35 protein-coding genes (1 of these 35 cut by a window edge) are annotated in these 41112 nt (G+C 43.2%); 9 read left to right on the top strand and 26 right to left on the bottom strand.

Annotated elements, in window-relative coordinates; all coding sequences use genetic code 11:
• Nucleotides 1–102: 102 nt before the first annotated feature.
• The 3 genes from folP to I3257_RS03030 form a co-directional block, all read right to left on the bottom strand.
• The gene (folP, locus tag I3257_RS03040) at nucleotides 103–999 is read right to left on the bottom strand and encodes a dihydropteroate synthase (protein WP_238048776.1); all 897 of its coding nucleotides are present in this window, start codon (nucleotides 997–999) and stop codon (nucleotides 103–105) included.
• 171 nt (nucleotides 1000–1170) lie between these two features.
• Nucleotides 1171–3066 (bottom strand): ATP-dependent zinc metalloprotease FtsH, encoded by a 1896-nt coding sequence (ftsH, locus tag I3257_RS03035; protein WP_055124711.1) that lies wholly within the window; start codon nucleotides 3064–3066, stop codon nucleotides 1171–1173.
• 401 nt (nucleotides 3067–3467) lie between these two features.
• The gene (locus I3257_RS03030) at nucleotides 3468–4100 is read right to left on the bottom strand and encodes an RlmE family RNA methyltransferase (RefSeq protein ID WP_055124712.1); all 633 of its coding nucleotides are present in this window, start codon (nucleotides 4098–4100) and stop codon (nucleotides 3468–3470) included.
• Nucleotides 4101–4443: 343 nt separating this feature from the next.
• Here I3257_RS03030 and I3257_RS03025 point away from each other — a divergent pair, with 343 nt between their 5' ends.
• Nucleotides 4444–4752, top strand: coding sequence for a YhbY family RNA-binding protein (locus I3257_RS03025; protein ID WP_045444184.1), 309 nt, complete (start codon nucleotides 4444–4446; stop codon nucleotides 4750–4752).
• 228 nt (nucleotides 4753–4980) lie between these two features.
• Nucleotides 4981–5709: a hypothetical protein gene (locus I3257_RS03020; RefSeq protein ID WP_238048775.1), complete on the top strand. Its 729-nt coding sequence runs from the start codon at nucleotides 4981–4983 to the stop codon at nucleotides 5707–5709.
• A 114-nt stretch (nucleotides 5710–5823) separates the two neighbouring features.
• On the opposite strand, the gene I3257_RS03015 is transcribed toward I3257_RS03020, so the two are convergent.
• Nucleotides 5824–6552, bottom strand: coding sequence for a CHAP domain-containing protein (locus I3257_RS03015; RefSeq protein ID WP_238048774.1), 729 nt, complete (start codon nucleotides 6550–6552; stop codon nucleotides 5824–5826).
• Between the two features lie 263 nt (nucleotides 6553–6815).
• On the opposite strand from I3257_RS03015, the gene I3257_RS03010 reads away from it, so the two are divergent.
• Entirely contained in the window at nucleotides 6816–7331 is a 516-nt protein-coding gene (locus I3257_RS03010) for a hypothetical protein (RefSeq protein ID WP_238048773.1), read from the top strand.
• Nucleotides 7332–7629: 298 nt separating this feature from the next.
• Here the strand turns inward: I3257_RS03010 and lpxC are convergent, their stop codons facing one another.
• From lpxC to I3257_RS02950, 12 genes are all read right to left on the bottom strand, one after another.
• Nucleotides 7630–8547: a UDP-3-O-acyl-N-acetylglucosamine deacetylase gene (lpxC, locus tag I3257_RS03005; protein ID WP_055124715.1), complete on the bottom strand. Its 918-nt coding sequence runs from the start codon at nucleotides 8545–8547 to the stop codon at nucleotides 7630–7632.
• Between the two features lie 372 nt (nucleotides 8548–8919).
• Complete coding sequence (gene ftsZ, locus I3257_RS03000; RefSeq protein ID WP_045454113.1) at nucleotides 8920–10125, bottom strand: cell division protein FtsZ; 1206 nt, start codon at nucleotides 10123–10125, stop codon at nucleotides 8920–8922.
• A gap of 235 nt (nucleotides 10126–10360) precedes the next feature.
• Nucleotides 10361–11653 (bottom strand): cell division protein FtsA, encoded by a 1293-nt coding sequence (ftsA, locus tag I3257_RS02995; RefSeq protein WP_198329470.1) that lies wholly within the window; start codon nucleotides 11651–11653, stop codon nucleotides 10361–10363.
• A 167-nt stretch (nucleotides 11654–11820) separates the two neighbouring features.
• A complete protein-coding gene (locus I3257_RS02990) occupies nucleotides 11821–12615 on the bottom strand; it encodes a cell division protein FtsQ/DivIB (RefSeq protein WP_201581980.1) in 795 nt (264 codons plus the stop codon).
• Between the two features lie 544 nt (nucleotides 12616–13159).
• Nucleotides 13160–14167, bottom strand: coding sequence for a D-alanine--D-alanine ligase (locus I3257_RS02985; RefSeq protein ID WP_201600490.1), 1008 nt, complete (start codon nucleotides 14165–14167; stop codon nucleotides 13160–13162).
• Between the two features lie 26 nt (nucleotides 14168–14193).
• Nucleotides 14194–15633, bottom strand: a complete 1440-nt coding sequence (gene murC, locus I3257_RS02980) for a UDP-N-acetylmuramate--L-alanine ligase (RefSeq protein ID WP_238048772.1) — start codon at nucleotides 15631–15633, stop codon at nucleotides 14194–14196.
• A gap of 82 nt (nucleotides 15634–15715) precedes the next feature.
• Nucleotides 15716–16801, bottom strand: coding sequence for an undecaprenyldiphospho-muramoylpentapeptide beta-N-acetylglucosaminyltransferase (murG, locus tag I3257_RS02975; protein ID WP_238048771.1), 1086 nt, complete (start codon nucleotides 16799–16801; stop codon nucleotides 15716–15718).
• 338 nt (nucleotides 16802–17139) lie between these two features.
• Nucleotides 17140–18123: a glutathione synthase gene (gene gshB / locus I3257_RS02970; RefSeq protein WP_238048770.1), complete on the bottom strand. Its 984-nt coding sequence runs from the start codon at nucleotides 18121–18123 to the stop codon at nucleotides 17140–17142.
• A gap of 58 nt (nucleotides 18124–18181) precedes the next feature.
• Nucleotides 18182–18889: an orotate phosphoribosyltransferase gene (gene pyrE, locus I3257_RS02965; protein WP_238048780.1), complete on the bottom strand. Its 708-nt coding sequence runs from the start codon at nucleotides 18887–18889 to the stop codon at nucleotides 18182–18184.
• A 76-nt stretch (nucleotides 18890–18965) separates the two neighbouring features.
• Nucleotides 18966–19967, bottom strand: coding sequence for a hypothetical protein (locus tag I3257_RS02960; RefSeq protein WP_238048769.1), 1002 nt, complete (start codon nucleotides 19965–19967; stop codon nucleotides 18966–18968).
• A gap of 57 nt (nucleotides 19968–20024) precedes the next feature.
• Nucleotides 20025–20888 carry an SDR family oxidoreductase gene (locus tag I3257_RS02955; protein ID WP_238048768.1) on the bottom strand — a complete coding sequence of 288 codons (864 nt, stop codon included), beginning with the start codon at nucleotides 20886–20888 and terminating at the stop codon, nucleotides 20025–20027.
• An 83-nt stretch (nucleotides 20889–20971) separates the two neighbouring features.
• Nucleotides 20972–23026, bottom strand: a complete 2055-nt coding sequence (locus I3257_RS02950) for a DUF4105 domain-containing protein (RefSeq protein ID WP_238048767.1) — start codon at nucleotides 23024–23026, stop codon at nucleotides 20972–20974.
• Between the two features lie 321 nt (nucleotides 23027–23347).
• Between I3257_RS02950 and ampD the strand changes: the two genes are divergently transcribed.
• The 4 genes from ampD to I3257_RS02930 all read left to right on the top strand — a co-directional run bounded on the left by ampD (nucleotide 23348) and on the right by I3257_RS02930 (nucleotide 26949).
• The gene (gene ampD, locus I3257_RS02945; protein WP_238048766.1) at nucleotides 23348–23932 is read left to right on the top strand and encodes a 1,6-anhydro-N-acetylmuramyl-L-alanine amidase AmpD; all 585 of its coding nucleotides are present in this window, start codon (nucleotides 23348–23350) and stop codon (nucleotides 23930–23932) included.
• A 48-nt stretch (nucleotides 23933–23980) separates the two neighbouring features.
• Nucleotides 23981–24499: a hypothetical protein gene (locus I3257_RS02940; RefSeq protein WP_201560642.1), complete on the top strand. Its 519-nt coding sequence runs from the start codon at nucleotides 23981–23983 to the stop codon at nucleotides 24497–24499.
• A 158-nt stretch (nucleotides 24500–24657) separates the two neighbouring features.
• Nucleotides 24658–26208 carry a murein biosynthesis integral membrane protein MurJ gene (gene murJ / locus I3257_RS02935; RefSeq protein ID WP_238048765.1) on the top strand — a complete coding sequence of 517 codons (1551 nt, stop codon included), beginning with the start codon at nucleotides 24658–24660 and terminating at the stop codon, nucleotides 26206–26208.
• A gap of 111 nt (nucleotides 26209–26319) precedes the next feature.
• On the top strand, nucleotides 26320–26949 hold the full coding sequence (locus I3257_RS02930; protein WP_045454092.1) for a hypothetical protein: 630 nt from the start codon (nucleotides 26320–26322) through the stop codon (nucleotides 26947–26949).
• A gap of 11 nt (nucleotides 26950–26960) precedes the next feature.
• Here I3257_RS02930 and I3257_RS02925 read toward each other — a convergent pair whose 3' ends face one another.
• Entirely contained in the window at nucleotides 26961–27575 is a 615-nt protein-coding gene (locus tag I3257_RS02925; RefSeq protein ID WP_238048764.1) for a GNAT family N-acetyltransferase, read from the bottom strand.
• A 263-nt stretch (nucleotides 27576–27838) separates the two neighbouring features.
• Between I3257_RS02925 and ribF the strand changes: the two genes are divergently transcribed.
• On the top strand, nucleotides 27839–28879 hold the full coding sequence (gene ribF / locus I3257_RS02920) for a riboflavin biosynthesis protein RibF (RefSeq protein WP_238048763.1): 1041 nt from the start codon (nucleotides 27839–27841) through the stop codon (nucleotides 28877–28879).
• A 98-nt stretch (nucleotides 28880–28977) separates the two neighbouring features.
• Here the strand turns inward: ribF and I3257_RS02915 are convergent, their stop codons facing one another.
• The 4 genes from I3257_RS02915 to I3257_RS02900 all read right to left on the bottom strand — a co-directional run bounded on the left by I3257_RS02915 (nucleotide 28978) and on the right by I3257_RS02900 (nucleotide 34106).
• Nucleotides 28978–29217 (bottom strand): DUF2789 domain-containing protein, encoded by a 240-nt coding sequence (locus I3257_RS02915; protein WP_238048762.1) that lies wholly within the window; start codon nucleotides 29215–29217, stop codon nucleotides 28978–28980.
• A gap of 218 nt (nucleotides 29218–29435) precedes the next feature.
• A complete protein-coding gene (locus tag I3257_RS02910; protein ID WP_238048779.1) occupies nucleotides 29436–30419 on the bottom strand; it encodes a malate dehydrogenase in 984 nt (327 codons plus the stop codon).
• Between the two features lie 377 nt (nucleotides 30420–30796).
• The gene (locus tag I3257_RS02905) at nucleotides 30797–31438 is read right to left on the bottom strand and encodes a hypothetical protein (RefSeq protein WP_198329486.1); all 642 of its coding nucleotides are present in this window, start codon (nucleotides 31436–31438) and stop codon (nucleotides 30797–30799) included.
• A 529-nt stretch (nucleotides 31439–31967) separates the two neighbouring features.
• Nucleotides 31968–34106: a lytic transglycosylase domain-containing protein gene (locus I3257_RS02900; RefSeq protein ID WP_238048761.1), complete on the bottom strand. Its 2139-nt coding sequence runs from the start codon at nucleotides 34104–34106 to the stop codon at nucleotides 31968–31970.
• A gap of 387 nt (nucleotides 34107–34493) precedes the next feature.
• Here I3257_RS02900 and miaB point away from each other — a divergent pair, with 387 nt between their 5' ends.
• Nucleotides 34494–35984 carry a tRNA (N6-isopentenyl adenosine(37)-C2)-methylthiotransferase MiaB gene (gene miaB / locus I3257_RS02895; RefSeq protein WP_238048760.1) on the top strand — a complete coding sequence of 497 codons (1491 nt, stop codon included), beginning with the start codon at nucleotides 34494–34496 and terminating at the stop codon, nucleotides 35982–35984.
• 100 nt (nucleotides 35985–36084) lie between these two features.
• Here the strand turns inward: miaB and I3257_RS02890 are convergent, their stop codons facing one another.
• The 5 genes from I3257_RS02890 to I3257_RS02870 form a co-directional block, all read right to left on the bottom strand.
• Entirely contained in the window at nucleotides 36085–36321 is a 237-nt protein-coding gene (locus I3257_RS02890; protein ID WP_238048759.1) for a hypothetical protein, read from the bottom strand.
• Between the two features lie 132 nt (nucleotides 36322–36453).
• Complete coding sequence (locus I3257_RS02885; protein ID WP_238048758.1) at nucleotides 36454–37668, bottom strand: RtcB family protein; 1215 nt, start codon at nucleotides 37666–37668, stop codon at nucleotides 36454–36456.
• A gap of 794 nt (nucleotides 37669–38462) precedes the next feature.
• On the bottom strand, nucleotides 38463–39203 hold the full coding sequence (locus I3257_RS02880) for a LysE family translocator (protein WP_238048757.1): 741 nt from the start codon (nucleotides 39201–39203) through the stop codon (nucleotides 38463–38465).
• A 145-nt stretch (nucleotides 39204–39348) separates the two neighbouring features.
• Nucleotides 39349–40569 carry an acetylornithine deacetylase gene (argE, locus tag I3257_RS02875; protein ID WP_238048756.1) on the bottom strand — a complete coding sequence of 407 codons (1221 nt, stop codon included), beginning with the start codon at nucleotides 40567–40569 and terminating at the stop codon, nucleotides 39349–39351.
• A gap of 135 nt (nucleotides 40570–40704) precedes the next feature.
• Nucleotides 40705–41112: the 3' portion of a nucleoside deaminase gene (locus I3257_RS02870; RefSeq protein WP_238048755.1), read on the bottom strand. 78 nt of this gene lie beyond the right edge of the window; 408 of the gene's 486 nt are visible here — the last part of the coding sequence; the start codon falls outside the window, past its right edge — the gene reads right to left on this strand; it ends in the stop codon at nucleotides 40705–40707.

The following is a 41112-nucleotide window of genomic DNA, read 5'->3' as shown; positions in this document are numbered from 1 at the left end:
TTAATCCGCGGCGTGCTTGATAGATAATGCGGCGCTGTTCATTGGTTGGTTCTGGCTGAATCGGGGTGGTCATAAAAGTACTCTCATCATTTTAAATTGGGATTAAGGATAATTATGCGCGGATAATTGACGCCATAAGGCGACTGCTTGCTGCATCATCGCCACATTATGGGTGCGTATAATGCCAGCGCCTTGCTGTAGGGCAAAGATACCAGCTGCCGTACCTACCACATCACGTTCTTGCGCTTTAGTCGTTGCAACGGCTTCGACGCCACTCTTGCTCAATACTTCCGCTAAAAAACGCTTGCGTGAAATGCCAAACATCATCGGTAAACCAAGCGCTTGTAGCCTGCTAAGCTGGCTTAATAGTGCGCAATGATGCTCATAATCTTTCGCAAAACCAAAGCCTGGATCGATAATAATTTTCTCACGCTTAACACCGATTTTTGTTACTTCGTCAATACGCGATAACAGCTCAGCTCTTACGTCACTAATGACATCATCATAGTGTGCCAAATTATTCATCGTTGTTGGCTCGCCGCGCATATGCATCAGCATGATGGGTATATCAAGCTCAGCCGCTAGTACTGCTGCACCCTCGCGTTTGAGTGCGCGTACATCATTCCAAATATCAGCACCAGCGTCAAAAGCCGCTTTCATAACCTCTGGATTGCTGGTATCAATGGATAGCCAAATAGCCTCTCCGCAATGCCGGCGGATGGCTCGAACCACTGGCACAACACGTTGCAGCTCTTCAGACGTGCCCACAGCATCCGCATTGGGGCGAGTAGACTCACCGCCAATGTCAATAATAGTCGCACCCTCTTCTATCATTTGCTGACAATGCGCAACTGCTTTATCTACCACATTGAACTGTCCACCGTCTGAAAACGAATCGGGTGTGACATTAAGAATACCCATAATATGAGGCTGCGATAGATCTAGTGTTTTATCACGACTTGATATCTTATAGCTGGGTAAGGGCTGAAATAAGGACATAACCAAATTATCTCTCATCAAAACATTCTAATTATTGCAGACTGCTTGTTATGCGTTGTGCTTATGATACCAGTAAACTCTATTCTGTACTAAACCCTTCACGAAATATGGATAACAAAAAAGCCCTTTATGATAAAGGGCTTTTTCTATTTGATATGAATCAATTAATAACTACATCGCTGGTAACGGTGGCGGTGTTGAGTTGGTTGTTTTGATATCATTCTTCGATAAGTTGACTTCGTTGTGCTGATAGACCCTAGGTGGACGTGGATCTTCACCAGCTAAGATATCTTGCAACTGATCACGATCAATTGTTTCCCATTTCATCAAGGCATCAACCATGGCATGCATTTTTTCTTGATTGCCTTCAATCAATTCGCGCGCGATATCATATTGCTCTTCCAACATACGGCGGACTTCTTCATCGACCTTTTGTTGAGTAGCTTCCGAAATCGTACGGCTACTAGAACCAAAATAGCCTTGCGAGCTGTCTTCGTCTTCATAAACCATAATACCAAGCGCATCAGACATACCGTACTTCGTTACCATGGCGCGAGCCATCTTGGTTGCACGTTCGAAGTCGTTAGAAGCACCCGTCGACATTTGATTGATAAAGACTTCTTCAGCGATACGACCGCCGAATAAGATAGCAATATCGCTCAGCATTTTTGATTTATACATACTGGTTTGGTCATGCTCTGGCAACTGCCAAGTAACCCCAAGCGCAAAACCACGCGGCATGATCGTTACTTTATGCACAGGATCGGTACCTGGTAGTAGCTCAGCGACTAAGGCGTGACCTGCTTCATGATAAGCGGTCGCACGGCGCTCCTCTTCACGAATGACCATTGATTTACGCTCAGGACCCATATAAAGCTTATCTTTTGCATCTTCAAAGTCATTCATATCGACGCTGGTCTTGTTGCGACGTGCCGCAAACAATGCCGCTTCGTTGACAAGGTTGGCCAGCTGCGCACCACTAAATCCAGGCGTACCACGAGCCAGTGCATTGGCATCCACACCGATAGTATTCGGCAGCTTTCTCAAATGCACTTTAAGAATTTGCTCACGGCCTTTGATATCTGGCAAGCCCACTTGTACCTGACGGTCAAAACGACCTGGACGCAATAGCGCTTTATCAAGCACATCCGCACGGTTGGTCGCTGCAATGACGATCACGCCTTCATTGCCTTCAAAACCATCCATTTCGACCAATAATTGGTTCAGTGTCTGCTCACGCTCATCATTACCACCGCCCATACCAGAGCCACGATGACGACCGACCGCATCAATTTCATCAATAAAGATGATGCAAGGCGCGCTCTTTTTAGCCTGTTCGAACATATCGCGTACACGTGAGGCACCGACACCGACAAACATTTCAACAAAATCAGAACCTGAGATTGAGAAGAACGGCACTTTAGCTTCACCCGCAATGGCTCTGGCTAACAAGGTTTTACCGGTACCTGGAGGACCTACCATTAAGATACCACGTGGAATCGTCGCACCCAGTTTGGTAAATTTATCAGGGTCGCGTAAAAACTCGACCACTTCAACCACTTCTTCTTTGGCCTCTTCACAACCAGCCACATCTTCAAAGTTCACCTTGATTTGGTCTTCAGTCAGCATTTTAGCTTTTGACTTACCAAAGCTCATAGGGCCGCCGCCTTTACCGCCAGCGCCGCCTTGCATGTTACGCATGAAGAATAGAAACAGACCAATAATCAATAGAATTGGGAAACTGGCTATCAGTAATTGCATCAACACGCTTTGGCGTTTTGGGGCAGTCCCTTGGACTTCGACTTGGTTCTCACGCAGCAATGGCATGAGCTCATCATCTGACACAGCTGGTCTAATGGTCTCAAATGATGAACCATTTTTCTTTTCGCCGGTGATTTGCTCGCCATCGATTTCAACGCTGGCTACTTGGTTTTCTGACACAGCGGTCACAAACTCAGAGTAGTTAAGGCTATCCGGCTCGGATGATTGATCAAAGCCGCTAAACACCAGCACCAAAACGCCGATTACCACCAGCCACAATAAGGTATTTTTTACCATGTCGCTCACTAGTTATTCCCATCCCTTACTTATTGGTGTGTTTATTAAACACGTGACGTCTATAAACGTATCGCTCATTTTTTAGTAGATATATTCATAGCCAAAATTTATGATTCAAACTCATACAACACAAATGCTGCATGGGGACTGTTTTCACAAGTTATAAATATCAATGACCTATATATCTATCGTAGATGAGCACATCAGGCGCTTATTGTCAGACGACTTTGCCTAAAACATATGCTTGAAACAAAGTTAATATACCATGATATGTGGTGCTAACCTGCATAATTCAAGCAGGTTTCGCTATTATTCAGTTAACGATTGTAGCGGGTTCAATGCGCTCATGAGACTATGTTATAGTGACACATTATCTCGCTTACAATGGCTGTGAAATAACGACGTTATGATTATTTAATCGCTATCCAAAACATCTCTTTTGACCGTGGTCGTGATGCACCCGGCTTGATACTACGGATTTTACTAAAATCCTGCTGCATCTGCTTGCGTAATTCTTGTGTGCCTTCACCTTGAAACACTTTCATAATAAGTGCGCCACCTTCTGGTAAGGTTGCAAGCGCGAAGTCCACTGCTAGCTCACATAAATACATCATACGTGGCTGATCGATTGCGCTGTTTCCTGCCGTATTTGGTGCCATATCGGACAGCACTACATCGACCTGCCTATCACCAACCTCTGCCATGATCGCATCAAACACGTCTGCTTCGCGAAAGTCGCCTTGAATAAAGGTCACATCAGGCAATGTATCCATTGGCAGAATATCAGAGGCAATCAAAATACCTTTTTCGCCTACTAGCTGACCTGCCACTTGAGACCAACTGCCTGGAGCACTGCCCAAATCGACAACCGTCATGCCTTTTTTAATAATATTGGTCTTTTCATTAATTTCTAATAACTTATAGGCGGCACGGGCACGATAGCCATCTTTTTGCGCTTTTTGCACATAATGATCGTCAATATGCTCTTTCATCCAAGCGCTACTACTCTTTGACAGTTTTTTATTTTCGATACGCGTGGCCAAAATACCTACTCCTATTGCTTTGCAAAACATTCATACATATTACTGAAGTAGCTAAAAGATTTGTGAAGCACTTTCGATATGGGTTAAATTCATTCGAATATTCTATCAATCAAGATTTTTATACATTTACAGTCTTAGACTGGCGAAATTCTATTGGTTAAAACACTGATTTATCAGACAGTAGCGTTTATAATGTGCCCAAACATTCAGTTTAACATTTTCATCACGTAAAATCGTGCAAAATCCTGCTGATCTCATGCAAGATGACCACAGATTATCTATAATGATCGTCAACTGCTCTTAATAGCACTGTCTTTTATTTTTACCAACACCTAGGAATTCTATGCAACTCGATAACGCTACTATCAAACGCCTAAGAGGCATTGGTCACGACCTCAAACCTATCGTCATGATTGGCAACAAAGGTATTACCCCAACCATTACTGAAGAGATTGATCGCGCGCTATCAGATCATGAGCTAATCAAAGTAAAACTGCCTGCTGGCACGAAAGAAGAGCGCGATGTCATCGGTGCGGAACTTGCCAAAGCGGCTAACGCGTCTTTGGTTCATTCTATTGGTCGTATGGCATTGTTACTACGTAAAAATCCAAACGCCAACCCAAAATTGTCTAACTTAGCACGTCATGCATAATAATATGTGATGACCAGCTGGTTTGAGTGATGTGATGGTATGATATGCCATATCAACTCAAATCATAGCCAAATGGTGACGATAAATGTAAAAGCCGCGATGCATCTTGCTCGCGGCTTTTATGTTGTCTGCTCGTTTTAGATTTACTTAGCGTGTAATATTAGCTCGCTTAGTCGGTACCATTTTTCTTATAGTTACTTCTATATTTTTATTGTCGGGTCTTAACTTATGAATCAATCATTCAATCTCTGTGTGGCCACCGAAACCATAGTAAATGATGCGCAGCAACTGGGTGTAACAGTGGATGAGTTGCAGCGCATCTGTATAAATGTGCGTGCTCAGGTCATTCGACAACCATCACTATACTTACAGCTAACCTATCGACTCACCCTGCCCAACCAAATGCTAGCAAAGCAGCTAAACTGGTCAATGTGGCAGCAAGCGCAAGTAAAATTCGATGATTACTTGTGGGAAGAGACTTGCCTTGAGTGTTTTATCGCTGGTCGTCTGATAAATGATGAAAATCTAACGGATGCTCAAAAGGCAATGCCCTATATCGAGATTAATGCCAATCCAGACGGTCGTTACGCGCTATATCAATTTGCAAGCTATCGTAATCCTGCGACCTTACCACCAACACCCTTACATGCAGCTGATGGACAAGCGCGCGCGTCTATTAATTGGATAAATAATGTAAAGCCAACATTAAGGTACGTAGAGAATCCTTTATTTAATGATCCATCAGTCGCAAATAAACCTCATCATTATGAGCGCAGCTTTGGGGTGTCGATGACCCAACTACCGAATCAGCAGTACGTCATCGCAAATACTGTGATTGAGCAAATACATCCTTGCGTTATTTTATGGTTTGGTGAGATTGCTTTATATTTTGCCTCAAACCACGCCTCCCCGCCTGACTTTCACAATCGTAGCCACTGGTCAAAATTTGAGCTTTAACTCTACTTTTAACTTAAGCATCACAACTCAAAGCGCAAAAAAAACCAGCAACGCTATAAAGAGCATTACTGGATTTGGAGAAAACTTTTAACTTAGGTTACATCTAACTGGCTGCTATTTGTCAGCCATCGCGAGGTAAATACCACGGTCTGATGCATCATCGACATATTGCGAATCACGCCATGTCGTATAGCTGTAAGTGCCACTGTATGGGCTAATGCTGTTTTGGCGGAAATCAGATACCCAATCGTTACCATCAAAGATCTGGATATGACCATGTGGACGGTTTGACGTACGATTATAGACAACGACGTCACCCACTTGTGGCTGCATATCATTACTGATCTTGGTAAAACCTGCTTGAGCAAGTGTGCCGCGAGAGGCATACTGATAAGCTGAAGGGTTAGGCGTAAATTCGTAACCTGCTGATTGTAGCGCTTTACGTACATAGCGAGCACAGTAGCCAGAGCTTCTAGATAACGCTACTCGCGATGCACTTGCCGCTGCGATAGCAGGAGCAGAATTGCGATCAGGAGCGCGGCTTGATTGCTGCTGACGCTGCTCATAAGACAAACGGCTGGTAAGCGAAGCAAGCTGGTATTCTTTTTGCTTGGCATGCGCACTTAAATTATCAATGGCTTGACTGATCTCATCATTGCTATATACATGAGCACCACTGCTAGTGCTATAGATATTGCGGCTAGAACCGTAGTTCGCAGAAGCAGAGATGTTAGTGATGGTATGACTCAAGGTATTATTTGGTTGAAAGGTTGTTTCGACAGCACCACTTGTCTGTGCTATACCCATTCCCAATACTGACAAAATTAATAAAGCTTGTTTCATAAATTTACTACCTATTGTTAATACAAGACCGCTCGTCATCCGTGACAAAGCATCAATTAGTTTAGAGGAGATGATCATTACAAAAACATGATAAAATCCTTGTTAAAACAGCCCGCTATTTCTTCTGTAGTGACTAATGCTGGTATTATCTGTTAATACCATATTCCGCTTAGTTCACTGTCTCGCAAATCGTTCAGTATCAATTGCCTTTAGCATGTCAATTATGAATATCGATTTTGTCACCTATTAGATGAGTCATCACGATGTCAAAAAAACAGCCAAATCGGCTTGCCCAACTTATCGACCATCAAGCTTTTGCTGGTAGCGCACTACCCCGAACGCTTGCTGACAATATGCGGCTATACATAGAAGCGACCAACGAGGTAAAAGAGCTATTGGTAGATTGTCTACCTGAAGAAATTCTTAATACCTGTTGGGTCGTAGGCCTCACCTACGAGCAATTAATACTCAGTGTGGGCTCAATGACTGCTGCCAATCATATTCGCTATTTGCAGAGCGCTTATTTGCAAGTCTTAACAGAGCAGTCAATTACATTTAAACAACTCAAGCAAATTCGCGTCGTCGTAGCTAAAAATTCAGCTGATAATCATTCATCTAAACAACTATCAGCAGTATCAGCAACTTTGTCAAAATCTAGTAAAGCCAATGAAAATCAGGCTCTTAGCCAAAACACAAAGCGGACTATATCACAGGCCGCAGAGCATGTCACCACTGATGAAAATCTCAAAAAAGCACTTTTACGTCTGGCAAATCATTGAAATTATTAATGTTACTATGTAAAGTTGTGTAAAAAAAACCGTAAAAATCAGCTGATAACGCTGCGATTTTGTAATGGTGCAAACAAAAAAAATCACCTGCTAGCTCCGTTCACATTATGAACGTCACCAACAGATGATTGAAAAACTATCCACAGCTTCGATATTCTCTACTCTAGAGCAGAATTGTTAAAATAATCTAAACAATACATTCAAAAAAACGAATATTATTAGAATGTAATTACAGCCGGATTATGTAATATTGCGTAAATGTTTCGATACTTCGTGTATATTCCTGTATTCATCCTTCAACAGTCAAACCTTCGAGAGGTAAATACTGAATTGGGCATGTTACATTGTCATCAAAAGTTACAATTTCAAAATTATTATGGTCAGATAGTATCTCACGTACCAATAAATTGTTTAACGCGTGACCAGATTTATAAGCATTAAATCGACCCAAAATCGGATAGCCAATCAAATATAAATCACCTAAAGCATCCAAAATTTTATGGCGAACGAACTCATCATTAAAACGCAGACCTTCTTCGTTAAGAATATTTGCCTCATCAATAACAATAGCATTATCCATACTGCCTCCTAACGCCAAATTATTCTGACGTAAGGCTTCTATATCTCGTAAAAATCCAAAAGTACGGGCTGAACTCAATTGCTCAATGAAGTTTTGCGTCGAAAACTGCAACTGGGCATGCTGAAAATCTTTGTCGATAGCAGGATGATCAAAATCAATCTCAAAATTTAGCTCAAACCCTTCATAAGGACGCAGTTCTGCCCATTTATCGTCTACTTTTACTCTTACAGGTCTGACGATTTTTATAAACTTCTTTAAAGCATCTTGTTCACAGAATCCTGCGTCAAGCAGCAACGCTACAAAAGGAGCGGCACTACCATCCATAATCGGTATCTCTGAGGCCGATACACGAATTAAAAGGTTATCCACGCCAAGTCCTGCAATGGCACTAAGCAAATGCTCGACCGTCCCCACACGTGTGCCACCAAACACTAGGTTTGACGACATCATAGTGTCTTGTACTAAAAAAGCACTGGCTGGAATCGGCTGACTGCCTTCGATATCAGAACGCTCGAAAACAATACCTGTATCAATAGGTTGCGGATGAAACTCTAAGTCAACAGGCTGACCACTATGGAGACCAATACCTGTAACAGCAATAGCAGTTTTTATGGTTCTTTGGTTCATGGCTGTCTTCTCACATATTTTGTTACAATTGCCATAGTGTATCATTACCCGCCCCTAGTTCGCCATAGTTAAAACTCGCTAATTTCCTTATCTCCTTGATTGATAACACTTATCGTCAATAAATTTTGATGGTTCTCATGTCTTATTGATCACATTGCCTCTGTTAAAACAGGGAAATAACAGCCAAATGTTACAATCATAAATTGTTTTATACGCCTATTTATTAATGATTATTTTCGCATCGAGAGGCGATTTTTATAAATAGAGCGCGCTCATAGCTGAATCAGTTTGCTAATATATGGACATTTTCTATAAACACAAAAAAGCCAGCAACTTAGTACTGGCTTTTTTTATTCCAAACATCTGAAAATATTATTTATTTTGTTGACGTTTTAGATAGTCTTGAATGCTATTGGTTTTGGTTTTCGCCTGCTCTTGAGGCGCGCTTGAGCGAGTAGCACTAGCCGTTTCTTGATACATCTGAGCTTGCGATTGCTTCTGGCTGTTTAAAGCACTGGTATGCACGTTAGGGTCAACAGGCTGAGTGCTATTGACAGAAGGAACTGGTGCCTCGACTACTTCTGGCTCTTGCCCAGCGTTTTCATCTAAAGTCAGACCCGTTGCAATAACAGTGACATGTAAATCATCACCCATTTTTTCATCAATCACTGAACCATAGAAAATATGTGCATCGTCGATATCTGTAATTTCTTCGACAATAACACTGATTTTGCTCATCTCATCCAATGAGAGTGATTCAGAAGAAATCACATTAACCAATAGACCTTTTGCATTTTCTAAACGCAAGTCATCAAGTAATGGTGATCTGATGGCTTTCTCAGTTGCTTGACGCGCACGATCATCGCCGCTAGCACGGCCGATACCCATCATCGCATGACCTTTGGCAGTCATAGCAGTGCGGATATCGTTAAAGTCGATATTGATCATACCTTCACTAGCAATAGTTTCAGCAATACCTTGAACTGCATGTAATAACACATCGTCCGCTTTTTTAAAGGCATCCTGCATAGAGATATTGCCATAGACACTCATCAACTTATCATTCGGAATCGTAATGATAGAATCAACAAAGTTAGTCAATTGCTCAATACCAGCCTTAGCAGCCTTGATACGTTTGCCACCTTCAAACTTAAATGGCGTAGTTACGACGGCAACTGTCAAAACTTCCATTTCTTTAGCAATACGAGCAACCACAGGCGCCGCACCTGTGCCCGTACCACCGCCCATACCAGCAGTGATGAACACCATGTCTGAATGTTCGAGTAATGCACGGATGGCTTCTTCTTCGCTTTCTGCTGCTTCACGCCCAACTTCTGGGTTCGCCCCTGCGCCCAAACCGCGATTCGTTTTTGCGCCAAGTTGCAATTTATGCGGTGCAGTTAAACGATCAAGCGCTTGTTTATCCGTATTAGCACAGACGAACGTTACACCTCTAATCCCTTGTTGTACCATATGTTCAACCGCATTACCGCCACCACCACCAACACCGAATACAGTGAAGCTTGCTTGGCCGTTATTTTGAGGCTGGTTATCATCTGGCATGGTGTATTTTGACATAAAAAGGTTTCTCCAGTTGCAGATAGCGTGATGGTCGATACTTGGTAACACACTTATATGGCGCGCTATCGACTTACTATATATAATTGTATTTAAATAAAACAGGGCAATGGCTTAGATAATTGTGCTAGCCAAAATATGCCAGTATGGTACAGGGTGTTACTTTTCGTATTCTTGCCTATTATATAGCTGCATACTCTTATGCTGCTTAATATAAGTATGTTTTGCTAACAGATTATAATATCTTTTTGAGTACACTAGCAAAACGCTGCCCTGCACTTTGAAAAACACCAGTGACTCGATTTTTTTGAATCGCTTCAGGCTCGCTTTTTTCACTACGGCGAAACTGCTCGCTTTGACTATATAATAGTGTACCAAATGCCGTTTGATAAGCACGATCATTTACTTGACTGTTTAGCTGCTTAAATGACTCATCATTATCAAAATGATTATGAGCACTAATAGCAGGATGAGTGTTGGTTAATACTACGGGCATTTTGAGCAATTTTTTGGTAAAGGGTATCATACCTTTAATCGCCGTACCGCCACCTGTGAGTACGATACCTTTGTCGATATAGCCGATGAGATCAGCCTCATGCAATTGACGAGCAACTTCCGTAAATATCTGCACATAGCGCGCCTCTATAATGCGGGCTAGATTATAAATACCAATATTAATCTCGTCACCTGTTCCTTGTGGTTTAAAGATAAAGAATGAGCTAGGATCGACACTATTGACATCGACAGTACCATGGGTTTTTTTCAGCTTTTCAGCTTCAATCATGGAGATACCAAAATCAGCTGAGATATCCATCGTCACTTCGTGGCTGCCTGTCGCGATACAATGGGTAAATATCAGCTTGTTTTCTTTATAAACGCAAATACTGGTCGTACTAGCACCAATATCTACCAAACAAACCCCTTGCTGGCGCTCGTCACTCATCAAACTATATTCAGCACTCGTCACTGCATCAAATACAATGTGGTCAATACCAACATCACAGCTTTGCAATAATTTTTGGATATTCTGACGACTAGCAACGGGCATCATCATCATGTGGTACATCACAGTAATATTATGCGCCATCATTTCGATCGCATCATCCACCATGAAATCTTGATCATCGACATAAATACCTTGCTGACAGCAATGCATTAAATAATAGTCTGATGATAGATCGCGTGACTTGGCATTAGACAACGCCTGCACCATATCTTTGGCACGTACCGCCTCATCTTCTACACGTACCTCGCCTGCACTATTTTTGCTCGATAATTCCGGTGTCGCTAAGGTCAACCACACACTATGCACGCGGCAATTGGCAGTATCTTCTGCTTCTTGAATGGCTTGTTTAATAGCACCTTGTAGACGTTCACGGTGTTTTATTTGACCTTGGTAAAAATCGCTATTTTTGACTTGTCCCACGCCCAGAATACGGATGTCTTTTGCAGAGACAACGTTACCAATGACGACATAGACTGCCGTGGCACTTAGATGGACAACAACCAGATTTTCAGTATTTTTCATGGTACCAGACAAATTATCGCTAAACAGGAGACCAAATGACGTCTCCATTAGATCATTAAAAAAAGCGTTATCAACACGCTATGATGTTGTATATTCTGTGCTACAAACTATCAAAATAGCTCAAACTAAAATGCTAACCAGTTTTTGCTTGTGCTATCTATCTATCGTTATTCTGCTTCATCAATTTTTGGCTGTGCCATATCCCAAGCAATGGTAAAACCATTTTTATAGCGCAAATCTACAGACTGTATTTCGCCTCGACGCTCACTTAACTGATTGCCGAGCAGCTGACTTAAACTCAGCAGCTTTTGCGCAGTATTCTCATTATCAACAATCACACGCAGTCCATTGTCAAAACGAATCAGCCAAGTCATTCTTGGTGACAGGATAATATCTTCGACTTGCATACCAAGTGGCGCATACCAGTCGTTAACTTGCTGCATCTGCTGCATGATAACTGGGGCTTGCGTTATCTCACCTTGTAAGGTGGCGAAGCGTTCTTGCGTCAGATCTTTACTATCAGCAGGGACAAAAACCGCACCTTTTGCATCCACCAAACGCTCTGTACCAAAATTAGCAACCGCTTGCTTAGGTAATGCGGTAACGACTATGCCCCGTTGCCAATCACGAGAAATACTGACCTGATCAACCCAAGCCAGACCCGTCGTAATATCTCTTAACGCTTGCAAATCAGAGGTAAAAAAGCTGCTTACCTTTTGTTGATTCATAACCTGTTGCAATGCGCGATATTGGGTAACGGTCAAACCCTGATTATTCACATGGATAGAAGCTGGCGGTGCATCACGCAACGCTTTTCCACCCATTATCAATATCAGTACGAGCAACCCTAGTACCAATACCATAAAAAAATATTTGAGCGAAGTCGGTACTTGGAACTTAGAGTTTGGGCGACGGGTTTTATCACTCATCAAGTCAGTTACCTCGTTGACAGTTTGAGCCATAACGACCTTTGTCCCTATATTTGCATAAAACTGATCATGCTATTTATAAATGTAAATCTGCATATTTTTGCAGAGGCCTATTAAGTTGACATATTATCAAAATATTTTACTAAAACGATTTATAGGATGACATTATGCTCATTTAAACGTAACATTTTTCTTAATTTATGAATAACTTATGGGCTAAATTCATAGAAAACAGAAATATCACTAAAACAGACCTATAATTACAATATTAACGTATTTTATGGTTAAACAATAGCTTAACCCCTACTAGTGACAACGAATTTACACAAGTTTACATGACGCTGTGGTATAGCAGCTCTAGTGATACATTAACCCGTTCTCGTCTACTAGTATTCTTAGGCTATAAGAAAAATTCAAATCTAATGATTCATAAGTTTTATCACTGGTTTATTAAGACAGCCTATTAATGACAACTGTCTCAATAAATATCAATAGCATTATGAACAATGTTAAAGAATGAACAATATTGAAAAGTAGCAATGCTAAATAACTATTTAAGCAATAACTGCTATACCAGTCACTCTAATGTCTGCGCTAAAATATGCCAGCACAATGCATCAAAGTCCATGCCTCGAGCCTTGGCTGCCATCGGAACCAAGCTATGGCTGGTCATGCCTGGCACTGTATTGATTTCAAGCAACCAGAAGTTGCCTGCTTCATCTTGCATAGCATCGATGCGTCCCCAGCCTTTGGCATCAACGGCACGGAACGCTGCAAGGCTCAGATCTTGTAAATGCTTTTCATCAGCAGCGCTCAAACCACACGGAATATAGTAACTGGTATCATTACGATTATACTTGGCTTCAAAATCGTAGAAGTTGGTAATATCAGCAGGCTCAAGGCGAATAACCGGATAAGCTTCGTCATCGATAATAACAATGGTAAATTCGCGCCCAGTAATCCAGCGCTCAGCCATCACCGCGTCACCGCACTGCACCGCCGTTGCATAAGCGGCAGGCAATTCATCAAGGTTATTGACTTTGGTCATACCGATACTTGAGCCTTCATGGACTGGTTTGATAATCAGCGGCAAGCCAAGCATATTCACCACTTGCTGCCAGTCAGTCTCAGCTGTTAACAATGAAAATGGAGCGGTTGCTAACCCACAACCTTGCCATAATTGCTTGGTACGAACCTTATCCATACCCAGCGCTGATGCCAAAATCCCTGAACCCGTCTGCGGAATATCAAACCATTGCAGCACACCTTGCAACAAACCATCCTCGCCGCCGCGACCATGCAGTACGTTGAACACGCGGTCATACTCGCGTAGCTCTGTGATGTCTTGATGCTTAGGATCGAAATGAGTGGCATCAACGCCTTGGTTTTGTAGCGCCTGCAATACGGCAGCACCGCTGTCTAACGATACGCTGCGTTCATTGCTACTGCCGCCATAGACAACCGCCACTTTACCAAACTGTCTGGCATCTTTTGCATCACTGGTCGTCGTGTTTAGAGTGGCATCATTGCTATCTAAATTATCTAAATTTTGAGTGCTGGTATTTTCTTTAGTATCAGTCGTCATGAAGATCGTTCCTAGAATTTTTTAGCTTACTTAATGTAAAGGTTATTGGCAGCCAAGTCGACAGCGATCTGCCCTACATTACCTGCACCTTGAGTAATGAGCATGTCATTGGCTTTTAATAAACGCTGCATGACAGGAGCTAAATTGTCCTTGTCAATAATCGTCGGTTCAACTTCACCGCGCAACCGAATACTACGCGCCAATGATTTGGTATCAGCGCCAGTAATTGGGCTTTCACCTGCTGAATATACGTCTAATAATAATAATTCATCAACGCTAGAGAGTACTTCAACAAAATCATCGAAGCAATCACGCGTACGACTATAACGGTGCGGCTGAAACATCATTACCAAACGACGTTCAGGGAAGCTTTGACGGGCCGCTTTAATGGTGGCATCGACTTCTTTTGGGTGATGACCATAATCGTCAATCAATAAAACATTACCATCATCAAGATTGACAGAGGCATGCTGCTCAAAACGGCGACCAACGCCTTCAAATTTTTGCAGAGCGCGTTTGATCGCTTCGTCATCCACCCCTTCATCAGTCGCCATGGTAATAGCAGCAAGTGCATTGTAAACGTTGTGAGTACCAGGAATATTGAGAGTCAAACGTAAAGGTTCACGGTCACGGCGCAGTACCGTGAAGTGAGTTTTCGTGCCTTCCGTTACCAAGTCGATGGCTTGAACGTCGTTAAAAGGCTCAAGTCCAAAGGTCAGTACGGGACGACCAATATCATCAATCATCGCATACAATTCAGGATCGTCACCGCAGACCACCGCCAAACCATAGAATGGCATATTTTGTAAAAACTGAATATAAGCGGCTTTCAATTTATCAAAACTATTCTCATACGTTTCCATATGGTCTTGATCGATATTGGTGATAATCGCGGCCATCGGATGTAACGATAAAAACGACGCATCAGACTCATCGGCTTCTGCCACCAAGAAACGACTGCTACCCAGCGCAGCATTTTTACCAGATGCATTCAGCTTACCGCCAATTACGTAGGTAGGATCGAGTTGCCCTTCTGCCATCATGGTAGTCAACAAACTGGTCGTCGTGGTTTTGCCATGAGCGCCAGCAACAGCGATACCGTGACGATAACGCATCAACTCGCCCAGCATATCGGCACGGCGTACCACTGGCAAACGTGCTTCTAATGCCGCTTTTACTTCAGGGTTGCTGCGATCAATCGCTGACGATACAACGATGACATCAGCATTGGCGATGTTCTTAGAATCATGACCGATCGCAATATCAATACCAATCTGTGCCAAACGTTTGGTTACTAAACTCTCAGCGATATCGGAACCACTTACTTGATAACCTTGATTGTTCATCACCTCCGCGATACCGCACATCCCCGAGCCACCAATACCGACAAAATGCAAATGCTGAATACGACGCATTTCTGGTATTTCAATCAAACGCTTAGGTAGAGCTTTCGCAGGGTTAGACATAGGGCTTCTCTTTATTAAGGCTAATACAATTTAGTGTATCAAAATAATTGGTAATAAAAACAGTCAGTTATAAGAATATAGGCTACAGCGTTTGCCAGATAATATCAGCAACTTGCTTGCTCGCACTTCGATTGGCAAGGGCATGGCCTTTTTTGGCCATCGCTAGGCACTTCTCTCGATTAAGGGCAGCAAGCTCATTGCTCAAACGCTGCGCTGTCAACTCAGACTGCGGTAACAAAATCGCCGCATCGTGTGAGGTTAAAGTGCAGGCATTAGCAGTCTGATGGTCATCTACCGCATGCGGCAGCGGTACAAAAATTGCGGCAATACCAACGTTCTGGATTTCCGTAACCGTCAATGCGCCTGCTCGGCAAACAATAATATCTGCCCAATTATAAGCGGCGGCCATATCGTCGATAAAAGACTGTACCACAAACTTGTGCATACTCAAGTCTTGCTCATCGTAAGCCGCTTGTGTGGCAGCCTCATTGTTACGCCCGCATTGGTGACGCACTTCAAAAGGCTGATTGAGCAATACCAGCGCTTTTGGCACAGTGTCGTTTAAGGCTTGTGCACCAAGTGAGCCACCCACCACCAACAATTTGAGCGGTGAGTTGTCATTAACATCATAACGCACCGTTGGTTCAGAGACACCAGTGATAGCATTGCGTACTGGGTTACCCACCGTTTCAAGCTTAGCATCCTGTGCACTATTGGCAAAGGTATCCTCAAATGCTTGCAGTACCTTGGTTGCAATCTTGGATAGGTAGCGATTACTCATGCCTGCAATGGCATTTTGTTCATGGATAATCAGAGGCGTATTGGTCAGACGTGCAGCGATGCCGCCAGGCGCTGTCACATAACCACCGAAACCGACAACTATGTCAATTTGATTACTACGAATCACCTTTATAACTGCCATCGTCGCTGATAATAAAGTCACTGGCAACTTCAATAAACGCCCGATTCCTTTACCGCGTAAACCCTGCATCTCAATCGCATGAAAAGGATAACCAGTCGGTGCAACCAAGCCATTTTCCATACCATTTGGCGTTCCTAGCCAATGAATAACCGCACCACGCTGAGTCAATTCCTCAGCCACTGCCAGCGCTGGGAACACATGCCCGCCAGTACCCGCGGCCATCATTAATATATGCGGTGCTTTCATGAACGCCTGCCTATCTTTTCTTTATTTATATGAAGGACTTATTATCCTATGATCATCTTAGTCATCAGCCAATAATGACCCTATAAAATCTCGCATAGTATAGTGTAAATCGTTGGCTGATATGTAGCACTTTATGCACTGTCAATAACAAAAATCCAAGCCGCGAGCAATCACGACTTGGTTTTTATAAATGCTATCGAAAAATCATAAAAGCATCGTTTATAAATGACGTTTTATCGCCTTTTTATGCGCTATGAAAAGATGCTGTTTATCAATCTATCTTAGCACACTGTTTTTCAAGTATTGTGCGCATAGCTTAGTGATAAATCACTCTATCCTTACAGCGTTGCGCAAACTGCTAATTTATTCTCAATGGCAATGATAAAGTCCGTTGCAATATCTGTACCGCATTGATCATCAATCTCACGTACACACGTTGGGCTGGTGACATTAATCTCGGTAATACGACCGCCGATTAAGTCGAGCCCGACGAACATGAGACCTTTTTCTTTAACAATAGGTGCCACGACTTCTGCCACTTGACGTTCGACATCGGTGAGCGGCATCGCAACACCGCTACCACCCGCAGCAAGATTACCACGGGTCTCGCCTTTGGTGGGAATACGCGCCAAGCTATAATCGACCACTTCACCATCAACGATCAACACGCGCTTATCGCCTTCTTTGATCTCTGGTAAATAACGCTGTGCCATAATCGGCAAGGTTTCAAGCTCAGTTAAAATCTCAAGCGTGACGCCGATATTTGGACTATCTGCGGTCAAACGGAAAATCCCCGTACCGCCCATACCATCTAATGGCTTAACAATGACGTCTTGCTGCTCAGCGATAAACTTGCGAATATGCGCCTGTTTACTGGTCACAATCGTTGGGCTCATATAATCGCTAAACCACGTGGCAAATAGCTTTTCATTACAATCACGTATCGCTTGTGGGTCATTGACCACTAGCACACCAGCAGCTTTGGCATGATCAAGCATATAAGTGGCATAAATAAAACGCATGTCAAACGGCGGATCTTTACGCATCAACACCACGTCATAGTCGCTGATTGGTGCTGTCGCTTTATCCCCTAATGTATAAAAATCTTTAGGATCACGCTTGACGGTCACTGGCTGCGTATCAACCATCAGTTGCCCACGATCCAACCACAAATCATAAATCTGACAATAGCCAAGGCTGTGCCCACGGTCTTGTGCCGACCACATCATAGCAAGGGTCGTGTCTTTTTTATAATTAACCTGCTCGATAGGATCCATAATAACGAGTATATTTAACGATTTTTTTTGATTTTCTTGGCTCATGATAAAGCTCACTTACGTTATATTATTAATGTAGAACAGCTTCAAACTCAGTACCCAACTATACGCCGTACTGCGCGCGATAATGTTGCATCTTGGCAAGTTGGGTCGCGTCTTTATGCTGATCGCTTTGTACGCCATAGTCATCTGCCAAATAACTGATTAAATCATCGATATCGACGAGCGCGCGCACTGGTACCTCTAATGTTGACGCCAACTCTTGAATAGCAGAATGCTCAGCCTGACCTTTTTCTTTACGGTCAAGGGCAACGATAATACCAGCAACGCTAGCGCCCGCTTGCTCTAAAATCTCAACCACTTCGCGCATCGCCGTACCAGCGGTAATGACATCATCGAGTACCCAGACTGCTTTACCACTAACGTCAGCGCCTACTAAGTTGCCACCTTCGCCATGGGTTTTGGCTTCTTTACGATTATAGCCCCACTTGGCATTGATACCATGATGAATCCATAAGGCTTGCGCGGTTGCTGCCACAAAAGGAATACCTTTATACGCTGCCCCAAATATCACCAGCTCCTGCTCATCTGTACCGTTATGACTAGCAGCCATTTGCTCAGCCAAGGCATCAGCATAACCACACGCGAGCAACGACAACATCTCACCCGACGCCAGCAAGCCTGCATTAAAAAAATACGGACTGATGCGACCAGACTTGAGGACAAACTCGCCAAATTTGAGAACTTGATTGTCTAAAGCCAGTTGGATAAATTGATGTGAGGAGAAAGAAGGGTGTTGCGCATTAGGCATTGAGGCATTAAGCATGGAAGCGTTCCTATTGACAAAAAGAAGAGCAAAAAATTGGCGTTATTGTACGCATTATTGATCAGCTTGACCAACCATTGATGTCGTAATCCTGCATGTTAGGATAACGAGTCAATAGGCCACTGCGCGATGAGAGATTAAAATAACACTGACCGTCATCACTCACTTGTATCTCCCAACCTAAATGATACGCGGCAACAATAACATGTCCTGTGAAAATGCGTATTTGACGGTATGCATGGCGCTGCGATGGCTCACAAATGATTTGACTCAGCAGATAACTGCGTATGTGCTGACAGATTTGCGCGGCACTATAGCGGTGATTGATACTTTTTCGTGTCTCGCACTGCCTCAATGCATGGACAGCGACGCTGCACGCCATAATGTCAGTAGCCAAACTGCCCTCGCCTGTCTCAAATTGCTGCGGCTGCAACACCACTTGCCAATCTTCGGCGTAAACACTGTTGAGCAATTCATCTGGGTTATAACGTTTGGTCAATGCACGTAAAGAAGCCTGTTTGTTTTTAGCATTATTACTAACGCTCGTATCGGTACTTACAGAAGAGCCATTCAGTGCAAAACCGTAACGATGCAGTTTTGGATAAGCACGAAGCGCCTGCTGAATATCGGCCATGTCGAGCAAAGTCATACCATTTAATGATGATAATAATGGTTGCGCGCTGTGATTGTGATAAAAGCTGTCTGGAAACTCGACAAGCTCTGCTGCCCGCAGTAATGACAGATGCTCGTCCAATACTTCTGAAGCAATCAGCGACCATTTTGATAAGCTGTGTTCTTTAGGCTGGTAAAAACGCGCAGAGCGACCATAGAGTCGTTGCAATTGACCATTTAAGCGCCTAGCAGGTTCTGGAATATCGCTCAAGGGTCTGGCAGGATCAAGTGCCAAGCGACTCGGGTCAAAATTAGGATGTACAATCGCAGGTTGGGTAGTATCTGGCAAAATAGACGACTGCTCAGCATTGCCTTCTGAAACTGTACCGCCTACTGCTTTTTTAAGATCAGCACTGGGTAAATGAGTGTCAGAAGTAGAAGGCTGGGTCATGAAATCTCCATAAGCTATAAAATACAAAAATAATTCTAATTAAATCAAACTGGCATATTATTCTTGATGTTGTTCTTGATATTGTTCTTGATGACGCAAAATATCACGGTAACCGACTTGCCAATCAGGATATGCCAACCAAGCTAATGGAATATTACTGTGCAAGCGTTTTCCCGTAACCGCTGCTTTTTTATCGTCAAGAGCAGGAGGCGTTTCATTTATCTGCTGACTTAACCAAACGCCCAACTCAAAAGTCGTGACTGGCGCATAATCAGTAGCAATATACAGGGGCTTGGGCGCATCGATAGTCAGTACGTTAACGATGATAGCGACCAAATCGCGATCCATAATCCGATTGCTCCAATGCTCCGCTGCTACTGCTTCCTTTTGTGGCTCGCGGGCTTTACGCAGACGCATGAGACGCGCGCGTCCATAAATACCGCTTGGACGAATGATAATGGCTTTATCACCAAAGCCTTGTTGCAGGACTTGTTCTGCTTGCAATATCACTTGCGAGGCTTCACGCTCTGGCGTCACAGGCGCGGTATTGTCATCAATCCATTCGCCGTTATCTTGCCCATAAACACCCGTTGACGAAATAAAGACAATGCGTGAAAGGTTGGTGAGTTTGTCCGCAAGCGTTGCCAAATGCTGGCTAATTGCTAAGTAGCTATTATGATAGCCACTGGTCGAATAATCATCGGGGGTAACGATAATTGCTATCGCCGTAAAATCTCGCAGCTGCTCAGCCGTCAGAGTCAATGCATCGGCTTGCATAAATTCAGCGTTATCATCCAAAGAGTAATGATGGCGCTCACCACGAGCCAAACCTGTGACATTCAAGCCGTCCTGTGCCAGCTGGTTGCTGACTGGCAAACCAATATCACCTTGACCGATAATCAATAAATTTTGCGTACTCATCATTTATCCTTTATTCGAACGCCATTTCTAATGACTGCTTATACATCTTTTTAATAACCTATACATCTTTTCAGTAATAAATGTTAAAAATAGCGTCTGTACGACAGCTGTACGTCTTCATTGGCATCAACACGATCTTGCCATTCGTAGTTGGCATTAATGCGTAATGCTTGTTTTTTATCGATATCATACTGCAGCCCTAATGTCGATATCGGCTGCCAATAATGACCACGTGAATTAGACTCATCGCTGCTGCCATGATACCAATATGGCAGTTGCAATTCAGCCTGCGCGCGTAACTGATTGTTAATCTGATAACGACAGCCTGCATTGACGCCAGCACCAACGCGAAAGCCTTTATTGATACCGCGCCCTGCTTGCGCTGTGCCGGACAAAAAGGTATAGCATAGCTGCGGCGGCATCTCGCCTGTACCTGTGCGAGGCGTACCAAATGCCCATGACCAACCTGATTCATAGCCCAAGCTCCCAACTAAATGATCGCGACCGTCTTGCTGGGAGCCATCATTCACACGCGTCGCCTCGATGCTAGCGCCCCACGTTTTGCCTTTTTTGGCAGAATTGACCGGATTAAATGAGCGCCCACGAATCAACGTCACATTTTGCAAAACCACACTGTTTGGCTGATTGGCTTTGTCATTATCGGTGTCGTACAGGCGCAAAGTCGCAGATGCGCCTTCTAAATCAAAAAACTGTGGGAATCCTGAGGGGCGATCGAGAATATCATGATAGCCCGCTCGTAAACCCAAATCGATATAGTTATTATCACCGCGCTGCCCTAGTCCCATATGAGCCAGTTGCAGCGGATGTCTATCTATTGGATTGTTATCTGATACCGCTATATTAGGCTGCAATAACGTCTGTCCGTCAGCTGACATGCTCGAAACCACATTAAGTTGGGCAGATTTAATCTCATTGATCGTCTGCTTGGCGCTGTTGTGATAGCCGAATTGCTCGCGCTGCTCTTTGACCTTGTTTAACTGCGCTTGGCGTAAAGTACTATCAGCAGGGGTATAGTTGGTGCTGGCAAGCAAGCCCTCATCATCAAGTAATTGCACGACATCTGAGGGAATAACCGCATAAGGCAGCTGACTCAATAACTGCTGCTGCGGACGCACCACATCAATTAAGCGTAAAATCTCAGACGCACAGTTATCTGTGGTGAAGTAATACGGCAATTTTAAATCTTTGGTTTCCCAAACGTGCAACATAATCTGCTGGACTTCCGCTGGTGTCAAATCCAATTGATACGTCCATGCGTCACGCTCGTCTTCTTGCAGATACTTGGCCAGCCTTGCTGGATAAGGATCAATTTCAATGAGATTGTCATAACCGCCGATCATTGACTTGATGGCATACACCACAAAATTGTCTTTTGGATTACCACCAACCGTATAATTCAGCGCAACCGCGTGATGAATCTGGCTCGGATCTGCCACACTCGCTTTTGAGTCGATACGCAATAAGGTATGAGCAAAGGCTGATAAAGGGTTGTCTAAATACTCTTGGGCAAACATGATAGATAGCTGCTCGGGGGCGATCTTTTGCATCCATTCATTCAACTCCGGACAGTCAACTTGTAGCGCCGTCTTATCAATGCCTAATGTATTGGTCAGCCATTGTACGCGGGCTGGAAAACGACATAATACCGAATTATTAGCAGTATTTTTTTTAACAGTACGGTTATTCGTTGTCGCTACCTCATTAGCGAGAGCGACGAGTAATGCATCTAGCTCGGCAGCTGAATCATGCTGTCCATTCTTACTTAAAAAAAGGTCAGCCTCATCAACCATGCTGGTGTCTTTTTTCTTACCAATCAAATTCTTTTGATCATCAAAGAAATATAATAAACGTCGCCATGTCGTATCTTGGGCTAAGTTTTGTGTTGCTGCTTGCTCACGCCACTTGGCTAATAATTGCTCAACGTTGCTTTTTTCTAGCCCTTGGGTATCTTCTGGAGCGTCATTATTTGGCGTATTATTAGCGATTGCAGCAGATTGCGGCGTAGGCGCTAATGCCTCTGTCGTTACTAATGATGCTGGGGTTGGCAAAAAAGCTTGCGTTTGTGCAGAGAGTAGCAATCCTGCAATAGCAAGTGGTAAACGCGCTCGTTGACTCATAGTAGTTAGGGTACAATCTACAGATAAAAAATTAGCCTTTAGAGACATGGGGTAAACCTCGCACGTTATTATTCATACGCCGATAGCGTGATTGGTGGCTGGTTGATAATGCCGATTGGATCGTTCACTAAAATAACCTTAAAAACCATATACGAGCTAAGTCATTGAAATATCTTAGTCAAAGTGGCTGTTATCAAAGTTGTTACTATCAAAACTACTGTTATCAAGGTAGTTACTGTCAGAATGGCTATTAATTGATAGAAATGGCTAGCAACCAGCGGTCAATGCCCACTTATTAATATCATGATAAAAGAGAATATTATGTCCATAACACCAATAACGATTAACGATGGCAGATTATCTGCCGCCACATACCTTGCATCACCAAACTGCAATCTGCGACCAACAGATATGAGTATTGATACTATTGTTATTCATAATATCAGCCTACCGCCGAACGAGTTCGGAGCGTCTGATGCTGACGACATCCATTACGTTAAAGCATTATTTACCAATCAGCTAGACTGGGCGGCGCATCCCTATTTTCAAACGATTAAAGGCGCGGAGGTTTCGGCTCACTTATTTATCGAGCGTGATGGCGCGATAACTCAGTTTGTTAATTTTAATGAGCGCGCGTGGCATGCTGGACGCTCTAGCTACTTGGGTCGCCCTGAATGTAATGATTATAGCATCGGTATTGAGCTTGAAGGGTCTGATTTTGTGTCCTTCACCGCCGCACAATATGAGGTACTTGCAAAAGTGGTCTGTGCCATTTATGCCACCTACCCCAAAACTCGTCGTCATCTAACAGGTCATAGCGATATTGCCCCTGGTCGCAAAACGGATCCCGGTGATTATTTTGAATGGGCAAAATTACGTGAGATGGTCGCCGCTCTATTAAAATAAAAAGACTCACTCAACTTTAATAATTATTAACCATCGACTGGAAATATTATGACTTGGATTGAAGTGGTCGATTCAGCAGTGAAAATAGGTTTGGGCGCATTGATAGCAGGCGTTATTGCTTTTCTATTATCTTCAACACAACATCGTAATGAGCTTAAAAAAGCTAAAATAGAACGCGAGTTTGAGATGTTAAAAGAAGTTGCAGAAAAAGTAGAGAATTTTAATAATATTGCTTTAAGGTATTGGTCACTTTCTTCTGATTGGCGTAGAAGATTACTACTAGATAGTACGATCTTACCATCTAGCAACCTATTAGATTCTCAAAATGATTTATACGATAGCTTTAGCGAACTGACCAAAGCAGAATCATTACTACTACTATTCGGTTATGACGAAGCTTCCGTCTCATTGAGATCATATGGTGAAACAGTTATATCCTTTAGAAAGAGAGTATCGTCTTTAGATATATTTTTTGATGAAAGTGATGCAGCTAGCTACAGAGAATCTATGATTGATAAGCGGGCTGAGCTATTTAAGATATTAAACAAAATTTATAAAATGATTTAATGTAAGAAACCTCAGTTTTCCAAATGTCATATTCCACATCCAATCCATTTATCTCGATTATGAAAATGCTATAATTCGTCAGCTTTTTGATAGCAGCAACTTAGTAAACAACCATCAGTAAACAACCTTCATTAAACAAATTAGCACAATAGGTTCTCATGGCAAAAAGTCGGTTATTTCGTTCAACCATGGTGGTCAGTAGTATGACCATGCTGTCTCGTATTTTAGGTCTGGTACGCGATGTCGTATTGTTAGGCGTCTTTGGCGCTGGTGGTCTGATGGATGCCTTTTTAGTCGCCTTCAAAATCCCAAACTTTTTGCGGCGTCTGTTTGCAGAAGGTGCTTTTAGCCAAGCCTTCGTCCCTGTGCTATCTGAATACAAAGAAAAATATAGTTTGCAGCAGGTACAAATCTTAGTCAGTCGTACTTCAGGCGCTCTGTTGTTAGTTTTGTCGATGCTTACCGTCGTTGTTATTTTAATGGCACCTTGGGTCGTGACTTTATTCGCGCCTGGTTTTGCGGATCAACCAGGTAAGTTTGCTATTACCGCTGAATTACTGCGTCTGACCTTTCCTTATTTGCTATTTATTTCTATGACCGCCTTTGCCAGTGGCATTTTACAAAGCTACGGACGCTTTGCTGCGCCTGCCTTTGCACCCGTGTTATTGAACTTATGTATGATTGGTGGCGCGCTAATTTTTGCCCCTATGTTCGATGTTCCTATCATGGCTCTAGGCTATGCAGTCGCTATCGCAGGATTGTTGCAATTCTTACTACAGCTGCCTCAGCTATGGCAACAAAAGCTGCTGGTCGCACCCAAGGTCGACTTTCAGCATGAAGGCGTTCGCCGTATTTTAAAACTCATGCTGCCTGCCATCTTTGGCGTCTCTGTCACTCAGATTAATCTGCTGCTCAATACCATTTTTGCGTCATTGATGATTGGCGGCTCGGTTTCTTGGCTGTATGCCGCAGAGCGTATGAGTGAGCTGCCATTAGGCTTGATTGGCGTGGCAATCGGTACAGTCATTTTGCCAAGCTTGTCAAAGAGTGAGGCGCAAAAAGACGATTTTAGCTTTAAAAAGACTATCGATTGGGCGGCACGCTTAATCATTTTAGTCGGTGTCCCTGCATCAGCAGCGTTGTTTATACTTGCCGATGTACTGATGCAAGCGCTGTTTTTGCGCGGTGAGTTTACCTTACGCGATGCGCAGATGAGTTCGCTCGCATTACGTAGTATGGCTGGTGGTATTTTAGGCTTTATGCTTATTAAAATCTTTGCCCCTGCTTTTTTTGCCCGTCAAGATACCAGAACACCCGTAAAAATCGGTATCATTTCTGTCTTTGCCAACATGATTTTTAGTGTCATTTTCATCGGTATATTTTATTTCTTAGAGATTCCACTACATGGCGGCTTGGCCTTAGCAACCACGGGCGCGGCCTTTGTTAACGCAGGCTTATTATATTACTTCTTACATAAACGTGATATTTTCCGCTTTGGCAGCCATTGGAAAAAGCTATTTACCCAGTTTGCGATTGCGACCAGCGCTATGATTGGCGTACTTTATGTCATGCTGCCTTACTTCCCTAGCGATGATGCGCAGTGGCGACGTATCGCCGCTTTGCTCATTATGTGTGCCGTGGGAGCACTGGTTTATGGCGTGGTATTACTAGCCACTGGTTTCCGTCCACGCCAGCTAAAGCATGGTTAAGCAGCTTCACTTACGAAACCAAAACAAGCTTAGTAAGAGAATGGATAGTGAATGACACGGATAGTTGCCATAATTAACCATTAACGAATAAATGAAATCTGAGGGCTAATAATGATAACCAAACGAGTAACCTTGCTACGCTTACCAACTATCCTGACTGCTGGTGTCCTTAGCACTGGACTGCTTTTAAGTGCTTGTAGCGATAACGATAAGACAGCTAATAGTGCCGAAGATACGGCAGCCATCGCTGAAGGCAGTTCTGATAAAAGCATTGATGCTGAAAATAGCGCTGCTAATCAAACGTCAACAGTGGATACGAATAGCACAGTTGGCAGCGAGCAGATAACTGACAATAGTAAAGATGAAACGGCTATTGATAGTGATGATATCAATCCAGTCACCTCTGTGACCAAGCAAAAGAGCCTCGTAACCAATCCCACCGAAACTGGTACGCCGGAAGATACTGTAAAGCAAGCACTAGATAGCTTGTATTATGGCGAGGTAAAGGAAGCTGTTAAATATTATAAAGTAGATATGGCAAACTTCGAAGAAGAGCTGGCTAAAACTCAGTATGCCTTTCAGCAAACGGTTGATGGCGTCACTATTACCGATACTCAATACAGTGATGATAAAACCCGTGCCACCATCATTGGGGAGCTGATGTTAAAAGGACAAAGCGAACCTGCACCATTGACCTATCAGCTACAGAAGATAAAAGGTCAATGGAAGATCTTGGGTTAAGCTATTTTAGCTTACTTATCTGAAGCATCATCCGATGTCACCGCTTTACCCAGCATCACAACATCAGCGATAAAGCCTTGCATATCACACACTTTTGGCATATATCCCCATTGCTCAAAACCAAGCTTACGGAACAATCCTAAGCTTGGCTGATTGTGCGCAAAAATAAGCGCGATTACATTATGAATGCCTAGGCTTGGCGCTTGTGTCAACATCCAGCATGTCAATAAGCTGCCCAACCCTTGACCGTGATAATCCTGATGCAAGTAGATACTAATCTCAGTGCTGATATGATAAGCCGGTCGTGCATATAAATCGCTAAAGCTACCCCAAGCGACGATTGTTGCTGTCTCTGTTTTCGCTGCATTCTGCGTGGTCTTATGCATCGCTTTTACGACATAAATAGGACGCGTCGGACTGTTTATATGCTCATCAAACCAATCTGCACGCTCTTCACAGGTCACTGGGGTGAGATTGGCAGTGGCTTGTTTACCTGCAATAGTCTGATTATAAATCACCAAAATCTCTGACAAGTCGTCTCTACTTGCACGCTGCACGACAAACTCATCAGTGAGATAGTGTTCTAACAAAACAGTTGGTACAGCATTCAAGGCAGCAACGGGCATAAGTTCTCCGTAATTATTAATTAATAGTCTATGAGTGATAATTGTTGCAAGATGATCCTTCTATACAGAGGGTTATTACAAAAGCATGTGGACAAACATCACGGTATTTTAAGATGACAGAGCGGATAGCGCCATACTTTTATTGTCAGTAGACTATAGGATGTTAGTATGGTCATTTTACTTTATAATGGCTGATTTTAAACACATTGATTTTGGTACGGGTGTGTTTTTTATCTGGTTTTATCTATCATAGCTGAAAATTTATGAACACCTATTTTCTTGAGCAACTGATTGCCTCGCCAAGTAATTTGACTGCAAATACTAGTCCAGTAGATTTAGTGCCCTGTGTGCTCACTATCGGTAACTTCGATGGTGTCCATCTTGGTCATCAAGCGATGCTTGAACAAGTCCGTGATATTGCGCATGCACAAAATCTTGGTTCTGCTGTCATGATATTTGAGCCACAGCCTCGTGAATTTTTTGCGCCAGCCACTGCGCCTGCTCGCCTCACCAATCTCGCTGAAAAACAAGCTTTGTTAGCAGAATATGGCGTTGAGACCTTGATTGTGGCAGGATTTGATGCAGAGTTTCGCTCACTATCCGCCCAAGCATTTGCGGATATTTTAGCTCTGCGCTTAAATGTCAAGGCGTTGGTGTTGGGTGATGACTTCAAATTTGGTCATGACCGTACTGGTGACAGTCAGTTTTTACGGAATTATGGCTTAGATGTTACCAACCTACATACCGTCATTGATGATAGTGGTAAAGCGGCACGTATCAGCTCTACTCGCGTTCGAGACTTACTATTGGCTGGTGATATTGACGCTGCTAATGCGCTACTTGGTCGCGATTATGAGATTACAGGAATGGTCGTTGGTGGCGATAAAATAGGTCGCACAATGGACTTTCCTACTGCAAATATTGACCTACAGCGTTTAAAACCTGCCCTGCATGGTATCTTTGCTGTTGATGTCGTCAGCCTCGACGAGGATGGGAAAGTGATTGCTGATGGCTTATCGGCACTTGCTATAGATGGCAAATCAGGTATCTCAGGATTACGTTCCAATAGCCTCTTTGGGACAGCCAATATCGGCACCAGACCCTCTGTCGATAAACAACATGATTGGCGTTTGGAAGTTCATTTCCCAGAATTAAATGCCGATTTATATGGATCAACTTTACAGGTTCGATTTTTGCATTATTTACATGGTGAACGACATTATGATGGCTTAGAAGCATTAAAAACAGGCATCCATAATGATGTGAAAGCATTGATTGAGTGGCGAGAGCAGCAGCCCATTTAGGTTGCTATTAAGCTTAAATGCGACCCTCGATATCTATAATTTATAAAAAAACCCACAGCGTTTATAACGTTAGTGGGTTTTTATTTAATGGGGTTTTTCTAAGCATTTGGATGCATACGTACGTTTAAGTCATCGATGACCTCTACCCATTCCGCATCTTTTTCCCATTCTTCTTGTAGAAAAGCACGCTGATTGTCTGTCCAAATGCTCGCTTCTATCAACTTCTCTTCTTTATCCAACTGATTATTTTCGATAAAACTATCAATCGCTGCATCTGAGCTATCAAGTCCCAACTGTGCAAATAATTCATTCATATTGTATTCTGGTTCACCCAACATGTTTTTCTCCTTAAATGGTACGAGTGTCTTTGTGTTTATTATCTAAATTGACACATTTATTGTAGCAAGCTTTATTTTAATAGCTGTTAATCAACGTGTACCTAACGTTATCAATTGTATTTGGATAGGCAGACAAGACAAAAAAAGCCCTCTAATGTAGAGGGCTTTTTTAGATCAATTTCTATAAAACAGCTTCATGGCATGATGACATTGGCGACTTATGGAAGCAGGTGTGCTACCGCATCACGCTCTTCGCTAAGCTCTTGCTCAGTCGCTGCCATTTTCTCTTTAGAGAAATTTGATGACACATCAACGCCATCTACGATAGACCAATCGCCGTTAGTGCACGTGCATGGGAATGAGTAGATTAAGCCTTTTGCGATACCGTATTCGCCGTTTGAATAAACGCCCATTGATACCCAATCGTTCTCATCAGTACCCAATGCCCATGTACGTACGTGTGCAATGGCCGCGTTGGCAGCAGAAGCGGCAGATGATGCACCGCGTGCTTTAATGATTGCTGCGCCACGTTGTTGTACTTCTGGGATATAAGTCGCTTCGTACCATTCGCGATCAACCAAATCTAACGCAGGCTTACCGTTGACAGTAGCAGCAGTCAGATCAGGATACTGAGTTGATGAATGGTTACCCCAGATGATCATTTTCTTCACGTGATTTACTGTGCTGTCAGTTTTGCCAGCCAACTGCGCCATGGCACGGTTGTGATCTAGACGAGTCATTGCAGTGAAGTTACGTGGATCAAGATCTGGTGCATTGCGCTGAGCGATAAGGGCGTTGGTGTTGGCAGGGTTACCGACAACCAATACTTTTACATCACGGCTAGCAACGTCATTCAATGCTTTACCTTGTGCTGAGAAAATCGCAGCGTTGGCTTCTAGCAAATCTTTACGTTCCATACCTGGACCACGCGGACGTGAACCGACTAGCAGAGCATAGTCAACATCTTTGAATGCAACAGTCGCATCATCAGTCTGCACAACACCTGCTAATAAAGGGAATGCACAGTCTTCTAATTCCATGACCACACCCTTTAGGGCGTCAAGTGCTGGAGCGATTTCAAGCAATTGCAAAATAACTGGCTGATCTTTACCTAGCATCTCGCCAGATGCAATACGAAATAACATAGCATAGCTGATATTACCAGCGGCACCAGTGACGGCAACACGTAAAGGCTGTTTCATTGACATTGAATACTCCCTAATTATAGATTAGATAATTCATGATTCTGATTGATGGTTCTAATTGATGACTATCGTTGTAAATAGCGACTTGCCTACTGAATATAGCAGTCATAAACCGAGAGCTAGTGTAGCACTTCGTTCAGCAAATCGTCTAGAGACAATAAGACGCCGACCACCGATTATATTGTTACATTTTATACGGGAGGATTTTTATACCTACTGTAAACCTATACGGATACAGTGCTATAAAGCAATAAAAGGCAGCTGATAACAGCATTGAGAAGCGTTATATATAGTGATATAACACTTAAGATAAGCGAATATTATTAGGGCGTGTCCTCAATTCAAACAATAAGCATTTAAATAGGCTAAAAAAACTATTTTCCACCCGAAATGACGAACTTACTGCCACAATTATTCACAACATTATGACATGTGCCAAATTCGCTCCCTTCATAACAAATATGGATATCCGTCAATGTTGATTGACGACGACTGCCCGCTTGGCAAATCAAATCAATACTGTTTGAGGACATGCCACTGTTAAGCTGGGTCATTTGACTGATAAATCGAGATTTAGAAACCGTATAGCTATTACCCGTATTAAGCTCATTAGGCAGCTTTAATGCGCCAGCGTAATTGGTAATCTGGCGAAAATAACTACTGGCACTAAGTGGACTACACGCCCCATAACGCTGCCAAGCTTGGCTACGTACTGTCGTATCAGGCATGATACGGTTGACGACTTTTAACTGTAACGGTGTCAGACGTGGCTCACTACCACGTCCGCAGCGCTCACCATATCCCATATCTAGACCTGATACTGTCAACGAATAACCCTCCAAGCATTGACGCATACGGGCACGCGTCGGCTGTATGCTACACAATGCTGGCGTCATCTCAATCATCAACACACGCTGTCCACTCTTAACAGCGCTCGCGGCATGTACCGGCATCATCATAATGCCTTGCAATATCACTAATGCACCAATACTTAGCGTCGTATTTAGTTTATCCATAGATGTATTAGTTATCGAGCTTGATTGGTTTAAATCTGGCGTTAGATTAGATGGCGAGCGCACCTGCATCTGCTGAATAGATGACTGATGCCGAACTTTGGATAACATGGACAGATTGAAATATTTTTTGATCATAGGGGCTGAAGGCATCTAGCAATGATAAAAACATGGGCTATCGTTTAGCTCATAGCGTTCGACGTATGAACACTGATGAAACTAAGAATAGAGCTAACAAAAATGTGTGCGTTGATTGATAAGCACTTATTATAAGGACGTATAAAAGACACTAATTGATGCAATGGTAGCAAAATGTTTTTTTTAATCTATAGCAGAAACGTAAACATAAGCTAATGATAGCATCAATAGTACAAAAATATTGCAACGTTAGCATGTCATCATCAGCGAGGTTGGGCGTCGAATTCGGCATCGCGTCAAGACAAAGCTAGCTTTGATTGCACGATCAAAAGTGACATAAAAAAACCATTAATGATTGCTCACGAATGGTTTTTTTGGTTTATACATTAGTACTTTAGAGCGCGGCAGGTATCGTGCCCATGCGCTGGCTAATAGGCTGACTACGACCTAATAGACTGCTATAAATGGTGGCATTTTCCATCACGTGCTTAACGTAATTACGGGTTTCAGGAAAGGCAATCGACTCGACGTACTGGTCGGCTGCAAGCGAACCATATACTGGTTGCCAACGCTTGGCATTGTTCGGACCCGCATTATAGCCAGCCGTTGCCAACACAGGTTGACGGTTTAGCTTACCGAAAATATCACCCATATACCACGTGCCATAACGAATATTGGTATCGCCACTATTGGCACGGCTGGCGCTATAGGTCTCACCTAAGTTGCGAGCAATATATTTTGCCGTGTCAGGCATCACCTGCATCAAACCACTGGCACCAACGTTTGAGCGTGCTGATGCAACAAAACGACTTTCTTGACGCATGATGCCATAAGCCCAAGCAGGGTCGATACCAGCAGACTGACTATAACGTACGACTGCATCTTGATGCGGCATCGGATGTGATAACGCTAAGCTGTCTACTCTATCAGTATTATCAACGGCATAAATTGCTCGGTCGAGCCAGCCCATATCATAGGCTTGACGAGCAGCGGCAATAATCAAGTTATCATCACGCTTGTCGCGCGCCTGCTTTACCGCCCAGTTCCATTCACGATTGGCATAGGCACGGCTGGCGTCAGCATTATATAGAGCAAAAGCACGCGCAAAGTTGGCATCTTGCATGACACGTGCGCGATCAGCGGTACTGACATTTGGTAAGTTATTACCACCCAAACGACTGGCATCAAAACGCTGACCCACTTTATCCTTTGCCATTAAGCCATAATAGTCATTATTTTTTGCCAAGTTTTGATACATTTTTTTAGCAGTATTACGCTTGTTAGCATCGCTTGACTGTTCGTAAGCGCGAGCCAGCCAATATTGCCACTGATCACTTTTTTGGGTTTCAGCCTCCATTTTTGAGATGGCTTCGACCACATCATCCCAGCGGCTAAAGCGAATCGCTGCCATGGCATAATCTTCAGCTTCTTCAAAATTAAAATCTTCGTCTAGGCTATTGCGGAACCAGTCAACCGCCTCAGCATTAAAACCATCATCCGTATTATGATTCATACGTTGCACCCCAAGGATGCGATACGCATAGCGACGAGTCTCCGCATTCAACAATTTAACTGAACGCTGATTGTCTTGCTTAACATCAAAATCTAACTGTAATGCAGCTTCACGGTAAGACTTATCAGCAACGCGTCCCATAGCATATAGATATAGGTATTGATTGTTTTGACTGGCAGGTTCTCGACTAAAACGGCTAAAAAAAGTAGACGGATTCAGTTGAATCTCACTCAATGCTGAATAAGCAATGGGCGTTCCTAAACGTGATGACAATGCCATAATGTCACCCGTTTTGCCTTTACGTAACATACGCTTGAGCCGCGCCGCGCGATCCTGATTGCTAATCAGCGCGTTATTATTCATCTCCATCGCGAGCTGGTCACACAAGGCTGGCTGCTTTTTGGTCGTCAACCAAACTTCAGACTTGGCTGCCATAGCCCGCATAGTATCGCCGCCATTATTGAACCCAAGCGCAACCGCACAGCGCTCACTGGCATCCGCATTGGTAATTAAATTCGCAACTTGGCGTACTGAGGCGTAATCATTGGAGCCTGCTTTAGTCTCAGCAAAATCCGCCACCAGCTTTTCTGCCATCACCGTATTTGGATATTGACGCACAAACTGTGATACCGCCGCCGAACTTTGCGAATTAAGATCTAAATTCATCCGCCAATAAGTGGGATACATAGCAAACAAACCGCCGCTCATTGCTTGCTCATAATTGTATAAAGCACTGACATCACCGCGTTCTGCCGCAATTGCCGCTGCTGTAAATGAGCTCACACCATTGTCCGACTGATAGCCACTGTTTTGTTGATAGCTGCCTTCTTGCTGATAACTGTCCTCTTCGCCCCACGTCAGCTCAGCACAAGCCACCTGTGACAATCCTAGCGCACTCATTGCTGTCGCCAAACTTAACGCACTGACTCGTAGCGTCCTTGCTTTCATTCGTTTTGCATCTTCATTTTGCTTAATAGATTCTCTATCCTTGATGCTATGAGCAACCTGCGGCTTTGTCATACTGACTCTCTTTGTAATGTGTCCAAATGATTTGGCTAAATAATATGTTTAGCATAACAATGCCAAAACGGCGTAAATCGCGATTTAATCAATCGCGCTAATATGGTCGCATTCATCATACTATACTCGTTGCACTTTCAACCATCACCTTTACCTTTTGTTAATAAATACGATAGCACGGTGTAACATAGAAGTGATAGCAAGCTGTAATTTTTGCCAAACGCGTTACTAGCAGCAGTAAACAATTGATACTGTTATAAATAATTGATCATAACGACCAACAATTGACGCTGCTAATTTTTCACATTGTCATAGGGTTGTGATAAAATACGCCACCTGTTAATCACCTATCACGCTATATTTTTAGTCAATCATGGACTTATCCTTATGAGTGTTACTGTATTTAATCCCCGCATCGATGACACTGCTGTCGCTGAAACAACCGCTACTGCGCCTGCTGTCACTGCACTCAAAGAATCAAGTTCAGCCCAAGCACCTGCCAAAACAGCGACTAAGAAAGTCTTTGTCACCACACAGGGCTGTCAGATGAACGTCTATGATTCTGGCAAAATGCTGGATGTGCTCGGTGATTCCCACGGTATGGAAGTCACGCATGATATCGATGAAGCCGATGTCCTTCTCATGAATACCTGCTCTATCCGCGAAAAAGCGCAAGAGAAAGTATTTTCAGAATTGGGTCGCTGGCGCAAACTAAAAGAAAAACGCCCTGACCTCGTCATTGGTGTCGGTGGTTGCGTGGCCTCTCAAGAAGGCGATAACATTCAAAAGCGCGCGCCTTACGTCGATATGGTATTTGGCCCACAGACACTACACCGTTTGCCAGAGCTGTATGATCAATCACATGAGCAGCGTGAGATTGCACCAAAAAATCGCATCGGCACAGTTGACGTATCCTTCCCAAGTATTGAAAAATTCGACTTTTTACCTGAGCCAAGAGTAGAAGGGTTTAAAGCGTTTGTCTCTATTATGGAAGGCTGTTCAAAGTATTGCTCATTTTGCGTCGTTCCTTATACCCGCGGTGAAGAATTATCGCGTCCACTCGATGATGTCTTGGCAGAGATTGATAGCTTAGCAGCGCAAGGCGTACGTGAAATCAATCTGTTGGGCCAAAACGTCAACGGCTATCGCGGTGAAAAAGACGATGGCAGCATTTGCCGTTTCGCTGAGCTGTTGCACTATGTCTCGCATGTCGATGGTGTCGAGCGTATTCGCTATACGACCAGCCATCCGCTAGAGTTCACTGATGACATCATTGATGCCTATGCACAATTGCCAGAGCTGGTATCACACTTGCACTTGCCTGTTCAAAGCGGCTCAAACGCTATCTTGGCAGCGATGAAGCGCAATCACACGATTGATGTCTATATCAATCAAATTAATAAGCTTAAAGCCATTCGCCCTGATATTCACTTGTCGAGTGACTTTATCATTGGCTTCCCTGGCGAGACTGATCAAGATTTCCAAGATACCTTAAATCTAGCAAAAGAATTAAATTTCGATCACTCCTACAGCTTTATTTACTCTAAACGTCCGGGCACGCCAGCCGCTGAGTTGCCAGATGACGTGAGTTTCAAAACTAAAAAAGAACGCTTGGCTGAATTTCAAAAAGTCATCATTGACTCAACGCTTGCCAAAACCCACGAGATGGTCGGAACCACGACTCGTGTGTTGGTGGAACAAGTTGCCAACCGCCATCCTGATTGCTTAATCGGCACAGCGGATAACACTCGTACGGTCATGTTCCCTTATGACGAAGACAAAATGGATGAGATGTTGGGTAAACTCGTGAGCGTACGTATTACTGATTTCGTCAGCCCGCACATGGTAAAAGGTGAGCTAATCGAAGTATTGGCGTAACTGTTAATTTTTAAGTCTGAGTAAAAATAAGAAAAAGCCGTTCGCTATGATAGTGAACGGCTTTTTTGTTGTTTAAATTTAAGATTAAGATGAACGATTGCTACTCCGACAACCAATCCGTCTGCCGTAGCTGCTGCTTGGTCTCACGGCGACGTTTTTTTCGGACGATATCGATATCCTCCTTTTCGTGAATACCACCTTTTCTTAACAGTGGATCTAGTGCCAAATAGTTGCGCGGCTTGACAGTGCCTATTGAGTGTTGGACACCTGTTTCAGCTTGCTTCTCTAACTGCCGCTCAATCTGCTTGGCCTTTTTTAGAGTTTGTTTTAAGCTCATATTGTTACCTGTTCTTTAATTCTTCTGAGATACCAATGCCGAAAATCATCTTAACGAGAAAAATGAGCCAAAATTGTACATTCAGTACATTAAGCAAATTTGACGATGCTAAGATGATTTGCAGGCTTGGTATTAGCCTTTGATACACATAACTTGCTTCAGCGTATGCACCACTTCTACCAAATCAGCTTGATTCGCCATTACTTCATCAATGTCTTTATAAGCACCGGGTATTTCATCGATGACGCCTTTGTCTTTACGACATTCAACGCCATCCGTCTGCGCTTTTAGCTCATCGATGGTGAAAGCTCGCATGGCTTTACCTCGACTCATCTGTCGCCCTGCCCCATGTGAGCATGAGCAAAACGATTCGTCTGCGCCCAGACCGCGCACAATAAAAGACTTTGCACCCATAGAGCCTGGGATAATACCAAGCTCACCTGCATAAGCACTTATCGCACCTTTGCGTGTTACGTAGACTTGCTCACCGAAATGCACCTCTTCATTGACATAGTTATGATGGCAATTGATGGCTTCTTTGGTCAGCTGAAATCGTGGTAACCCCGCTTGTGGCGACTGCAGTGACTTGATGACCAAGCGCATCATCTCACGGCGATTTTCTAGCGCATAATCTTGCGCCCAGCCCACTGCTTCAACATAATCAGCAAAGCTATCAGACCCTTCAGCAAAGTACGACAAATCACGATCTGGCACATGACCAAAGCGCGATTGACGCTCTTTTTTTGCTAAATTAATAAAGTACTGGCCGATACAATTACCAATACCTCGACTGCCAGAATGCAGCATGACCCAGACATCTTTGTTTTCATCCAAGCAAAGCTCAATGAAATGATTGCCACCACCCAGCGTGCCGAGCTGCTTTGCCCACGTGCGCTCAAAACCTTTGAGCATTTTGAGCAAACCTGGATGCTTATCAGTAATCGGCTTTAAGCGCTTGCCTAGTGGATCAAGCGTTGAGTTCTTGGCTTGGATTTGTTTGTGCATGTTGAAGCCAACAGGCACTTGCTGCTCAACGATCGACCGCAATGACTTTAAGCTGTCAGGCAGATCATTCGCTGTCAGTGACAAACGCACCGCATTCATACCGCAGCCGATATCCACACCAACGGCGGCAGGTATAATGGCTGATTTGGTCGGAATCACACTACCGACTGTAGCACCTTTGCCAACATGCACATCAGGCATCACTGCAATGTGTGAGTGTACAAACTCCAACTGGGCTAAATTGCGTAATTGCTGCATCGCACCTTGCTCAATATCTGAGGTATAAATCTTGACTGGTACACCATGTTTGCGGTTTTCATTTAATATTAACTGAATGCTCATTTTCTATATTTTCCATTTTATTATTTTTATTATTTTTATAACCATGTATATTTTTTATTTACCTATTATTATAATTTTTAGACATTACTTATCCGTCTCAATTAAACATAATTTTTAATAAGAAAATTATTTAATAATCTATAAAATTTAGGCAATAAAATACTGTATTTCTATTAGATGAAAAAATCAATAGAAATGCATGGTTAGTTTATTATGGACGTTTTAAAGAAATATTGTACCGTACCAAAATTGAAAGCATAAAAATTATGCATACAGAAGGGCATACGCTAAACGATGGCGTAAGTAACCTTATTGGCAATAACGGTAAAGTAAGATGTAGGGCAAACAGATAGCAACAGGCACAGTGCTTAGCACAATCGCAGAGCTATTTTGACACAGTAGACTTAAAAGAAGGATAAAGCGATTAGATACAGAACGCTATTCATTGATATCAATAAATAGGATGTCACTCAATAGCTTGTATATAGATTCAGCCAAACCTGTTCGAAGTCGTCATTGCTGTCAGGTAGTTTACACATTCAATCTTTAAAAACGTCTTCATAGTTAAATAGGACACGATGATTCCTCCATAGGTTGTGGCTAATTATTGTAGACAATAGTAGCAGACTTATTGGGATGACTTATCGCTTACATAGAAGCTAATAAATCGATGTGGCAATAATAACGATTTAAAAAATAAAGTCAATAATTTATTTTAATTAAATACAAAATAATATATTTCATTAAACCTGTTAATTTAATAATGTCATTTTAAATATAGAATTGAGGAACCTTTAAACCATAAAACCATTTATTACTTCAGCCAATAAAGCGGCTGCAATAATGATAAATATGACGCCGCAACCACGATTTAGCCACGCTAAACGATTGCCAACATCGAGCCAACTTGCCAGTTTTGTACCACCCAAGGTATAAACGATTTGCCAAATTGTTTCGCTTAGGAATAACCCTATCGTTAATAAAACATATTGCGGCCATAGTGGCGCACTAAAATTAATAAACTTAGGAAAAAATGCCGCAAAGAATAAGATAGCTTTTGGATTAGATAACGATACCCAAACACCTGTACGAAATAGGGTCGTATTACTTGGAAAGACTTTGACAGCCGCGCTAGAGAGCGAACGTGGCTGCGGTGTATTAGCCGTGCTTTCACTGTTACTTTCAGACGCAGAATATTCCGAAGCGACTTCTTCACTCATTTCGCGAGCGTCTTTCATTAAACTACCATCACCCGCATCACGCCATGAGCTGATACCTAGATAGATTAAATAAGCTGCACCCACTGCTTTAATGACTGTCAACAACCAAGGCGACTGGCGACTGATCACATCGAGTCCAAGTAGGGTGGAAAGCAGTAATATAAATAGCCCAAGACTCAGACCTGCCAGCGTCCACAGCGTTCGCTTCACGCCATAGTTCATGCCATACTGAAACGCGAGCAGCATATTGGGACCTGGGGTGGCTGAAATAAAAAACGTACTTGCAAAGAATACTGCAAACAGATGCCAAGACATCGACCAACCCCTACTTTATTATTTATAAAAATTTATCGTAATACTGCCAAACTGCTAAAAAATAAACACCGCCATAAAGACGGTGTCTTTTCTGCTAACTCGTCACTTGCTGATAACAGAAAGGAACACTTGCTGATTTAATCCATCAATTGATCGCACAGCTGTCTAATAACTTCTGTAAAAAACCATCACAGCGCTCAATTTCACTCAGCTTAACGTATTCATCAGCTTTATGCGCCTGCTCAATACTACCGGGACCGCAGATAATCGTTGGGATGCCAGCATTGGTAAATTGCCCGCCTTCAGTTGCATAAGCCACTTTATGACGCTCGTTATCTCCAGTCAGTGCGGCTATTAACGATTGCAATTTAGCACTGTCGTTATCAGTCATTGCCGGTACGCTTTCTTCTTGCATCAGCTCAATGCCGGTGTCGGCAGCACGTGCTTGCATCTGGGCATTTAATTCTGCCACTTTCGCTTGAATCGGTGCAAGAATATCCTCTTGCGTCATATGCGGCAGATTGCGATAATCGAAGGTAAACTCACATAGATTAGGCACAATATTGGTCGCAGTACCACCTTGAATTGTGCCTACAGACAATGTGGAATAAGGCACATCGAACAGCGCATCATTATCACTGCGATGACTAATCTCTTCCGCCAATCCATCGACATAACCAATCAAACGACTGGCATAGCTGATAGCATTGACACCTTGGGCGGTCAATGACGAATGCGCAGACTTACCATGGACGCGGCAACGATAAACGGCAATGCCCTTATGTGCCACAACCATCGTCATATTGGTTGGCTCACCGACGATACAATAATCAGGGGTGATACCACGCGCTTTCAAATCTGCCAGTATCAATGGCGCACCCAAACAGCCCACTTCTTCATCGAATGACAATGCTAAATGCAGTGGACGACGTAACTGACCGCTATTTGATAACTGCACAGCGCGTGGTAATAATGTCAATGCACAAGCGATAAAGCCTTTCATATCACACGCACCGCGTCCATATAGCTTATCGCCACGTATCGTCGCAGTGAATGGCTCTGATGTCCAGTCTTGACCATCTACGGGTACGACATCGGTATGACCAGATAGCACGAGACCGTGATTGACTTCGTCAGCGTTTGCCCCTGCTGGCACAGTAACGAATAGATTGGCCTTGTTTTTGGCTTCATTAAAAGTCAAATCTACTATCAAACCTAATTGTTCACAGTATGCTTGCACATCTTCAATCAAAGCTAAATTTGAATGGCGACTGACCGTATCAAAGCCAATCAAGCGTGTGAGCCAATCGATACTATGAGCAGGGTAAGACGTATTTTTGAGCTGATTATTATTGTTCGAAGTCATGAAATATCCTTATCACGATATAATACCGATTTTAGAAATACGGTTAGCGATGTTAAATTTTCCAAGCCTACTAGATGTAGTACTCGCACTCGTTTTTCGCTACTGTAATTTCTGGAATGGTAAAAATAGAAAGCGTTAGCGTCTTTGAAATGCGCGCTGTTGCAGCGCCTTTACTTCTGCATCTAATCCAGCAATCGGACCTTGTACTGGTATGTTCGGAGCCACTTCTTGAATACTTAATGAATTGATCGGTGATGAGGATTTTACGCCCATCTCCTCCATCCACTCGCCAAGCTGCTTTGATGAGCTGACATAAACGATACGACCAAGCCCTGCCCACGCATGCGCGGCCGAACACATGGCACAATGCTCGCCTGAGGTATAAACCACAGCGTTAGCGCGCGCCTCCGCTGTCATATTTGCTGCTGCCCATTTAGCAACGGCAATTTCAGGATGATAAGTAGCATCGACAGAATTGGCTCGGTTACGATCTTCATGCAGCACATGACCATCGCCGTCGACCAATACGCTACCAAATGGCTC

It is taken from the genome of Psychrobacter sp. Ps7, assembly GCF_022129225.1.
Taxonomy (GTDB): Bacteria; Pseudomonadota; Gammaproteobacteria; order Pseudomonadales; family Moraxellaceae; genus Psychrobacter; species Psychrobacter immobilis_A.
The sequence above is the reverse complement of the archived record's forward strand: the minus strand, read 5'-3'. Positions and strand labels throughout refer to the sequence as shown.

Coding starts and splice junctions, on each gene's coding strand:
- folP (WP_238048776.1), bottom strand. CDS start 999: ATGTCCTTATTTCAGCCCTTACCCAGCTATAAGATATCAAGTCGTGAT.
- I3257_RS03025 (WP_045444184.1), top strand. CDS start 4,444: ATGCAACTCGATAACGCTACTATCAAACGCCTAAGAGGCATTGGTCAC.
- I3257_RS03020 (WP_238048775.1), top strand. CDS start 4,981: ATGAATCAATCATTCAATCTCTGTGTGGCCACCGAAACCATAGTAAAT.
- I3257_RS03015 (WP_238048774.1), bottom strand. CDS start 6,552: ATGAAACAAGCTTTATTAATTTTGTCAGTATTGGGAATGGGTATAGCA.
- I3257_RS03010 (WP_238048773.1), top strand. CDS start 6,816: ATGTCAAAAAAACAGCCAAATCGGCTTGCCCAACTTATCGACCATCAA.
- lpxC (WP_055124715.1), bottom strand. CDS start 8,547: ATGAACCAAAGAACCATAAAAACTGCTATTGCTGTTACAGGTATTGGT.
- ftsZ (WP_045454113.1), bottom strand. CDS start 10,125: ATGTCAAAATACACCATGCCAGATGATAACCAGCCTCAAAATAACGGC.
- ftsA (WP_198329470.1), bottom strand. CDS start 11,653: ATGAAAAATACTGAAAATCTGGTTGTTGTCCATCTAAGTGCCACGGCA.
- I3257_RS02990 (WP_201581980.1), bottom strand. CDS start 12,615: ATGGCTCAAACTGTCAACGAGGTAACTGACTTGATGAGTGATAAAACC.
- I3257_RS02985 (WP_201600490.1), bottom strand. CDS start 14,167: ATGACGACTGATACTAAAGAAAATACCAGCACTCAAAATTTAGATAAT.
- murC (WP_238048772.1), bottom strand. CDS start 15,633: ATGTCTAACCCTGCGAAAGCTCTACCTAAGCGTTTGATTGAAATACCA.
- murG (WP_238048771.1), bottom strand. CDS start 16,801: ATGAAAGCACCGCATATATTAATGATGGCCGCGGGTACTGGCGGGCAT.
- gshB (WP_238048770.1), bottom strand. CDS start 18,123: ATGAGCCAAGAAAATCAAAAAAAATCGTTAAATATACTCGTTATTATG.
- pyrE (WP_238048780.1), bottom strand. CDS start 18,889: ATGCCTAATGCGCAACACCCTTCTTTCTCCTCACATCAATTTATCCAA.
- I3257_RS02960 (WP_238048769.1), bottom strand. CDS start 19,967: ATGACCCAGCCTTCTACTTCTGACACTCATTTACCCAGTGCTGATCTT.
- I3257_RS02955 (WP_238048768.1), bottom strand. CDS start 20,888: ATGAGTACGCAAAATTTATTGATTATCGGTCAAGGTGATATTGGTTTG.
- I3257_RS02950 (WP_238048767.1), bottom strand. CDS start 23,026: ATGAGTCAACGAGCGCGTTTACCACTTGCTATTGCAGGATTGCTACTC.
- ampD (WP_238048766.1), top strand. CDS start 23,348: ATGTCCATAACACCAATAACGATTAACGATGGCAGATTATCTGCCGCC.
- I3257_RS02940 (WP_201560642.1), top strand. CDS start 23,981: ATGACTTGGATTGAAGTGGTCGATTCAGCAGTGAAAATAGGTTTGGGC.
- murJ (WP_238048765.1), top strand. CDS start 24,658: ATGGCAAAAAGTCGGTTATTTCGTTCAACCATGGTGGTCAGTAGTATG.
- I3257_RS02930 (WP_045454092.1), top strand. CDS start 26,320: ATGATAACCAAACGAGTAACCTTGCTACGCTTACCAACTATCCTGACT.
- I3257_RS02925 (WP_238048764.1), bottom strand. CDS start 27,575: ATGCCCGTTGCTGCCTTGAATGCTGTACCAACTGTTTTGTTAGAACAC.
- ribF (WP_238048763.1), top strand. CDS start 27,839: ATGAACACCTATTTTCTTGAGCAACTGATTGCCTCGCCAAGTAATTTG.
- I3257_RS02915 (WP_238048762.1), bottom strand. CDS start 29,217: ATGTTGGGTGAACCAGAATACAATATGAATGAATTATTTGCACAGTTG.
- I3257_RS02910 (WP_238048779.1), bottom strand. CDS start 30,419: ATGAAACAGCCTTTACGTGTTGCCGTCACTGGTGCCGCTGGTAATATC.
- I3257_RS02905 (WP_198329486.1), bottom strand. CDS start 31,438: ATGGATAAACTAAATACGACGCTAAGTATTGGTGCATTAGTGATATTG.
- I3257_RS02900 (WP_238048761.1), bottom strand. CDS start 34,106: ATGACAAAGCCGCAGGTTGCTCATAGCATCAAGGATAGAGAATCTATT.
- miaB (WP_238048760.1), top strand. CDS start 34,494: ATGAGTGTTACTGTATTTAATCCCCGCATCGATGACACTGCTGTCGCT.
- I3257_RS02890 (WP_238048759.1), bottom strand. CDS start 36,321: ATGAGCTTAAAACAAACTCTAAAAAAGGCCAAGCAGATTGAGCGGCAG.
- I3257_RS02885 (WP_238048758.1), bottom strand. CDS start 37,668: ATGAGCATTCAGTTAATATTAAATGAAAACCGCAAACATGGTGTACCA.
- I3257_RS02880 (WP_238048757.1), bottom strand. CDS start 39,203: ATGTCTTGGCATCTGTTTGCAGTATTCTTTGCAAGTACGTTTTTTATT.
- argE (WP_238048756.1), bottom strand. CDS start 40,569: ATGACTTCGAACAATAATAATCAGCTCAAAAATACGTCTTACCCTGCT.